The following is a 55,550-nucleotide window of genomic DNA, read 5'->3' on the forward strand; positions in this document are numbered from 1 at the left end:
CACTTCGATGTGCAGCTGATCGGTGGCATGACCCTGCACGAGGGCATGATCGCAGAAATGCGCACCGGTGAAGGCAAGACCTTGGTCGCAACCCTGGCCGTGTACCTCAATGCCCTGTCCGGCAAAGGTGTACACGTGGTCACGGTGAACGACTACCTGGCCCGCCGTGACGCCAACTGGATGCGTCCGCTGTACGAATTCCTCGGCCTGAGCGTAGGCGTGGTCTCGCCCTTCCAGCCACCGGAAGAGAAGCGCGCCGCCTACGCCGCCGACATCACCTACGGCACCAACAACGAATTCGGTTTCGACTACCTGCGCGACAACATGGCCTTCAGCCTGGACGAGAAGTACCAGCGCGAGCTGAATTTCGCCGTGATCGACGAAGTCGACTCCATCCTCATCGACGAAGCCCGTACCCCGCTGATCATCTCCGGCCAGGCCGAGGACAGCTCCAAGCTGTACATCGAGATCAACCGCCTGATCCCGCGCCTGAAGCAGCACATCGAGGAGGTCGAGGGCCAGGTCACCCAGGAAGGCCACTTCACCATCGACGAGAAGAGCCGCCAGGTCGAACTGAACGAGGCCGGCCACCAGTACATCGAGGAGATGCTGACCCAGTCCGGCCTGCTGGCCGAGGGCGAGAGCCTCTACTCGGCGCACAACCTGAGCCTGCTGACCCACGTCTACGCCGGCCTGCGCGCCCACAAGCTGTTCCACCGCAACGTCGAGTACATCGTCCAGGACGGCCAGATCCTGCTGATCGACGAGCACACCGGCCGTACCATGCCGGGCCGCCGCCTGTCCGAAGGCCTGCACCAGGCCATCGAGGCCAAGGAAAACCTGAACATCCAGGCCGAGAGCCAGACGCTGGCCTCGACCACCTTCCAGAACTACTTCCGCCTCTACGCCAAGCTCTCCGGCATGACCGGTACCGCCGACACCGAGGCGTTCGAGTTCGCCCAGATCTACAACCTCAACGTGATGGTCATTCCGCCGAACAAGCCGTTGGCGCGCAAGGACTTCAACGACCTGGTGTACCTGACCGCCGACGAGAAGTACGCGGCCATCATCGCTGACATCAAGGAAAGCATGGCCCAGGGCCGTCCGGTCCTGGTCGGTACGGCGACCATCGAGACCTCCGAGCACATGTCCAACCTCCTGAAGAAGGAGGGCATCGACCACAAGGTGCTCAACGCCAAGTACCACGAGAAGGAAGCCGAGATCATCGCCCAGGCCGGTGCCCCGGGTGCGCTGACCATCGCTACCAACATGGCCGGCCGTGGTACCGACATCCTGCTGGGCGGCAACTGGGAGGCCGAGGTGGCCGCCCTGGAGAACCCGACCGACGAGCAGGTGGCGCAGATCAAGGCCGACTGGCAGAAGCGCCACCAGCAGGTGATCGAGGCCGGCGGCCTGCACGTGATCGCCTCCGAGCGCCATGAATCCCGGCGTATCGACAACCAGCTGCGTGGCCGTTCCGGCCGCCAGGGCGACCCGGGCTCCAGCCGTTTCTACCTGTCCCTGGAAGACAGCCTGATGCGCATCTTCGCCTCCGACCGGGTGAAGAACTTCATGAAGGCCCTCGGCATGCAGTCCGGCGAGGCCATCGAGCATCGCATGGTCACCAACGCCATCGAAAAGGCCCAGCGCAAGGTCGAGGGACGCAACTTCGACATCCGCAAGCAGTTGCTGGAATACGACGACGTGGCCAACGAGCAGCGCAAGGTGATCTACCACATGCGCAACAGCCTGCTGGCCGCAGAGAACATCGGCGAGACCATCGGCGAGTTCCGCAAGGAAGTGCTCGACGCCACCATCAGCCAGCACATCCCGCCGCAGTCGCTGCCCGAGCAGTGGGACGTGGCAGGCCTGGAAGCTGCGCTGGCCAGCGACTTCGCCATGAAGCTGCCGATCCAGCAGTGGCTCGACGAGGACGATCACCTCTACGAGGAAACCCTGCGCGAGAAACTGCTCAACGAGATCACCGCCGCCTACACCGAGAAGGAAGACCAGGCGGGCGAAGAAGCCCTGCGTACCTTCGAGAAGCAGATCCTGCTGCGTGTACTGGACGACCTGTGGAAAGACCACCTGTCGACCATGGACCACCTGCGCCACGGTATCCACCTGCGCGGCTATGCGCAGAAGAACCCGAAGCAGGAGTACAAGCGCGAGTCCTTCACCCTGTTCCAGGAACTGCTGGAGTCGATCAAGCGCGACACCATCCGCGTCCTGTCCCACGTCCAGGTCCGTCGCGAGGACCCGGCCGAGGAGGAAGCCCGCCTGCGCCGCGAGGCCGAAGAGCTGGCCCGGCGCATGCAGTTCCAGCACGCCGCCGCCCCAGGCCTGGAAGGCGAGGCGCGACTGCAGGAAGAAGGCGCCGAGGTGGCCGTGGCGGCAGCGCCGGTGCGCAATGAACAGAAGCTGGGCCGCAACGAGCCGTGCTGGTGCGGTTCGGGCAAGAAGTTCAAGCATTGCCACGGGCAGATCGAATGATCGGGCCGAGGGTGCCTGCACGATGATTCCTGGGGGCCGCTTTGCGGCCCTTTCGCGACACAAGGCCGCTCCCACACCATCAGCGCTGCTTTTCAGCCGAGCGCTGTGCCTGTGGGAGCGGCCTTGTGTCGAGAAGGGCTGCAAAGCAGCTCCGCTCTTCCCTCACATGGCTGGCCGACATTAAGATCGTCCACGTCGTATACCCCCACTGTTTTCCCTAGGAGCGCTTACATGGCTGTTGGTCTTGGTCCTTTGCCCACCCTGCACCCGGTTCCCGGTTTCGAACTCGGCATCGCTTCGGCGGGCATCAAGCGCCCAGGGCGCAAGGACGTGGTAGTGATGCGCTGTGCCGAAGGCTCCAGCGTCGCCGGGGTCTTCACCCTCAACGCCTTCTGCGCCGCACCGGTGATCCTGTCCAAGCAACGGGTCCAGGGCACCGTGCGCTACCTGCTGACCAACACCGGCAACGCCAACGCCGGCACTGGCGCCCCTGGTCTGGCCGCCGCCGAGCGTACCTGCGCCAAGCTGGCCGAACTGGCCGGTGTCGATGCCAGTTCGGTGCTGCCATTCTCCACCGGCGTGATCGGCGAGCCGCTGCCGGTCGAGAAGATCGAGGGCGCGCTGCAGGCCGCCCTGGACGACCTGTCGGAGAACAACTGGGCTGAAGCCGCCACCGGCATCATGACCACCGACACCCTGCCCAAGGGTGCCAGTCGTCAGTTCCAGCACGACGGCGTCACCGTCACCGTCACCGGCATCAGCAAGGGCGCCGGGATGATCCGCCCGAACATGGCCACCATGCTCGGCTACATCGCCACCGACGCCAAGGTCGCCCCGGCGGTGCTCAAGGACCTGCTGCTCGACGGCGCCAACAAGTCCTTCAACCGCATCACCATCGATGGCGACACCTCGACCAACGACTGCTGCATGCTGATCGCCACCGGCAAGGCCGACCTCCCAGAGGTCACCGAAGCCAGCGGTGCACTGTTCGAAGCCTTGAAAAAGGCGGTATTCGAAGTCTGCATGGAGGTGGCGCAGGCGATCGTCCGAGACGGCGAAGGCGCGACCAAGTTCGTCACCGTGCAGGTCAACGGCGGCGGTACCCACCAGGAGTGCCTGGATGTCGGCTATGCCGTGGCCCACTCGCCGCTGATCAAGACCGCGCTGTTCGCCTCCGATCCCAACTGGGGCCGTATCCTCGCGGCGGTCGGCCGAGCCGGCGTGCCGGCGCTGGACGTCAGCCTGATCGACGTGTACCTCGATGACGTGTGCATCGCCAGCAAGGGCGGCCGCAGCCCGGGCTATACCGAAGAGCAGGGCGCCAAGGTGATGGCCCAGGAAGAAATCACCATTCGTATCGAGCTGGGCCGTGGCCAATGCAGCGAAACCATCTGGACCACCGACCTGTCCCACGAGTACGTGAAGATCAACGCCGAATACCGGACCTGATCGACTGATACACAAAAGGGGGCCGCAGCGCGGCCCCTTCGCGACCGAGGCCACTCCCACAGGTGTGACCCAGTGCCTGGAGGAGTGGCCTTGTGCTGCGATGGGCTGCGACGCGGCCCGGACGTTCAAACCCAATGGAGCCGAACCATGAGCTATCACCTGATCATCGGCGACAAGCTGTATTCTTCCTGGTCGCTGCGCGGCGCCCTGGCCCTCGAGCTGGCTGGCGTGCCCTATGAAGAAACGCTGATCAAACTCAACCAGCCCGACACCCGCAAGCGCATCCTGGCCTTCTCGGCCACGGGCAAGGTGCCACTACTCAAGACCGAGCACGGCATCATCGCCGACTCCCTGGCCATCGCCGAGTACCTGGCCGAGCGCCATCCCGAGGCCCAGCTATGGCCGGCCGACATCGCCGCCCGGGCCCAAGCACGTTCGGCCTGTGCACAGATGCACAGCGGCTTCGTCGCCTTGCGTGGCGCCATGCCGTTCGACCTGTCCCGCGACCAGGCGCTGGAAAGCGTTCCGCTGGAGGTGCAGGTAGACATCGACCGCATCGTCGCGCTGTGGTCCGAATGCCGCCTGGCAGCCAAGGACAGCGGCCCGTTCCTGTTCGGCAGGCCGACCTTGGCCGATGCATTCTTCGCACCCGTGGCCGTGCGCTTGCGCACCTACCGTGTTGAAGTGCCGGCAGAAGCGGCTGCCTATATCGAGACCCTCTACCAGTGGCCGGCTTTCCAGGCCTGGCAGAAGGCTGGCCTGGCGGAGCGTGAAGGGTGAAGCGGATCCATGTCGTTGCAGCGGTGATTCGTGGCGCCGATGGGCGCATCCTCATTGCCCGCCGAGCCGATACCCAGCACCAGGGCGGCCTGTGGGAGTTCCCGGGTGGCAAGGTGGAGGAGGGCGAGGGCGTCGAAGCTGCGCTGGCCCGTGAGTTGCGCGAGGAATTGGGCATCGAGGTGAGCTGCTCGCGGCCGCTGATCAAGGTCAGCCATGACTATGCGGACAAGCAGGTCCTGCTGGATGTGCGTGAGGTCGACACCTTCGTCGGCGAGCCCCATGGCGTCGAGGGGCAGCCCCTGGCCTGGGTGGCGCCACGGGATCTTGGGCAGTATGACTTCCCCGAGGCCAACAGGCCGATCGTCGCTGCTGCACGCCTGCCCGACCAGTACCTGATCACCCCGGATGGCCTGGAGGTGCCGCAGTTGCTGCGCGGTATACAGAAGGCCGTCGCCAGCGGTATCCGGCTGATACAGTTGCGGGCGCCGGACATGTACGACCCCAAGTACCGCGACGTGGCGGTGGATGCGGTCGGCTTGTGCGCAGGCAAGGCCCAACTGATGCTCAAGGGGCCGTTGGAGTGGCTGGGCGACTTTCCATCGGCCGGCTGGCACCTGACGTCTGCCCAGTTGCGCAAGTACGCGGCCAATGGCCGGCCCTTCCCCCAGGCGCGCTGGTTGGCGGCGTCCTGCCACAGTGCCGAGGAACTAGCCCTGGCCGAGCAGATGGGGGTGGACTTCGTCACCTTATCGCCCGTGCAAGCGACCCAGACCCACCCCGAGGCCCCCCCCCTGGGCTGGGATGAGGCGCAGCGCTTGATCGCAGGCTTCAACCAGCCGGTATTTTTACTGGGTGGGGTTGGGCCGGATGAGCGGGCGCGGGCCTGGGAGGTTGGTGCGCAAGGTGTTGCTGGCATTCGCGCGTTCTGGCCTGAGCGCTCCTGAAGGTAATCAGCCTGACATCGTGCATGTGGGTGTCAGGCTGTTGGCCGGTGTTGGGGGCGAGCCTTCCTATATTGGGGCGGCGGGGCTCTGGACCTTGAATAGCCGGCATACGACGTACCAGCACAGGGCGCTAAGCAGGTTGTACGGCCACAGCACCAGCCACAAGGGCAGTAGCCAGTTTTTCTTACCTTGCATTTCACCGGGCTCCCCTGTTCGCCAAGGAGCATAGTGGCGCCAGGCTTGTTTGGGCGTCAGGCAGATCGTATTCAGCGGTATGCGCCACCAGTCTGGCTCATTCGGTGGGGGGAGTTTGTCGGGGCCATGAGCCATGAACTGACAGATGTATGCCCAGACTTCGTGGGCATAGAGTGGGTTGCACTCACTGGGGTGATTGCTCGGGAACCACAATGCGTTATTGGGATTGATAGCGCCGTGCTCGGGGCGCTCCGCGATCGCTAAGGCATAATTGATACTGAATGAGCTACCTGCAAATTCTGTTTTCTGCAGGAATCCACCGACGCATTTGTTCCAGTCAAAGGTCAGCAACGTCTTGTTTCGTTTGTAAATGATGGTTTTTGTGTGGCGGTCGAAATAGAGGTGGGAAAGCCTGTTTATCAAAAAAATTCGGTAGTACAAGAAGGGCGTCAGGAAAAGTGGAGGGATGACTACAAAGAGTGTATTGATAATATCGAAATTTTCTGGCTCCCAGAAGTCGGAGTCTGCCCATAGGCAGATTTGAAATATTATCATTATGACAGTCATGGATGTATACATTTTACCCATGAACACTGAATCCGGAATCCATGGGTTACGTAGGCAAAGCAATCTACTGTCCATGCTCACATATTGGTCGCCGACTGTGGGGGGAACTGAAAAATTGTGTTGGTGAGTAAATATCCATGAAATATTCATTCGTGCGCCCTCACCACTATCTTAGCCCTGGCCTTGCTTTTTTCAGTGATACCTTGGTTAGGGAAATAATCGATGTCTAGGGAAAGAACAGATCCTTGCGGGATGTCTGCTTTGAAATGGAGAATCAGCCCTCCTGGGATGAGGTGGCAGGTCGGTTGTACAGATAGTCTCTCAGCAGTATTGGAGAAGCTGTTGTAGTAACGCAAATGCGCAGACCATCTACTTTGGCCGAGAACAAAACCACGCAGCAGTACAGTGATCTCTCCATAACTGACAGTTTCGGTCGGCCCGGTTTGGATGATAGTTCCCCAGTCTGGGTGCGCCCAAACTGTGTGGCTATGGATGCTGCTGTCTAGTCCATTGATACCAAATTGCTTAGTATCTTGGTGAGATATTCGTATCGGCGTGTAATAAGCCGCATGCCAGTTTTCCAGTTCTTCGCTTAATGTCTTGAAGGCGGGCAGTTTTTTTGAAGCGTCCAAAGACAACTCTGAGCGCTCTTCACCATCATTCAGTCGTGTTCCAAATGCGCTGCGTGCAGCCCATAGCTCCATTGGTGTATGTAAACGCTCAGTGGCCTTGGCATGTAATGCCAACCCTGCGGCCAAAACTGATGCGCCCACCAAAACAATGAAAGCTGCTTTCCACCCCGCAAATGGAATGAGGAATGTTGGGCCAGCGATGGCCAGGGTACCCTCCAATATCATCGCCGAACCAATAGCTGCCGAGAAACCGGCGGCAACGGTCAAGCGGTAGGCGATCTCGTCGCCGTTCTGTGACTGTCTACGGGCCTTCAGTATATCTGAAGCCAGCCCAAGTATGATCCCTGGATACCCGGCTGCTCTCGCAAATAGATTGCTACTCGCGGCCTGTGCAAGTCCGTTACCGAATGCCGACCCTGGTAAGATGCTGCCTAGCCTCGCCATCACAGCTGTTTGTGCGGATCGGGTCGTGATAAGAGTCGCAGAGGCTGCGCCTATCACGCCAGCGATTGCAGACGCAAACCCAGTCGTATATTCCGGTGCCGAGCTTTTCTGCACATTCGCATAAGCCACTTTCAGGTTGATAAGGTTGAACCAAAGCACGCCCGCATTCAGCCCCGCACCCGCCAGAGATCGGAGTATTGCCGCTATCTTGGGTTTGACGTACTGGGTCGTGGTCATTTCCAGGGTAACCGTTCGGCTACCGCTGATGCGCAGCTGTTTCATTTCCTCGACCTGCGCCATACCAGACTCCAGGTATTGCGTTACTGCCTGACTGAGGCTGCTTTGACGAAGAGTCTGGTCCGTGATCCTGTAGCGAGCTTTCAAAAGCCCCAGTGCCTTTTCGGCGTTGGCCTCTTGCGCGGCGGCGATTATGCGTTGGCTGAAAGAGCTACTTGCATTCCACCGGGTCTTGCCCTTCAACCGTTTTAAAACAACCGTATTGACAGCCTGTGCCGTAAGATCGGTTACATCGGCGACGGCTGGAAAACGACCCGCCACTACTTCGATGGTGCTGTCGCTCGCGCCGATCAGCGTACCGGCTGCATCGGGTTTATCGTTGAGCGGATTGAAGGGGGCCAATGCCAGGTACAAAGGACTGTCGTGCTGGTCCAGCCATTTTTCCAGGCGCTTGAACCGTAGATCCTGCTCCTCCGTACCCGGTGATGGCTGGCTCATGCTGTTCAGCATCAAGGCAAGGGTGACTTCCAGTCCGCGAGCGCTGAGGGCATTGTCGCGGTCGTAACTGGCGATGGCCGCTGCCAGGCTTTTAGGGTCATCGATATGAGCGTTTTCCGCAGTGGCCAGCCAAGTATCATGGTCTGCACTGGCGATCAGAGCCTGCCTCTGCAGATCGCGCAATTTGGATTCCTGAATTTCGCGCTCGTTTATGAATGCCTCATAGCGGGCCCTGTCGATGCGCTGCGCCAAACGGGCGCCAAGTGGTGAATGGCGCTCGTTGGTCAGCACATTGTAGCGCGTCAAGCCTGGTGGCTGAGGCGAACCAGTGGCTCGTTCATGCTGCTCGGCTTGTACTCTCGTTGCCTGAATCAGGTCTGGCGCACTTGGGGGATAGAGCGTCTCCAGTGTTCTTTCCAGCAACATGGCTACCAGGCTCTTGTGGTGGAATTCCTGGCTCTGTTGGCAGATTCGTCCCACATCCAGTTGGTAGCAGGCAGGAATCGATTCCCGAGTCTGCGCATGGATGGAACGTGCGGGATGCTCCCTCGCCGATACGTCACTCAGTGCATGTCGATAGGCATTGGCCGACAGTCCAAGGTCCAGGGAAATGCCCTCTGCATCATTGAGCGCGACGACGGCGGGTACCCTGGGTTGAGCGTAGGGGTAGTGGCGTACGATACCCGCCAAGTTAGCAACATGCAGTGTTTCCGGACATGGATGGCTGCTCCACCGCAGGTCCATGCGCAGTGCATTGGGCTTGAAATCCTCGACCCAGTCCTGCAGAGCTCTGATGGGCAGAACGTGTGCCTGGCTGGAAGCGGTACGCTCTCCTGAAATCAGCTCCGATATATTCAGAGCACGCATATGGCGCTTGCGTGAAGCGACAGACGTCATGACCTGCGCGGACATCGCATTGCTCCACAAGTGCGAGCTGTAACCGATCCATACTTCCCGGGCGGTGTCTTTGCAGGTGTCCGCCCAGACCCAGCCTATGGATTTGCCGGTGGTATATCGATCACGACGCTGATAGTCCTCAAGGCCCTTGTATGTGAGCTCACGATAAAGACCTGCACCGTCGTATTCATGAATGACGAGTTTTTCGCCAAGAGGACCTTTCATGAAAACGTAGATGTAGCCGGCACGCAGCGATCGGAGGGTATAGGCACAGTGCTGCAGTGGGGCGAAATCATGCTCGAGCCGAAAGCCTGAGTCGGCGTAGCGTAAATGGGCGGCGTCACGCGCTTTCGGAACGACGGCGTAGCGGATTGGCAGTATGGGAATACGGGCACTGCAGGCAGGACCAGAGAGAGTGCTGACAGTCGAGGAATCAGTTGGCATGTGGCTCTCTCCAGATTGTGCGCTGACAAGCGAAGAGGCGAGGGCAGGTTACTGACAGCGAAATGAACAGCAGGCCGTACTGAGGCATGGAAGACTCCTTGTCCCGCTGTCTCCTTCATTCGAAGTTGAAGTCTTGTGCGCGGGACAAGAAGCTTAATGATGGGCTTATGGTGAATCTTCCCCTGAGCTTCCTAACGTTGCGTAGGAAGTTTCTCTAATTTCAACGAATCGCCGGTTTTTCACGTGCCTGCCACAACACCTCGGCCACCCCCTGCCGCCGCCCGATAATCCGTGCGGCCACGAAGAGCAAGTCCGACAACCGGTTGATGTAGGCCAGGCCAACCCCTTCCAGCGGCTCGATGGCATTGAGCTGCTGGCAGCGCCGCTCCGCGCTGCGTGCCTGGCTGCGGCAGACATGGGCCTGGGCCACCAGTGCCGAGCCGCTGGGCAGGATGAAGTTCTTCAACGGCCCCAGCTCCTCGTTCCAGCGGTCGATGGCCGCTTCCAGTCGTTCCACCTCGGCCTGGTCCAGGGCCTGGTAGCTCGGCATCGCCAGTTCTCCGCCGAGGTCGAACAGCCGGTGCTGGCAGGGCGCCAGGACCTCGGTCAGCTCCTCCAGCCCGTGTTCGGCCAGGCCTGCCAGCAGCAGGCCGAGCTGGCTGTTGAGGCTGTCGACCTCGCCGATCGCCTCGATCCGTGGATGGTCCTTGGGGACCCGGCGGCCGTCGCCCAGGCCGGTCTCGCCCTTGTCGCCGGTGCGTGTGTAGATTTTCGACAGGCGGTAGCCCATGTCATGCCTCCGTCTTGGCCGGCGCCGCCGGCGCGGGCTGGCTCAGGGGCAGGCGCAGAGTGAAACAGGTCCCCTGGCCAGGTGCGGAGTGCACCTCCATCTGCCCCTTGTGGTTGTTGGTGATGATGAAGTACGAGACCGACAGGCCAAGCCCGGTGCCCTGGCCGATCTCTTTGGTGGTGAAGAACGGCTCGAAGGTCCGCTTGCGCACGCCCTCGGGCATGCCGATGCCGTTGTCCTCGACCTGGATTTCCGCCCAGGGCGGGTTGAGCCGGGTGCGCAGGATGATCCGTCCCGGCTCGCAGGGCTGCGGGCGCAGGTGAATGGCCTGGGCGGCGTTCTTCAGCAGGTTCAGCAGCACCTGTTCCAGTTCGTTGGCCGTGCAGGGCACCGGCCCCAGGTTGGGGTCGAACTGGCGGACGATGTGCTGGCCCTTGAAGTCGAAGCCGATGGTCAGGTCGAAGTCGTTGCCGGCGATCTCCACCGCCTGGTCGATCAGCGCCGGCAGGTCGCAGGGCACCAACTGGCGGTTGCTGCGGCGGCTGAAGCTGAGCATGTGGGTGACGATCTTCGCCGCCCGTGCGCCGGCCTGCTGGATGCCGTCGAGCAGTTGCGGCACCTCGCGGCTTTCCAGGTAGCGGTTGACGCCGTCCAGGTCGACGCCGAGCTCCTCGGCCTGCGCTTGGTTGCGCGCCAGATCCGGTGACAGGCGCCGGCGGATGTTCTGCACATTGTGCAGGATGGCGCCCAGCGGGTTGTTGATCTCGTGAGCCATGCCGGCGGCCAGCCCGCCGACCGACAGCATCTTCTCCGACTGCACCATCATTTCTTCCAGCGACAGGCGCTGGGTGATGTCGTCGATGCGGATCACCACGCCGCGCCCGCCACCACCCATCAGGGGGTAGAAGGTCAGGGCATAGTGGCGTACATCGTCGCCCTTGGGCCAGGTGACCCGCTCGATCTTCGCCACCCGATGCTTCTCCACGCTTTCCTTGAGCTGTGGCAGGAACGGCTTGAGCGGCTCGAAGGCGATGAAGATTGGCTGGTTCAACGCTTCGTCCAGCGGAGTGCCGGAAAGCACCGTGGCCTCGTGGTTCCACTGGGTCACGTAGAGCTGTTCGTCCAGGGCGATCAAGGCCGAGGGCATCGAGTCGATGATGCTGTTGAGGTAGTTCTGGAAGCCTGTGAGTTTCTTCTCGATCTTACTGCGCACCTGGACTTCCAGTTCCAGCTTGCGGTTGGTGTGGCGGGTTTCCTCGGCCAGGCCCTGGGCTTGGTCGTAGGCCATCTGGAACTCGTCACGGGCATTCTTGAGCTGTTGCTCGCGGGCCTCGATGCGCGAAAGCATGGTGTTGAAGGCCTCGGCCAGGCTACCGATCTCGTCGTCATTGCCACGCTGGGCGCGCAGGGCGTAGCTCTCTTCGCGGGTGACCTGGCGGCTCAGCTCCTCCAACTGATTGATCGGCTGGGTGATCAGGCGCTTGATCTGCCGGGCGATGAGCAGCCACAGCAGCACGCTGAACACCAGGATCGCCAGGCTGGCGGTCAGGGTGCCGGTGTAGAAGGCCGTCGGCAGTTCGCTGCTGGCCACCAGCAGCAGGTGCGCCGGTGGGCTGCCGGCACGGGGCAGGCGAATCAGTTGGGTATTGCGAAACTCCATCAGGCGCCAGCCGTCGATGTTGCGATAGCGCTTGGGCAGGGCCAGGGGCTCGCCGTGCTGCAACTGCGCGAGCATGCGCCCGTCGCTGGCATAGAGCGCGGCGGCGCGCAGGGGAGAGTAGCTGTCGAGCTCCTTGAGCAGCGCCGTGGCGGCCTCTGGCGAGTCGCCGGCGCGCGCCGAGAGCTGCGGGTTGGACACCAGGCGGCCGATGGTCTGCAGGGCCTGGGGCGCCATGCTTTCCTGGGTGATCCAGTAGGCGGCGCTGATGAACGCCAGGTTGGCCACCAGCAGGATAGTGACCAGCAGCACCAGTAGGGCTGCCAGCAGTTTCTGTCCGACTGGGAGGTTTTCCAGGCGTTGGCGCAGGGTCATGGGCGAGGCAATGTCCACTCGTTGAAGAGGCGGCGTCAGTCGCTGGGCAGGCCGCGGGCCTGCAGTCTATCGACCAGACTCCGGTGCAGGTGTTCCAGGTGCGGTACGGCCAGGCCGTGGCGGGTTGCCGCCCGGCAAGCGTGGCCGAGCAGGTAGTGCACCTCGGTGCGGCGGCCATGGCGCACGTCCTGGTACATGGAAGAGTAGTTGGCCGCGGTGGCCAGGATCACCCGCTGCACTTCCTCGTCCAGGTCTTCGGCGGCCTGGGGCTGGCCGCAGCGGCGCAGCAGTGCCTTCAGTTCCGTGCACAGTGTGTCGACCTCGCCGAGGTGTTCCAACAGGCCGCCATTGTGGCAGTCGTGGAGCACGGTGAGGGGATTGATCGCACAGTTGAGGGCCAGCTTGCGCCACAGGCGCGGGAGGATGTCGACCGTCCACTGGGCCGCAATGCCCGCATCCTGCAGGTCGTCGAACCACTCCGGTACGCCGGGGTTGAGCGGGTCGCCCAGCCAGTTGAAGCCGTGGCCGGCGAAGCGCACCCGCCAGTCCGCCTCGCGGAAGGCGCCCTCGGTGCTGGAGGCGAAGATGCAACGGGCGTGCGGCACCTGCTCGGCGACTTCGTCCTGGCTGCCCAGGCCGTTCTGTAGCAGCACCAGTTCGGCGCCCTCGGCCAGGCGCGGCGCCAGGCGCGCCACTGCCGGTGCGGCGTCGTAGGCCTTGCACGCCACCAGCAGGCGATGGATCGGCCCGCCGGTGGCCGCGTCGGTCTCGGCGGGGATCGCATAGTGACTGGCCTGGTCGTGCTCGACCAGGGTGAGGCCACCGGCCGCCTGGTACGCCGCCAGGCGACGCTCGTCGCGCAGGATCAGGCGGACCGCCTTGCCGGCGCGGGCCAGCCGGCAGGCCCAGAGGCTGCCGAGGCTACCGGCGCCGAGAATATGCCAGGTGCTGCTCATCTGTGTTTCGCAACCCGTTATAATGTGCCCGCATTTTAACCGTCTGACCCGGCGCGCGCCCCTACCGAGCGCGCTTTTATTTTTGGAGAACAACCATGCCTTCGTTCGACGTGGTATCGGAACTGGACAAGCACGAAGTCACCAACGCTGTGGAAAACGCGGTGAAGGAACTGGACCGTCGCTACGACCTCAAGGGCAAGGGCAGCTTCGAGTTCAAGGACAAGGAGCAGACCGTGCTGCTGACCGCCGAGGCGGACTTCCAGCTCGAGGCGATGATCGAGATCCTGCGCCTGGCCCTGGTCAAGCGCAAGATCGACGTCAAGTGCCTGGAGGTCAAGGACGCCTATGCCTCGGGCAAGGAAATGAAGCAAGAGGCCAAGTTCCGCGAAGGTATCGACAAGGACCTGGCCAAGAAGATCGTCGCCACCATCAAGGACGCCAAGCTCAAGGTCCAGGCGGCCATCCAGGGCGAGCAGGTGCGCGTCACCGGCAAGAAACGCGACGACCTGCAGGAAGCCATCGCGCTGCTGCGCACCAAGGAGTTCGACATGCCGCTGCAGTTCAACAACTTCCGCGACTGACCGGCAGGCGGCCAGGAACCCTGATGGCGCCGTGATGTCCATCGCTTCCATGGCCGCTGAAATCCTCGCGGCCTGCTTATCGTGTACTTGCCGTTCGGCATCAGGAGATGAATATGGATTTGAACGCTGAAGTCGATCAGCTGGTCCGTCAATCGCAGACCTGGGTTCCCTTGATCATGGAGTACGGCAGCCGCGTGCTGCTGGCGCTGCTGACGCTCGCCGTCGGCTGGTGGATCGTCAACAAGGTCAGTGCCCGCCTGGGCGCGCTGGTCGGCATGCGCCATGGCGATGCGGCCTTGCAGAGCTTCATCAGTTCCCTGGCCAACATCGTGCTCAAGGTGCTGCTGTTCGTCAGCGTGGCCTCGATGATCGGCATCGAGACCACCTCGTTCGTCGCCGCCATCGGTGCGGCGGGCCTGGCCATCGGCCTGGCCTTGCAGGGCAGCCTGGCGAACTTCGCCGGCGGTGTGCTGATCCTGCTGTTCCGTCCGTTCCGCCTGGGTGACTGGATCGAGGCCCAGGGCGTCAGCGGTACCGTCGACAGCATCCAGATCTTCCACACCGTGCTGCGCACCGGTGACAACAAGACGGTCATCGTGCCCAACGGCAGTTTGTCCAACGGCATCATCACCAACTACAACCGCCAGCCCACCCGCCAGGTGATATTCAATGTCGGCGTCGATTACGATGCCGACCTGCAGAAGGCCCGCGAGGTGTTGCTGGAGCTGGCCAAGGACCCGCGGGTGCTGCCTGATCCGGCGCCGGCGGCGGTGGTGTCCGAGCTGGGCGACAGCTCGATCACCGTTTCGCTGCGTATCTGGGTCAAGACCCCGGACTACTGGAGCGTGATGTTCATGCTCAACGAGCAGGCCCGCGACCGGCTCAAGACTGTGGGAATCGACATCCCGTTCCCGCAGCGGGTGATCCGCGTGGTGCAGGAGGCTGCCGTGTCGTAAGGGCCTTCGAAGGTCCGCTGAACAGCCGGGGCCGCTACGCGCCCCTTGGCAGGCAAGCCCGCTTCTACAGAGGCCGAGTCGATCACACGATGTGATGTGCACGGCCATGTAGGAGCGGGCTTGCCTGCCAAGGGCGCGCGAGCGGCCCCGATCCCATTCACCTCATTACACTTGTTCACAGCCCCGCACGGCCATTTCTGGCATACAGGCTGTTCCCCGCCGTTCCAACCTGACGTCCATCATGAAACCACTGCTGTATATCTCGCCCCTGCGGGCCCTGCTGTTCGGCCTCACCCTGGCCCTGTTCGAATTGCTGACCTACCTTGCCAGCGACGCGGTCATGCCTGCCATGCCGGTGGTGGTCGACGATCTGGCCGCCAGCCCCGAATTCATTCCCCACGCCCTGAACCTGTACCTGCTCGGTGGCGTGCTCCTGCAATGGCTGATCGGCCCACTGGCCGACCGCTATGGGCGACGTCCGCTGTTGCTGGCCGGCTGCGCCTTCTTCGGCCTGGCGTGCCTGGCCACCTACTGGGTCCATGACATCAGCTTGTTCAACGTGCTGCGCCTGCTGCAGGGCGTTGGCCTGGGCTTCGTGGTCACTGTCAGCTACCCGGCGCTGAACGAGGCGTTCAGCGAGGCCGATGCGGTCCGCATGATGGCGTTGCTGGCCAATATCGCCCTGCTGTCACCGCTGCTCGGCCCACTGGTCGGCACCTTGCTGCTGCAGTGGCTCGACTGGCGCTGGCTGTTCCTGGCTTTTGCCGCCGGCGCGGTGCTGACCTGGCTGCTGCTGTACCGGCTGATGCCGGAAACCCTGGGCGTGGAGCGCCGCGACGGCTCGCGCCTGGCGTTCACGCCGATCCAGCTGCTGCCCTTGCTGTTCGGTTATGGCCAATTGCTGGCCAACCGCCGCTTCGTTGCCGGCAGCGCGGCCCTGGGCCTGGTGGGCCTGCCGCTGATCGGCTGGATCGGCCTGTCGCCGGTGCTGCTGATCCACGACGAGGGGCTGAGCACGATGGAATACGCGCTGTGGCAGTTGCCGGTATTCGCCGGGCTGATCCTTGGCAACCTGATCATCAACCGCATCGCCGACCGCTACCCGCTGCCCAGCCTGGTGCGTGGGGCCCTGTGGCCCTACCTGGCGGGCTTGTGCCTGATGGTGCTGGCGACCTGGTACTGGCCGACGGTGACCAGCGTGGTGGCGGGGATGTCGCTGTACGCCCTGGGCCTGGGCGTGGCCAATGCGGTGCTGTACCGCATGACCCTGTTCGCCAGTGAGCAGAGCAAGGGGCTGGTGTCGGCCATGCTGGGGATGATCACCATTGCCCTGCTGGGGCTGGGCGGTGCGGTGCTGGCGATGCTGGGGGCGGGGGCGAGCCTGCTGCACTTCGCGCTGGGGGCGGGCGTTGCCGGTGCGCTGGCCCTCTGGCCGCTGTGGTTCGTGGTGGGTGGGCGCCAGGACGAAGGTGCCGTGGCGCAGTGACCTAGGGAAAAGCGGCCCTGCGTCAGGGCCGCTCGGCTGCGGAACTCTCCACCGGCTCCTGCTTGCCGGGCCCCACTTCCTGCCGCCACTGCAGGGCGATCAGGATCAACGTCGGCACGCCCAGCAGGGCCGTGATCAGGAAGAAGTCGTGGTAGCCGAACTTCTCCACCAGCACGCCGGAGTAACCACCGATCAAACGTGGCAGCAGCAGCATGATCGAGCTGAGCAGGGCGTACTGGGTGGCGGAGAACTTCAGGTTGGTCAGGCTCGACAGGTAGGCGACGAACGCCGAGGTGGCCAGGCCGGAACTGAAGTTGTCCAGGGAGATGGTCACCACTAGCATCTTCAGGTTCGGCCCCATGTCGGCCAGCATCAGGAACAGGATGTTGGTCGCCGCCGAGGCGGCGCCACCGATGAACAGGATCGGCAGGATACCGAAGCGCACGATCAGCAGGCCGCCGGCCCCGGCGCCGACCAGGGTCATGATGAGGCCGAAGATCTTGCTGACGCTGGCGATCTCGTCCTTGGTGAAGCCCATGTCGATGTAGAAGACATTGGCCATCACCCCCATCACGGTGTCCGACATGCGGTAGGTGGCGATCAGGCCGAGCAGCAACAGGGCTTGCCAGCGGTAGCGCAGGATGAAGTCGTTCACCGGTGTCAGCACCGGCGCCAGGCCACGCCGGCCCAGGGACGACAGGCACGCCCAGGTCAGCAGGACATAGAGCAGCAGGCGCAGGAAGGCGCGGTCTTCGAGCAGCAGGTCGAGCGGGGTCGCGTCGCCGGACACCACGCTGCCCCAACCGGTGTTGAACAGTTGGGTGAAGCTGGCCGGCACCGACACCAGCAGGATGATCAGCACGAACACCGACGCCAGTTGGTGAACCAGCCCGTAGCGCGCTGCCGACAGTTGGGTGCGCAGGGGCACGGGGGGCTCGCGCATCACCAGGGTGGTGAACACCGCCGGCAGCATCAGCACGCCGAACAGCACATAGGTACCGGTCCAGGCCTTGTGCAGGTAGCTGAAGCCGGTGGAGCCGAACCATTCGGCGAAGAACAGCGCGCCGGCGGTGGCGAGCAGGGCGGCGACCCGGTAGCCGGCCATGTAGCTGGCGGCCAGGGCCGCCTGGCGCTGGTCGTCGGCGATCTCCAGGCGGTAGGCGTCGACGGCGATGTCCTGGGTGGCCGAGGCGAAGGCCACCAACACCGCCAGGGCGATCAGCCACGACAGGTGCTTCTGCGGGTCGCACAGGCCCATGCCGACCAGCCCCACCACCACCAACACCTGCGACAGCAGCAGCCACGAGCGGCGTCGGCCGAGGCTGCCCAGTACCGGCAGGCGCCATTGGTCGAGCAGTGGTGACCAGACCCATTTGAAGGCATAGGCCAGGCCGATCAGGCTGGCGTAGCCGATGGTCTCGCGGGCCACGCCGGCCTCTCGTAGCCAGACGGAGAGTGTGGAGAACACCAGCATGTAGGGCAAACCGGCGGCAAAGCCAAGCAGCAGGAGCACCAGGGTCGATGGGCTGGCATAGGCAGCGAGCGCAGCGCGCCAGGTTTTACGGGGCATGGGCCAACATCTGCCTCAAGTTTGCGAAAACAAAACGCGCACTCTAACCGCTGTGCTCCATTGGACGCCAGCCATGACGCGACATATCCACACGATTATTGGCCACATTGACGCCTTCTGCGCGCAGCCTGGCCCGCTGTTCGTCGCCCGATGGCGTGCCCAGCGCCAGGCTCAGTCGACCGCCGGCCCCCAGCACCCGGTGCCAGGGCAGGCGGGTATCCGGCGGCAGTTGCCCAAGGGTACTCCCGACCCAGCGCGCCGCCCGCCCCAGGCCCGCCAGTTCGGCCAATTGGCCGTAGCTGACCACCTTGCCGGCAGGGATCTGGCCCAGCACGGAATACAGCGCCATTCGTCGGGCCTCGGCATCTTCCGGGGGGACGCGAGAGTTGCCGGACATCAGGGCTGCCCTGGCCTGGAGATGAAAACGGACAGGCGGTCGTGGCAAATGAGAGTGGAACTCAACGGCATGGTCTGGGTCTGTCCTTGCTCTGGTCGTGGGTATCTGGATAATGCCCGGCTTTTTTCGTCAAATCGAACCCGTAGTCCGCTTATGTATTCTAGAACCTTGCTTTGCCTGATCGTCGCCTCCCTCTGTGCCCCTGCGTTCGCCGATACCGTGTGGATGAAGAACGGCGACAGGCTCAGCGGCACCATCAAGGTGTTCGATGGCGGCAAGCTGCTGCTGGAAACACCCTACGGCGGCGCCATCGCCCTGGACTGGAAGCAGGTGCAGACCCTGGAGAGCGACCAGGAGTTGCTGGTCAAGCAGGACGCCTACAACGGCGAGAAGACCAAGTCGCTCAAGGCCGCCGAGCCGGGCAAGGTCACCCTGGCCAATGGCGATGTGCCCAAGACGGTGGAGTTGACGAGCATCGAGCAGATCATGAAGCCCCGGCCGCTGGTCGAGGATTTCCTGTGGAAGGGCAACGTCGACCTGGCCATGGACTACAAGCGCGCCGAGAACGACACCGACGACTACGACGTGAGTTTCAAGACCACCGCCCGCCATGGTCGCTGGCGGCACAACGCCGAAGGCGAGTACAACCGCGAGACCAAGGACGACATCACTACCACCAACAACTGGAGTGCCGAATACGCCCTGGACCGTTTCATCACCGACAAGTGGTTCTGGCAGGGCCGGCTGGAGTACAAGCGTGACCACATCGAGGACCTGGCTCGCCAGCGCACCGTGGGTACCGGCCCTGGCTACCAGTTCTGGGACGACGAGTTGGGTGCCTTCTCCCTCGGTTCGCTGATCAACCGTACCGACTTCGAGTACCGGGACGGCGGCAAGGACAACTTCTATGCCGCCGCGGTGAAGTGGGACTACAACCGCTACCTGATCGGCAAGAGCGTCCAGCTGTTCACCAACGGCGAGTTCGGCAAGCCCCTGGGCGGTGTGGCCGACTACTCGCTGGATGCGGAGGTGGGCCTGCGCTACAAGGTCACCGAGTGGGCCTCGCTCAACCTCAAGGCGGAGAAGGATGTCATCAGCGGCACCCGCGACAGCGACCTGGACAAGACCCGCTATACCGCCGGCTTCGGGGTCACCTGGTAGCGGGCAGCCGCAAGCTCCGAGCCGCAAGCTGCAAGAAAAAGCGGGTGTAGCGCCCAATACCGGTCAGTCAAGACTTTCCATGTGGGGCTGCAACGCAGCCCAATGTCGCTCAACTGGCTGGCATCGGGTGGAGCCCCCACTTTTGGCAACACACCGCCTTGCTTTTTCTTGCAGCTTGTAGCTTATAGCGGGTAGCTGATTTCCATTCGCCAGGAGCCCTGTAGTGAGTACCAACGCCAACCGTCCCGCCCGGGAACTGCTGCTCAAGGAGTACCGCGGTGTTCTCTCGACCCACTCCAAGTCCATGCCGGGTTACCCCTTCGGTTCGGTGGTGCCGTACTGCCTGGATGCCCAGGGCCACCCGCTGATCCTCATCAGCCGTATCGCCCAGCACACCCACAACCTGCAGAAGGATGCCAAGTGCTCGCTGCTGGTGGGCGAGCGCGACGCCGAGGACGTCCAGGCCGTGGGCCGCCTGACGGTGATGGCCGAGGCGCGCAAGCTCACTGACGCAACTGCCATCGAGGCGGCAGCCGAGCGCTACTACCGCTATTTCCCCGAGGCCAGCAACTACCACAAGGCCCACGATTTCGACTTCTGGGTGCTGGAGCCGGTGCGCCATCGCTACATCGGTGGCTTCGGCGCGATCCACTGGCTCGACCAGGTGACCCTGCCCAACCCGTTCGCCGGCAAGGCCGAAGCGAGCATGATCGAACACATGAACAGCGACCACGCCAATGCCATCGCCCACTATGTCGAGCTGACCGACCTGCCGCGCACCGCAGCGGCCGAGATGGTCGGCATCGACAGCGAGGGCATGCACCTGCGTATTGGCCAGGGGATCTACTGGCTGGCTTTCCCGACGACCTGCAATACGCCGACACAAGTTCGCGAAGCCTTGGTTTTGCTGGCTCGCGCCGAGCAATGGCCGGCTTCGACTGAAGTCGAGGGTTGAAATAGCGAGCGCACGCATCCATCTGATGGTCTTACTGGAAGGTTGTCTTCCGCCGAGGATCCCTTGATGCGTGCTTTTTTATTGCTGTTCCTGATTTTCCCGGTGCTGGAGCTGTTCGTCTTCGTCAAGGTCAGCGCCGCCATCGGTTTCTTCCCGGCGTTGCTGCTGATCATCGCCGGTTCTGCCCTGGGTGTGCTGGTGATGCGTCTGGCCGGGTTGGCCACCGCCCTGCGCGCCCGTGAGAGCTTGCAGCGTGGCGAGCTGCCCGCCGAGGACATGTTCCAGGGCCTGATGCTCGCCGTCGGCGGTGGCCTGCTGTTGCTGCCAGGCTTCATCAGCGACGTGCTGGGCCTGCTCTGCCTGCTGCCGTTCACCCGCCACCTGGCTGCGCGCAAGCTGCGCCAGCGCGCCGAAGCCCAGGCCATGCGCCAGCGGGCGTTCCAGGACGATCCGTTCCAGGCCCGGCCGGATGCCGGTCATCGTCCCAACGTGATCGAGGGCGAGTACGAGCGTCGCGACAACAAGTAGATACCCACTCGCGGCGCTCCGGTATCCCGGCAAACCCGCTCCCCCAGGTTCGGCGCTGACCTCGAGCAAGCGCTGGACCGGGGGAGCGGGTTTGCCACGAATGGGCCAGTGAAAAATCCGTTGCCGGGCGATTCGGTGAAAAATTTTCTCGGAGAAGCCTTGTAATTGATTTTGCCGACCACATGTATGGGTCACCGCAAGGTTTCTGGTGGGTTTCCACCAGACATGACACAGAGGGTTCGCCTGGTGCGAGCCCTCACCGGCTACGCCGGAAGCCTCAACCCGCCGGTGTCGACACCGGCCGATGAAAACCACACTTTGGGAGAGATCGACAATGAAGCTTCGTCCTCTGCATGACCGCGTCGTCATCCGTCGCAGCGAAGAAGAATCGAAAACCGCTGGCGGTATCGTCCTGCCGGGTTCGGCCGCTGAAAAACCGAACCGCGGCGAAATCGTCGCCGTCGGCACCGGTCGCATCCTGGACAATGGCGAAGTGCGCGCACTGGCCGTGAAAGTGGGCGACCAGGTGGTTTTCGGCCCTTACTCGGGCAGCAACACCGTGAAGGTCGATGGCGAAGACCTGCTGGTGATGAGCGAGAACGAAATCCTCGCCGTCATCGAAGGCTGATCAACCCCGGTTTCCGTTATTCCAGAAGAATTCAAGGATTAAACGATCATGGCTGCTAAAGACGTAAAATTCGGCGATTCCGCCCGCAAGAAAATGCTCGTTGGTGTCAACGTCCTGGCTGACGCGGTAAAAGCGACCCTGGGCCCGAAAGGCCGCAACGTGGTCCTGGCCAAGAGCTTCGGCGCGCCGACCATCACCAAGGACGGCGTTTCCGTCGCCAAGGAAATCGAGCTGAAGGACGCCTTCGAGAACATGGGCGCCCAACTGGTCAAGGAAGTCGCTTCCAAGGCCAACGATGCTGCCGGTGACGGCACCACCACCGCTACCGTCCTGGCCCAGGCCATCGTCAACGAAGGCCTGAAGGCCGTTGCCGCCGGCATGAACCCGATGGACCTCAAGCGCGGTATCGACAAGGCCACCGCCGCCATCGTCGCCGAGCTGAAGAACCTGTCCAAGCCGTGCGCCGACTCCAAGGCCATCGCCCAGGTAGGCACCATCTCCGCCAACTCCGACACCTCCATCGGTGAAATCATCGCCGAAGCCATGGAAAAAGTCGGCAAGGAAGGCGTCATCACCGTCGAGGAAGGTTCGGGCCTGGAGAACGAACTGTCCGTTGTCGAAGGCATGCAGTTCGACCGTGGCTACCTGTCGCCATACTTCGTCAACAAGCCGGACACCATGGTTGCCGAGCTCGAAAGCCCGCTGCTGCTGCTGGTCGACAAGAAGATCTCCAACATCCGCGAACTGCTGCCGGTGCTGGAAGCTGTCGCCAAGGCCGGCCGTCCGCTGCTGATCGTCGCCGAGGACGTCGAGGGCGAAGCCCTGGCCACCCTGGTGGTCAACAACATGCGCGGCATCGTCAAGGTCGCGGCCGTCAAGGCACCTGGCTTCGGCGACCGCCGCAAGGCCATGCTGCAGGACATCGCCACCCTGACCGGCGGCCAGGTCATCTCCGAGGAAATCGGCCTGACCCTGGAGTCCACCACCCTGGAGCACCTGGGTAACGCCAAGCGCGTCATCCTGTCCAAGGAAAACACCACCATCATCGACGGCGCTGGCGCCGACGCCGACATCGAGGCTCGCGTCAAGCAGATCCGTGCCCAGATCGAGGAAACCACCTCCGACTACGACCGTGAGAAGCTGCAAGAGCGCCTGGCCAAGCTGGCTGGCGGTGTTGCCGTGATCAAGGTCGGTGCCGGCACCGAAGTCGAGATGAAAGAGAAGAAGGCTCGCGTCGAAGACGCCCTGCACGCCACCCGTGCAGCCGTCGAAGAAGGCGTCGTGCCTGGCGGCGGTGTCGCCCTGGTGCGTGCCCTGCAAGCTGTCGCTGACCTCAAGGGTGACAACGAAGACCAGAACGTCGGTATCGCCCTGCTGCGTCGCTCGGTCGAAGCCCCGCTGCGCCAGATCACTGCCAACGCTGGCGACGAGCCGAGCGTGGTGGCCGACAAGGTCAAGCAGGGTTCGGGCAACTACGGCTACAACGCTGCTACCGGCGAGTACGGCGACATGATCGAGATGGGTATCCTGGACCCAGCCAAGGTCACCCGTTCGGCGCTGCAGGCCGCAGCTTCGATCGGTGGTCTGATGATCACCACCGAAGCCATGGTCGCCGACCTGCCGGAAGACAAGCCGGCTGCAGGCATGCCTGACATGGGCGGCATGGGTGGCATGGGCGGCATGATGTAAGCCAGCCTCACCCGCTGCACATGAAGAAGCCCCGCCTCGTGCGGGGCTTTTTCATTGTGGCTGCCCGGGGATATTCCGCTGTTCGGCCTTGGGGCTGCTGTGCAGCCCATCGCCGGTACAGACACCACAAGACCGTTGCTCCCACATGCCCCTGCGAACCCCATCATCGTGATCGACTCGAACCCTGTGGGAGCGGGCTTGCCCGCGAATGGGCCGCGCAGCGGCCCCAAGGCTGGCGCCTCGGCCACGATGGCCGTAAGCTGCGCCTGCCGCGCCCCGCGAAAGCGCCGCACAGGAGACCCCGATGCGCATTCTACTGGTTGAAGACAACCGCGATATCCTCGCCAACCTGGCCGACTACCTGGGCATGAAGGGTTATACCGTCGACTGTGCCCAGGACGGTCTGTCCGGGCTGCACCTGGCCGCCACCGAACACTACGACCTGATCGTCCTCGACATCATGCTGCCCGGCATCGATGGCTACACCCTGTGCAAGCGCCTGCGCGAGGACGCCCGCCGCGACACCCCGGTGATCATGCTCACCGCCCGCGACCAACTGGACGACCGCCTGCAAGGCTTTCGCTCCGGCGCCGACGACTACCTGCTCAAACCCTTCGCCCTGTCGGAGCTGGCGGCGCGCATCGAGGCGGTGCTGCGCCGTTCCCAAGGGGGCGGCCGGCGGACCCTGCAGGTCGCCGACCTCAGCTACGACCTCGACACCCTGGAGGTCACCCGCCAGGGGCGCCTGCTCAAGCTCAACCCGGTCGGCCTCAAGCTGCTTGCCGTCCTGATGCAGAAGAGCCCGCACGTGCTGCGCCGCGAAGTGCTGGAAGAGGCCCTGTGGGGCGATGACTGCCCCGACAGCGACAGCCTGCGCAGCCATGTGCACCAGTTGCGCCAGGTGATCGACAAGCCGTTCGACAAGCCCCTGCTACACACCGTACATGGCGTCGGCTACCGCCTCGCCGAGGGTCGCGATGGAGTTTAAGCAGAGCCTCGCCCAGCGCATCATCATCGCCTTCGCGCTGATGAGCGCCCTGGTCGCCGGGGCCTTCGCCTTCGGTATCGTCGCCACTGTCCACCTGGTCGAGGAGCGGCTGATCTCCGCGGTGCTCGGCGGGGACCTGCAGCGCCTGCTGCGCATGGACAGCATCAGCGACTGGAGTCACCGGCCGCGCCCCGACCAGTTGTTCTACTTCAGCGGCGGTCGCGACGACTTCGAACTGCCCAAGGACCTGCGCCACCTGGAACCAGGCTTTCACGAAGTGTTTCGCGACCAGCTGTCGTACCACGCCATGGTCGAGGTGGTCGATGGCCGCCACTACGTGCTGCTGCAGGACCAGAGCGATTTCGAGGAGCGCGAGCGGGTGTTGTTCGCGGTCGTGGTGGTGGGCTTCGTGCTCAGCCTGGCGCTGGCGGTGATCCTCGGCTGGCTGCTGGCCCGGCGGGTGATGGCGCCGGTGATCCGCCTGGCTCGCCAGGTCCGTCACCGTGACCAGTTGCTCGGCCTGGCGCCACCCTTGGCGCCGGACTACGCGGCGGACGAGGTCGGCCAGTTGGCGGCGGCCTTCGACGATACCCTGGGCCGGCTGCGCGACGCCTTGACCCGTGAGCGGTTGTTCACCAGCGATGTCAGCCATGAGCTGCGCACCCCGCTGATGGTGCTGGCCACCTCCTGCGAGCTGTTGATGGAGAACCCGGCCCTGGACAGCCGTTCCCGCAACCAGGTAGAGCGCATCGCGCGGGCGACCGAAGAAATGCGCGAGCTGGTCAAGACCTTCCTGATGCTGGCCCGGGCCCAGCGTGACGAGGGGGCCATCGCCTCGCGGGCGACCTTGTGCGAGGTCGCCGACGACCTGATCGGGGTCTGGCGCGACACCATCGAGCAGAAGGGCCTGACCCTCTACTACGATGGCCGCGTCAGTGCCAGCCCGGTGCTGTACAACGCCACGTTCCTGCAGTCGGTGATGGGCAACCTGTTGCGCAATGCCGCCCACTACACCGACAGCGGCTACATCCGCCTGAGCCTGGAGCCCAACGGTTTCAGTGTCGAGGACAGCGGTGTGGGGATCCCCGAGGAGCAGCGCGAGGCAATGTTCCGCCCCTTCGTGCGCGGCGACGAGCGCCGGGGCGAGGGGCTGGGGCTGGGGCTTTCGCTGGTGCAGCGGATCTGCGACGACCAGGGCTGGCGGGTCACCCTGACGGCCACATTGCCCCATGGTTGTCGCTTCCAGGTGGACCTGAGCCAGGGCAGCGCACCGGCCCCAGACACCGAGACGCGCGACCAGTCACCTGCTTCCCGGTAACTTTCTGAAAAATCCTACGGTGCATCTGACAGATTTTTCACACTTGCATGACCTGATTCCAACGTGCAGCTGCCTAAAGTCGGCGCACTGGAATCAGGAGATGTTCAATGCGAGGCCCCATCAAACTTGAATTTTCCGAGAAGTACGACGAGCAGCATGCCCGCGAATACTTTCTCAAGCACCAGGATGGCTTGGCGCGTCGCCTCTCTCACCACCGTGACGAACAGCTGGCCAGGCGTGCCCTGGCGCTGGCTGGCGAACCGGGCCTGGTCCTGGACCTGCCGTGCGGTGCCGGCCGTTTCTGGCCATTGCTGGCAGAAAAGCCCAACCGGGTGATCATCGGTGCCGACAATTCCGAGGCGATGATCGAGACAGCCTGTGCCTCGCAACCGCCAGAGGTGGTGGCACGGGTACGGCCTTTGCAAACGTCTGCCTTTGCCATCGACCTGCCCGACAACGCGGTAGACAGCATTTTCTGCATGCGGCTGTTCCACCACATTGGCGAGGCGGCCCATCGCAAGACGATTCTTTCGGAGTTTCAGAGGGTTAGCCGCGACAGCGTGATCCTGTCGCTGTGGGTGGATGGCAATTTCAAGGCATGGCGGCGCAGGAAACTCGAGCAGCGACGCAAGAGCAGGGCAGAGCAGGGCAGCTACCAGAACCGTTTCGTGTTACCGGTGGACACGGTCGAAGAAGAATTCGTGACAGCCGGGTTCAGAATTCAGGAACGTCTGGACTTCTTGCCGTTCTATGCCATGTGGCGAGTGTATGTGTTGCGCAAAGGGTAGGTTTGCATGGCTGTAGCCGAAAATAGAATGTCGCGGTTCGAGTATTACTGGCAGCAGCAGGGCGAGTGGGTCGAGGAGCCCAACCAGCGCCGCGGCGGCGAGAGTGGCGTGCAGCGCCTGAACGACGAACGCGGGCAAGTGCTGTATGCCAAGCGCCAGGTCGGGCATATCTACCGGAGCCTGCTGCATCCGTTCGGCCGGCCGACGGTGCTGCGCGAGCTGGATGCCCTGCACAGTTTCGAGCGGCTCGGTGTGCGTGTGCCGCGCATCGTCTTCGCCGGTGCCAGGCGGGATGACGATCGCCAATGGCGTGCCCTGCTGGTGAGCGAGGCCCTCGATGGCTTCGTCGAACTGGATACCTGGCATGCCGAAGGGGCCCGGGAGCGTTATCCCCAGGCCGTGCATGAACGCATGCTCAAGGACCTGGCCGACAACCTGGCGCGCATGCACCTGGGGCATTGGCAGCATGGTTGCCTGTATGGCAAGCATGTCTTCGTCAAGGTCAGCGGCGAAGGCGAGCGCGCCCGAGCCGAAGTGGCCCTGCTGGACCTGGAGAAGTGCCGGCGGCGTATCCGCTGCCAGCGCGCGGCCTACAACGACCTGCGTCAGTTGCGGCGCCATTCGTCACTCAATGAAGCGGAATGGCAGACACTGCTCTACTTTTACCAGATGGCGTTTGGCAGCGCTGTCAAAGGGTTAGAGCAATGAAACTAGAAATCGCTCGAGCTTTGTTCCTGTTGGCTGCCCTGGCGGTGACCACGGCGGCGGTGGCGGCCTGGGAAGAACCGCGGCCAGCAGTGTTCAGCAAGGCAGAGATGGGCGGGCAGTGTCCCTTGCCTCGGGTAGTGGTCAAGCAGCAGGTCCAGGCCCAGCCGGACCACGACCTGTTGTTGTTCCTGTTCGGCCTGCGCCAGGGGCTGCGGCCGCTTGGTTGAGCGAGCGCTCATCTACCTCAGCGGGCTGCAAAGCAGCCCCGGAGGTAGATGAGCCCCCCTCAGCGGGCCTGCACCTCGCGTTTCTCTCCCGCCGCCACCGTCCGGTGCGCCAGCAACGTATAGATGCAGGGCAACACGAACAAGGTGAACAGCGTGCCGATGGACATCCCGGTCGCGATCACCATCCCGATGTCGAACCGGCTGACCGCCCCGGCGCCGCTGGCCAGGATCAACGGCACCATGCCGAACACCATGGCCGCAGTGGTCATCAGCACTGGCCGCAGACGAATGGCCGCTGCCGCCTCGATCGCTTCGCGAACGCCCAGCCCTTTCTCCTCGCGCAACTGGTTGGCGAACTCGACGATCAGGATCCCGTGCTTGCTGATCAGCCCGATCAGGGTCACCAGGCCCACCTGGGTATAGATGTTCATGCTGGAAACCCCGAGGAACAGGGGCAGCAGCGCGCCACAGATCGACAGTGGCACCGTCACCAGGATCACCAGCGGATCGCGGAAACTCTCGAACTGCGCCGCCAGCACCAGGAAGATGATCGCCAGCGCCAGGCCGAAGGTGACCCACAGCGCGCTGCCTTCCTGGACGAACTGTCGCGCCGCCCCGGCATAGTCGAAGGAGAACCCCTCCGGCGCCTCCTCCCGGGCGATCGCCTGCACGGTCTGGATCGCTTCGCCCATGCTGACCATGGGCACGCCCTGGATGATCGCCGAATTCAGTTGTTGGAACTGGTTGAGCTGACGCGGACGGGCGCGATCGCTCAGGGTGATCAGGGTCGACAGCGGCAGCAATTGGCCCTGGTCGTTCTTCACGTAGTAGTTGTTCAGCCAGCCGGGATTGTCACGAAACGGCCGTTCGACCTGGGAGATCACCTTGTAGCTGCGGCCTTCGAGGGTGAAGCGATTGATCTCCGCCTCGCCCAGCAGGGTCGCCAGGGTCCCGCCCAGGATATCCATTGAAACGCCCATTTGCGCGGCCTTGGCCCGGTCGATGTCGACCACCACCTCGGGTTTGTCGAAGGCCAGGTCGATGTCGAGGAAGGCGAACTTGCCCGAGGCCTGGGCACGGTCCTTGACGCGCTGGGCCACCTCCAGCAGCGCCGCATAGTCGCCGGCGGTGTTGATCACGAACTGGAATGGCAGGCCCTCGCCGGTGCCGGGCAGCGAGGGCAGGTTGAAGCCGAAGATCTGCAGGCCGCCGATCTCCTCCAGCTCGGCCTGCACCAAGGGTAACAGCTCCATCTGGGTACGCTCGCGCTCGTTCCAGGGTTTGAGCAGGAACCCGCCGATACCGGTCTGTACGCCGTTGAAGCCGTTGATCTGGAACGATGAGTAGTACTCGGGGAAGCGCTTGAACAGCGGTGTGAACTCATCGGTGTAGGCGTTGAGGTAGTCGAGGTTGGTCGGCTGCGGCGAGTTGCTCATCATGAAGATCACCCCCTGGTCCTCGTCCGGCGCCAGTTCGTTGTGGGTGAACATCAGCAGCACCGGGATCAGGCACAGCACGATCACGGCGAACACCAGAACCACCGGACGACTCTCCAGGGTGCTGTGCAGCAGGCGCTGGTAGCGGTCCTTGAGGCGGTCGAAGATCAGGTCCAGACGATGGGCCAGGCCGCTGGGGTTCTGTTCGTGGCGCAGCAGCAGGGCGCACATCATCGGTGACAGGGTCAGGGCGACGATGCCGGAAATGATCACCGCGCCGGCCAGGGTCAACGCGAACTCCTTGAACAAGGCCCCGGTCAGGCCCTCGAGAAAGCCGATGGGGGCATACACCGCAGCCAGGGTGATGGTCATCGACACCACCGGCATGGCGATCTCCCGCGCGCCCTCCAGGGCAGCTTCGAAGGGCGTCTTGCCTTCCTCGATATGGCGGTGGATGTTCTCCACCACGACGATGGCGTCATCCACCACCAGGCCGATGGCCAGCACCATCGCCAGCAAGGTCAGCAGGTTCAGCGAATAGCCCATCACCTGCATGAAGAACAGCACGCCGATCATCGACAGGGGGATGGTCACCACCGGGATCAGCACCGAGCGCAGGGCGCCGAGGAACAGGAACACCACGACGATGACGATCAGCACCGCCTCGCCGAGGGTCTTGATCACCTCGTCGATGGAGGCCTGGATGAACAGGGTGGCGTCGTAGGCGATGGACACCTTGAGGTTAGACGGCAACTGGCTTTCCAGGTCGGGCATGATCCGCCGCACTTCCTTGATCACCTCCAGCGGGTTGGCCGCTGGGGTGGCCTTGATGCCGATGTACACCGAGGGGATGCCATCGAACGAGCTGACCGTGTCGTAGTTCTCCGCGCCCATCTCGACCCGTGCCACATCGCCCAGCAGCACGCGGCTGTCGCCTTCGGTCTTGAGGGGCAGGGCGGCGAAGGCCTCGGCGGATTTCAGTTCGGTGGCGGCGTTGATGCTGGTGACCACGTACTCGCCCTTGACCTCGCCGGCGGCGGAGAGAAAGTTGTAGCGCCGTACCGCGTCGGTCACGTCGGTGGCCGAGAGGCCGAAGCCGGCCAGCCGCACCGGGTCGAGCCAGATACGCATGGCGAACACCTGGTTGCCGAGGATTTCCGCCTCGGCCATGCCCGGCAGGGTGGCGAGCTTGGGCTGGATCACCCGCGACAGGTAGTCGGTGATCTGCGGGTTGTTCATCTGCTGGCTGTAGAAGCTGATGTACATCAGCGCCGAGGCGTCGGCCGCCTCCTTGCTCAGCACCGGGTCCTCGGCGTCCTGGGGCAGTTCGTTGCGTACCTCGTTGGCCTTGGCCAGCAGTTGGGTGAACAGGCGGTCGCTGTCGGCGCCGATGCGCGCGTAGACGGAGATCACCGAGAAGTTCTGCCGGCTCACCGAGGTCATGTAGTCGATGCCGTCGGCGCTGGCCAGGCTTTGTTGCAGCGGCTGGGTGATGTAGCCCTGGATGGTTTCGGCGTTGGCCCCGGGGTAGGCGGTGGTCACCGTGATCAGGGCATTTTCCATCTGCGGGTACTGGCGGATCTGCAGCTTGCTCCAGGCCTGGAAACCGAGCAGCAGGATCAGCAGGCTGACCACGCTGGCCAGGACCGGGCGGCGGATGAACGGGTCGGTGAACGCCATACCTGCCTCCTGTTCAGTCGGCGCCGGGGGCGCCCTGGTCGTCCTGCTCGAGAGGTTTGTCCGCGCTGATGCGGATGGCCGTGCCCGGGGTCAGCTTCAGTTGCCCGCCGGTGACCACCTGCTCGCCGGCCTCGAGGCCTTCGCTGATCACCACCAGCCCATCGCGGCGCTCGCCGGTGCGTACCGTACGCTGTTCGGCGATCAGCGTCGGCTGGCCATCGTCCTGCTGCGCCTGCCGGTCCTCGCTCTGCTTCCTGGTGACCACATAGACCGAGTTGCCATAGAGGGTGTAGGTGATGGCGCTTTCCGGCACCACCACCTGGGGACGCGGGTCGGGCAGCAGCACCTGCAGGTTGGCGAACATGCCTGGCAGCAGCTTGCCGTCGGGGTTGGCCAGGGTGGCGCGGACCAGCAGGTTACGGGTGCTTTCCTCGACCTTGGGGTTGATGGCGCCGAGGCGGGCGGGGAAGGTCTGGCCCGGGTAGGCCGGCACCTGGACCTGCAACGACTGGCCAAGGCTCAGGTGCGGCAAGGCCTGTTCGGGCACGTTGAAGTCGACATAGAGGCTGGAGAGGTCCTGCAGGGTGGCGATCACCGTGCCGCTTGCCAGGTAGTCGCCGATATCTACCTGGCGGATGCCGATGGTGCCGCTGAACGGCGCGTGGATGCGCTTTTTCGCCAGCGATGCCTTGAGCTGCTCGACCACGGCTTGGTTGCGTCGGTACTGGGCGGCCAGGCGGTCGAACTCGCCACGGGAGATGGCCGCATCGCCCACCAGCTGGCTGCCGCGGCCGAAGTCCACCTTGGCCAGGCCCAGGTCGGCCTGGGCAGTGCGCAGCAGCGCGGCTTCCTCGTCGCTGTCCAGTTGCAGCAGCAACTGGCCGGCCTTGACCTGCTGGCCGGAGTCGAAGTGCAGCGACTTGACCGTGCCCGCTACCTCCAGGCTCAGCTCCACGCCCTGGAACGCCTTGAGGCTGCCGACCGCGGGCAGGCGCTCCTGCCACAGGCGTCGCTCGGCCATCGCGGCAGGCACGCTGACCGGTGGTTTCGGGGCAGAGAACACCTGGATCTGCTGGTAGATCGAGAAGGCCTTGATGCCCCCCAGGGCCAGTACGATCAGCAGGACCACGGCCAACATGATCAGCATGCGGCGGCGCAGCATAAGTCCGGTTCCTTGGATGCGTAGTTGTTGTTCGTCTGGCACGACAACGGGCGATCCTGCCCACGTGCGAATGGGGGAAGTATTGCCTGTTTTGGCGGGAGAGGGAAAGGACAAGACACCGATGCCGTGCTGGCGCGGGCCAGACGGACAGTCGAGCGGTGGTGTATGTCCTGGACCGCCTTGCGCGGCATCGCGGCGCCGAACTGCCGCGAACAGGGCCGCTCAGGCGCCGAAAATACTCAGGCCAGATGCAGGTGGTTGTCCCAGAACCCGGAGGGCAGGTCCATCGGCTGCCCGACCAGCTCTCGCTTGCGGCAATCATAGAAGCGGCAACGCCCCTGCCCGGAGGTGACCACGAAACCATCCTTCACCGCCCCCACGCCGGCACAGTCGGGCATCGGTGCATCGAGCTTCACCGCGCCGCTGTCCAGGTCCCAGATGAACAGGCGGTTGGCCCGTGGCGCGGTCAGCGCCACCAGGCGCAAGTCGCTGTGCAGGGCGACGCTGGCGGTATACTGGGCCATCGACTGCAACTGCCGCTCGGGCACCGGGAAGGCCTTGAACGGCTCGCCAGGGCGCTTGATCGCCAGCAGCTCGGCGGTTTCCTCGGCATCGCCCATGAACTGCTGGCAGGCGACGATGGTGCCGTCGCTGCCGACTGCCAGGTGACGCACGCTGTTCATCTGCTGGGCGAGAGTCTCCTTGCTCAACAGGGTGCCGTCGCGCTGCATCAGCACCAGGCTCGGCTCCATGGCGTCGAGGTTCATCTCCACGCGGCTCTCGGCCTCGGTGCGGATGCCGCCGTTGGCCACCACCAGGGTTTCGCCGTCGGGTAGCCAGCACAGTTCATGCGGGCCGATGCCATGGGTCGGGATCTCGCCGCTGTGCACCAGGCGTTCGCCCTCGAAGCGGTAGATGCCGAGCACGCCACGCCCCGGGTCGCGGGTGTCGTTCTCGGTGGCGTACAGCCATTGGCCGCTCTTGTGGATCACCGCATGGCCATAGAAGTGCCGGTCCGGTTGCGAGGCGACGGTCTGCAGCAGGCGCCCGTCGCGCAAGTCGACCAAGTAGCTTTCGGTGCCGGGGCGGCGGGCGACGAACAGGGCGATCGGCAACTCGGGATGGTCGATGATGGCATGGCAACGCTGGGCCACCTGGGTGGCGAACACCTGGGTACCGTCCAGACGGTAGCCGACCGCATAGTGCCTGCCGTCGCCATCGTCGCGCGCCGAGAGCAGCAGGGGTTCGCTGCCTTTGTTGCGAAACAGGCTCCAACCGCCCAGGGTCAGGGCGCTGAGCAACACGCTACCGAGTTTGAGGGCCTGGCGTCGCAGCATGATCAGTCACCGTCGTTGGCATTGAAGCCCAGCTGGATGTTCAACGCCTTGGCCAGCTCGCCCTCGTGCAGGCGGTGGACGACGTTGAGGCTGTCGTAGATCTGGTTGAGGGTCTGCTTGCCGGCGTCGTCGGCGAGCAGCTCGCCCAGGGTCTTCTGGTTGTCGGCCAGCAGTTTGACAGAGGTGGCGTAGGCGTCGTCGATCTTTTCCGCCAGGGCGGCCTGGTCCTTGCCCAGCAGGCCACGCAGGCCCTGGTTGTCGACCCCGGCCCAGAGCGCCTGGGCTGCCTTGAGGCTGGCCTCCAGGCTCTTGAGCGAGGAGTGGCTGCGCCAGGCCTCGGCCTGCAGCGGCTGGGCGATGCCCTTGCTCTGCCGGCCCATGGGGGCGCCGAGCTTCTTCTTCAGGGTATCCAGGGCGGTGACCTGGGCCCGCAGCAGGTCGGCGATCGCCTCGTGGGAGTCGGCGTAGCGCTGGTTGGGGAACTTGGTCATCTGCGACAGCATGCCGTCGGTGCTGTTCCAGCCCTTGAGGATTTCTTCGGCCAGGGCCTTCTGGTGCTCGCCGATGGCCACCAGCAGCGGGCAGTAGCGGGCCTTCTGCTCGGGGGTGGCAACGTCCGGCTTGCTGTCGAACAGGATGTACTCGTAGGCCGAGAGGCCACGTACCACCACGCTGGCTTTGCTCAGGGCCTGGGCATCGATCGGCTTGTCGCCATTGACCAGTTGCTCGACCTGGCGGCCGACCAGGTTCTTCTTGTCTGGCCAGAACTGCACCTGCCAGGCGCGATTGCCCTCGGCCAGCGGGCCGACCAGCAGCGGCTGCAGCTCGGCCCAGGCCTTCTGGGCATTGAGGAAGTCGGCGCGGGCGGTCTCCAGGGAGGCCTTGCCTTCGCAGTAGGCCAGGGCACTGGCGGCAAGCGCGCGGTCGGCTTCGACCCAGCGGCTGTAGGTCGGCAGGATCACCTGCTTGGCGATGGCGGCGGAGGTCACCGCCTGCGGGTCTTGTGGCGAGCAGGCGCCCAGGGCGAGTGCGGCGAGGCTGGTGAACAACAGTTTGGGTCGGAACATGCCCGGCTCCTTGCGCTTAAAGTGAATTCAGGAACGCCAGCAGCGCTGCGCGTTGCTCGGCATCGAAGGTCAGAACATGGTTGCGCGCCGCTTCGGCTTCGCCGCCGTGCCAGAGCACGGCCTCGAGCAGGTTGCGGGCGCGGCCGTCATGGAGGAATTGGGTGTGGCCGCTGACCGCTTCGGTCAGGCCGATGCCCCACAGGGGCGGGGTGCGCCAGTCCTGGCCACCGGCAGCGAATTCGCTGCGGTTGTCGGCCAGGCCCGGGCCCATGTCGTGCAGCAGCAGGTCGCTGTAGGGGCGGATCACCTGGTTGGCCAGCTCCGCTTCGCTGGCATCGGCGGCGGTGGTGAATTGCGGGGTATGGCAGCCCTGGCAGCCGGCCTGGAAGAACAGGGTCTTGCCAGCCAGCACTTGGGGGGCATCGACGTCGCGGCGCGCTGGCACGCCGAGGTTGCGGGTGTAGAAGGTGACCAGGCGCAGGATGTTGTCGCTGACCTCCTTCTCGCCATCGGCGCCATCGCCGTTGGGTGCGGCCAGGCAGTCGGCCTGGGCCGGGGTGCAGTCGTCGACGGGTTGCAGGTTGGTGGTCAGGCCCATGTCGCCGGCGAAGGCATGGACGTTCTGCTGGTTGACGTTGGGCTGGCCGGCCTTCCAGCCGAAGCGGCCGAGCACGGTCTTGCCCGTGGCCTGGTCCCAGACCTGGTTGGGCCGGCCACGGATGCCGTCGCCGTTGCCGTCGTCCGGGTCGGCGTTGGCCAGGATCGCCGCCTCGGGGATGGCCTCGAGCAGGCCAAGGCCGATCATCGGCGGCGCCACCCGGGCGGAGAAGCGGGTATCGGGGTGCATCGGCCCGTAGCCGAGCTGGGTGATCTGCAGGCGCGGGCGGCGCAGCTCGACCTGGTGGCCGTCCTCGAAGGTCACGGTTTCAGGCGTGTATTCCACCCGCACCTTGCCCTCCGGGGCCACGCCGGGGACGGCCATGTCCTGCAGCTGGGTGCCGTAGACCGGCTCCGGGACCACGCCCAGACGCTCGATTTCCTTGGCGTACTGCGGCTGATCGGGGATCGACAGGCGAACCAGCATCGACACCGCGTTGCGGGCATCGGGTTCGGGGGGATGGCCGCGGCCGTCGCGTACGTGGCAGTTCTGGCAGGCGTTGGTATTGAACAGCGGGCCGAGGCCGTCGCGGGCGGTGGTGGTGGAAGGGGCGATCACCCACGGGTTGCGGAAGAAGCTGTTGCCGACGCTGAAGTCCAGGCGCCGCTCCGGCGAGAGGTTGGCCGAGGGCAAGGAGAACGCGTTGCGGTCGCTGCGCTGCACCGTTGCCTTGCCGCCGGAAAGGGCCTCGCCGGGTTCGGCCTGGGTGAAGCGCGGGGCGTCGTCACAGGCAGCCAGGGTGGTGGCCAGCAGCAAGGGAAGGAGTCGGAACAGCGACGAGGACATCGAGGATCCTGGGTGAGCGAAAAACCGGCGTGCAAGCTTAGCAGGCCGAGGGGGTTTGAATAAGAGCAATTTGCGTTTGCTGGATGAAATCCTTGTCAGTTGGCGGGGGGGCGGGGGCTTGCTCCAATGCCATTGGCCGCCATCGGGGCGCGAAGCGGCCCCAGCATTTACCAAGCCCATGAGGTTCGGATAATGAAAAAGGCGGCCCGAGGGCCGCCTCTGTCGAACCACTGCACCAGGATCAGAACTCGTGATCGGCGGTGTCCGGGTTCAGGTTGGCGATGCCCAGCTTGCCAGCGGCCTGTTCGATCGCGCCGGTCTGCTTGACCAGCGAGGCGATGGCGTCGCGGACGATCTGGTTGCCGGCGGTGTTGTCGGCAGCGATCAGCTGGTCGTAGTGCTCACCCTTGAGCGCGTGGTCGACGATCACCTGGATCTTCGCCTCGGTGGCCTCCAGGTCAGCCTTGAGGGTCGCGTCGGTGGCTGGGTCGATCTTGGCCACCAGCTCCGACAGGCTCGGACCGGTCATCTTGGTGCCGTCGACGCGGGTGTACTCGCCCAGGTAGACATTGCGGATGCCCTTGGCGTCGTAGAAGTGCGAGTAGTGGGTGTTGTCGCTGAAGCAGTCGTGCTCGTCTTCTGGCGAGTTGGCCTCCAGGGAAACCTTCATGCGCTCGCCGGCCAGCTCGCCCAGCGACAGGCTGCCCATGCCGAACAGCATCTTGCGCAGGCCATCGGCCACCGGTTCGGCCTCCAGCTTGGCGCGGTAGTTGTCGGCGACGTTCGGCGCCCAGTTGCCGACCATTTCTTCCAGGTCCTTGACCAGCAGGTCGGTGACGGCCTTCAGGTAGGCGCGGCGACGCTCGTTGTGGCCTCCGGTGGCACCCTTGCCTTCCAGGTAGTCGGAAGCCGGACGGTTGCCTGCGCCTGGGCCGGTGCCGTTGAGGTCCTGGCCCCACAGCAGGAACTCGATGGCGTGGTAACCGGTGGCGACGTTGGCCTCGGAGCCGCCCAGCTCGTTCAGGCTGGCCAGTTTCTCGGGGGTGATGTCCTTGACGTCGATCTTGTCTTCGCCCACCTGGATCTCGGTGTTGGCGATGATGTTGGCGCTGGCCGCCGGGTTGCCCAGGGCGTGCTCGTAGCTCTTGTCGACGTAGTCGATCAGGCCTTCGTCCAGCGGCCAGGCGTTCACCTGGCCTTCCCAGTCGTCGATGATGGTGTTGCCGAAGCGGAAGACTTCGCTCTGCAGGTAAGGAACGCGAGAGGCGGCCCAGGCTTGCTTGGCGGCTTCCAGGGTTTCATCGTTAGGGGTGGCGAGGAACGCGTCGATGGCGGTCTGCAGGGTCTTGGCGGTGCTCAGCGAATCGCTGTAGACGGCATGGACGATCTCGGCGTAATGCTTGACCACGGCCTTGCCGGCCGTTTCGTCGACAGCCCCCGGCGCCGCGGCGTTGGTGCTGGCGGCAGCAGGTGCCTGGGCTTGCGGAGCGGCAGCCTTTTCATCCTTGCCTTCGCCGCAACCGGCGAGGGCGATGGCGATGGCCAGCAGACTGGCGGAGGCCAGAGGCATTCGAATCATTGTTGGTTTCCTGCGTCGTGTGGTTGGACTGTGTGCCGGGGCACGCGAAACCGCCACATAATGCGAAAGATTTGCATTTTGTGTAAAGGGGCGGTTGCGCATTTCATCAAGATTGGTCGTTTTCGCGAGCCCCCCTGGCGACGAGGTTAGAGCGCGCTCACCTGGTTGCGGTGCGCCTGCTTGAGGTAGAGGGTCAGCTCGCGGGCAGACAAGGGCTTGCTGTAGTGATAGCCCTGACCCTCATGGCAGCCCTGGGCGATGATGTAGCTCTCCTGCTCGGCGCTCTCCACGCCCTCGGCGATCACCTGCATGCCCAGGCTCTTGCCCAACTGGATGATGGCCCGGACGATGGTGGCGTCGTCGTCATCGTCGAGCAGGTCCTGGACGAAGCTCTTGTCGATCTTGATCTTGTCCAGCGGCAGCGACTTCAGGTAGCTGAGCGAGGAGTAGCCGGTACCGAAGTCGTCGATGGCGATCAGGGCACCGGAGCGGCGCAGGCTGATCAGGTGTTGGGCGGCGGTGCTGATGTCTTCCATCAGGCCGGTCTCGGTGACTTCCAGCTCCAGGCTGCGCGGCGGCAGGCGGTAGATCTGCAGCAGGTTGTTGACCACCCGTGGCAGCTCGCTGTGGTGCAGTTGCACGGTGGACAGGTTGACCGCCATGCGCAGTTCGCTGAAGCCCAGGTCGTGCCATTCGCGCAACTGACGGCAGGCCTGGTCGAGCACCCATTCGCCGATGGCGATGATGTTGCCGTTCTGCTCGGCCAGGGGAATGAACTGGTCCGGCGGGACCATACCCAGCTCCGGATGCTGCCAGCGCAGCAGCGCCTCGACGCCGACCACGCGGTGGTCGCGGTAGCTGACCTGCGGCTGGTACACCAGGTACAGCTGGTTGCGCGGCAGGGCCTCGCGCAGGTCTTTTTCCAGTTCGCGGCGCCGGCGCATCTCGCTGTCGACGCTGGCGACATAGAACTGGTAGCGGTTGCGCGAGCGGACCTTGGCCAGGGTCATGGTCTGCTCGGCTTTCTGCAGCAGCTTCTCGGTGCTGTCGCCATCCTCCGGGAACAGGGTGATGCCGATGGTGGCGCGCAGGCGGATCTGCTGGTGGTCCAGGGCGAATGGCACCTCCAGGTCGTCGAGGATGCTCTGGGCCAGCTCGGCCGCCTCGTAGGGCTGCTCGATGTCGGCCTGCACCAGGGCGAACTGGTCGCCACCCAGGCGGGCGAGGGCGCCGAGGCGGCCACTGTGGGCGCGCAGGCGGTCGGCCAGGGCCAGCAACAGTTGGTCGCCGACCTGGTAGCTGAACTGTTCGTTGATGCCCTTGAAGTCGTCGAGGCCGACGCACAGTACCGCCACCCGACGCTGCAGGCGGCCGCCGTCGACGAGGATCTTGTCCAGCTGCTGCTGCAGTTGCTGGCGGTTGGGCAGGCCGGTGAGAAAGTCGTACTGGGCCATGCGTTGCAGGCTGTTCTCGGCCTCGTGGCGCAGGTGGGTGTTGCGCTCGATGGAGGCCAGCAACTGGTTGGCGGTGTTGATCCACAGGCCCAGTTCGTTCTTCTCGTGGCCCTTGAGCAATGGCAACTGGTGCTGGCTGGGACGGTCGGGGTTGATCTGGGTGAGGTGCTCGATGATCTTCGACAGCGGCTTGGTCAGCAGCCAGTGATAGACCAGGTACAGCACCAGGCCCATGGCCAAGGCGCGCAGCACGCCGGCGATGAAGATGATCACCGCGTTGATCAGGAAGCCCTTGCCATAGTTGGCGGTGTCCAGGGTGATGCTCAGGTCGCCGTAGTACTCGCTGTAGGGGCCACGGCCGACCAGCGGAGTGGTGAAGGTGCGTTCCTGGCCGAGGATCGGGTCGGTCAGCCAGCGCAGGGACATGTCCTGTAGCGGGCGGGACTTTTCCGCGAGCATGGTTTCGTTGGGATGACCGATGGAAGCCATGCGCACCGACTCGTCCTGGAACAAGCCTTCCATGACCTGCATGCCCATCTCCCGGTCGAGGCTGTACACCGCCTGGGTCGATGGGTCGCGGAACATGTCGAGGATGCGCTGGGCGTCGGTGTTCACCGCCTGGCGGGTCTTGTAGGCGTCGTAGACGATCTGCGCACAGCTGAGAACGACACCGACCGCCAGCGCCGAGAGCAGCACGACCCTGAGCAACTTGACCGATAAGCTGTTCCGAAATTCCAGCTTCAAGGGGAGTTCCTTAATCCATGCGCGTGCCATTATTTTGCCATTGTCCCTGGCAGTACACTATCGACCGATTGCCACGGTAGAAAGGGCCCTTGGCAATGTATCGGTTGCGCGGCCCTGCGACTTGAGTGCGCTACGTCAGCTTTCCAGATGTTTGATGTTAGCGTGCTATCCGCCTGGGGCAAGAGCGGGCGGTTCGTGGGTGAGCCGCGAGCTTTCAGCTTCAAGCTTCAAGCCACAAGTGAAAGCGGATCGTGGGCGTTTCTCTTGCCACTCCTGATAGGGAGATCCCCAGCGCGTCTTCAGGCGCTCTGTGGACAAAAAAAATCCGATGCCAGTCGCCCGGCATCGGATGTTTCAATTCAAGATGCCCAGAGCATCAGGCCTTGAAGGTGTTCCCTTCGAACTGCTGGGCGACGAAGTCCCAGTTGACCAGTTGCCAGAATGCCTCGACGTACTTCGGACGCAGGTTGCGGTAGTCGATGTAGTAGGCGTGTTCCCAGACGTCGCAGGTCAGCAGCGGGGTGTCGCCGCTGGTCAGCGGGTTGCCGGCGCCGATCGTGCTGGCCAGAGCCAGGGAGCCGTCGGCCTTCTTCACCAGCCAGCCCCAGCCGGAGCCGAAGGTGCCGACGGACGTCTTGGTGAACTCTTCCTTGAATTTGTCGAAGGAGCCGAAGGCCTTGGTGATGGCATCGGCCAGGGCACCGGTCGGCTGGCCGCCACCGTTTGGCGACAGGCAGTTCCAGTAGAAGGTGTGGTTCCAGACTTGAGCGGCGTTGTTGAAGATGCCACCCGAAGAGGTCTTGACGATCTCTTCCAGGGTCTTGCCTTCGAATTCGGTGCCTGGGACCAGGTTGTTCAGGTTCACGACATAGGTGTTGTGGTGCTTGTCGTGGTGATACTCCAGGGTTTCCTTGGAGATGTGCGGCTGCAGGGCATCGTGGGCGTACGGCAGCGGCGGCAATTCAAAAGCCATGGTAGATCTCCTGATTCAGGTCTGTTTGCGGTTTGCGCAAGGCCGATCACGGGCGGCCCGATGAGCGTCGGCGAGTTTGTACTCTTTGCGACGCAAGGGCTGGATCATAGCACCCGGCCTCGCGCATAACCACGCAACAACTATAGGGACAAGCGGCAAGAGAAGCCCACACGATCCGCTTTTACTTGCAGCTCGCCGCTTGAAACTCAAGAAAAAATCAGCTGCGCCGCCACAGCGAACATCATCACCGCCACCATGAGGTCGAGCAGACGCCAGGTGGCGGGCCGGGCCAGCCAGGGGGCGAGCCAGGCCGCGCCCAGGGCCAGGGTCGAGAACCAGACCAGCGAGGCGCTGGCGGCGCCGGCCACGTAGGCGCCGGGCACGCTCTGCTGGGCTCCGAGGGAGCCGATCAGCAGCACGGTGTCGAGGTACACGTGAGGGTTGAGCAGGGTCACCGCCAGGGCGCTGAGCAGCACGGCCCGGCGTGAACGCATGCCCTGGCCTTCCTGGTGCTGCAGGCTCTGCTTCGAGCAGGCGCTGCGCAGGGCCTTGGCGCCGTACCAGATCAGGAACACCGCGCCGCCCCAGCGGGCCACCGCCAGCAAGGTCGGATTGTGCGCCAGCACCGTGGCCAGGCCGAACACCCCGGCCGCCACCAGGATCGCATCGCAGACGATGCACAGGGCCGCCACCGGTAGGTGATGTTCGCGGCGCAGGCTCTGCGCCAGGACGAAGGCGTTCTGCGCGCCGATGGCCATGATCAGGCCGAAGGCCACCAGCATGCCGTTCATATAGCTTTGCCACATAGCGGGAACACTCCAGGGGCACCGGCTCTGCGCCGGTGCTTGTTGCCAAGGAAGATGCTGGCCATTGTGGGGAAATGCGCGCTATAAGAAAAACAAATAAAGCTGATCTCTCATTAGGAAAATCGATGTTCGACTACAAGTTGCTCGCCGCCCTTGCCGCCGTCATCGAGCAAGGCGGCTTCGAGCGCGCCGCCCAGGTTCTGGGCCTGTCGCAATCGGCCATTTCCCAGCGCATCAAGCTGCTCGAGGCGCGCGTCGGCCAGCCGGTGCTGGTACGTGCCACGCCGCCAAGCCCGACCGAGGTCGGCCGCCAGTTGCTCAACCATGTGCAGCAGGTGCGCCTGCTCGAGCGCGACCTGCAACGCCAGGTGCCCGCGCTGGACGAGGAAGGCATGCCCGAGCGCCTGCGCATCGCCCTCAACGCCGACAGCCTGGCGACCTGGTGGGCCGGTGCGGTGGGGGCCTTCTGCGCCGGGCAACAGGTGCTGCTCGACCTGGTGGTGGAAGACCAGGACGTCGGCCTCAAGCGCATGCGCGCCGGCGAAGTGGCCGCCTGCCTGTGCGGCAGCGAGCGGCCGGTGGCCGGGGCGCGCAGCCTGCCCCTGGGGGCCATGCGCTACCGGGCGCTGGCCAGCCCGGCATTCATGGCACGGCATTTTCCCCGGGGCTTCGAGGCCCGGCGCCTGGCCCGCACGCCGGCGGTGGTGTTCGGTCCGGACGATTTCCTCCAGCACCGCTACCTGGCGTCGCTGGGTATCCAGGACGGTTTCCTCCATCACCTGTGCCCGTCTTCCGAGGGCTTCCTGCGCATGACCGAAGCTGGGTTGGGCTGGGGCCTGGTGCCTGAACTGCAGGCCGCCGAGCAACTGGCCGGCGGGCAACTGGTGGAAATCTGCGCCGATACGCCCATCGACGTGCCGCTGTACTGGCATCATTGGCGCAATGGCGGGCAGTTGCTCGCCCAACTGACCGAGCACCTGCGCCAGACGGCGCCGGGCTGGCTGGTGCCCTTGTAGGCGCGGGCGACGTCAGTTGCTTCAGTCATCTGGCAAGGCGGAGTCTTACATGCTAATTCTGGTCACCGGCGCGAGCGGCTTCATCGGCGGGCGCTTTGCACGTTTCGCCCTGGAGCAGGGCCTGGAGGTACGGGTCAACGGCCGGCGCGCCGAGGGCGTGGAGCACCTGGTCAAGCGCGGTGCCGAGTTCATGCCGGGCGACCTGGGCGATGGCGAACTGGCCAGGCGTCTGTGTCAGGGCGTCGACGCGGTGGTGCACTGCGCCGGCGCGGTGGGTAACTGGGGGCGCTATCAGGATTTCCACCAGGGCAACGTGGTGGTCACAGAGAACGTGGTGGAAGGCTGCCTCAAGGCGCGCGTGCGCCGCCTGGTGCACCTGTCGTCGCCGTCGATCTACTTCACCGGCCGCTCGCGCCTGGACATCCGCGAAGACCAACTGCCGCGCCGTTTCCACGACCACTACGCGACGACCAAGTACCTGGCCGAGCAGAAGGTCTTCGGTGCCCAGGAGTTCGGCCTGCAAGTGCTGGCCCTGCGCCCGCGTTTCGTCACCGGGGCCGGCGATGCGAGCATCTTTGCGCGCTTGTTGCAGATGCAGCGCAAGCGTCGCCTGGCGATCGTCGGCAATGGTCTGAACAAAGTCGATTTCACCAGCGTGCACAACCTCAACGATGCCTTGCTCAGTGCCTTGTTCGCCGACGAGCAGGCGCTCGGCCAAGCCTACAACATCAGCAATGGACAGCCCGTGCCGCTGTGGGACGTGGTCAACTACGTGATGCGCCAGATGCAGTTGCCCCAGGTCACCCGCTACCGCGCCTACGGGCTGGCCTACAGCCTGGCGGCGCTGAACGAAGCGGCATGCCTGCTGTGGCCGGGGCGCCCGCAGCCGACCCTGTCGCGTACCGCGATGCAGGTGATGAGCAAGGACTTCACCCTGGACATCAGCCGCGCCCGCCAGTACCTGGACTACCGGCCGAAGGTCAGCCTGTGGACGGCGTTGGACGAGTTCTGCGCCTGGTGGAAAAACGTGCATCCGTGAACCTGGCGCGCCGATGATGGTCATCAATGCGCCGCCCGAGCGGTTTATACTAATGCCCCTTTGCTACCACCGCGGTTGAAAGCATCCATGCGTAACGACTCACACGACGATTTCGACGACGTACCGACCTTGCGTGCCGGTACTCCAGATGACGACGAGCTGCTGCCGGCGCATGTGGCGCGCAGCCGCCAGAAGGCCGCGCGCCCGGCCAGCAGCGGCCCCCTGTGGGCATTGCTGTGCGCGTCGTTCATCGCCTTGGCGGGGTTGGGCTGGTGGAGCTTCCAGCAGATCTCGCTGATGGAGCAGCAACTGGTGGCGACCCAGGAGAGTTTCGCCCGCATCAGCGAGGAAGCGGCGGGGCGCTTGCAGGCGATCAGCGGCAAGGTGGAGGCCAGCGAGTCCAGCGCCAATACCGGCAGCGAGGCCCTGAAGCTGCAGATCCGCCAGTTGCAGGCGAGCCTGGCCGAGCAGGGCAAGCAGCAGCAGGGGGTGGCCGGCCAGGCCGGTGACCTGGGCAAGCGCCTGGAGCAGGTGCTGGCCGATACCCGTGAGCAGCAGAAGGCGGTGACCGAGCTGCAGAACCAGTTGCAGGCGCAGCTCAAGGCCGTCAATGGCGAACTGGCGGCGCTGAAGTCGGGCCAGGTGGATGGCGGCAAGCTCGACGGCCAGATCAAGAGCCTGAGCAATGAGGTGGCGGCGTTGAAGAAGCAGGGCAACCCGAGCGCGGCCATCGAGAGCCTGGAGCAGGATGTGCTGGTGCTCAAGAGCCAGATCGACAACCGCCCGACGCCTGCCGCAGGGGCCTCGGTGCAGGAGTTCGACGCCTTCCGCAGCCAGGTGACCCGCAACCTCAACACCCTGCAGAGTCAGATCCAGAACCTGCAGCAGCAGATCAACGCCCGGCCTTGATGCGTGCTCCGGTTTGTCGATGGGGCTGCAAAGCAGCCCCAGGACGCGGCTTGACTGGCCAACCCCGAGCCGTGGTCACATCCGCGGATAATCGATATACCCCACCGGCCCCTTGGCATAGAAGGTTTCCGGGTGCGGCTCGTTCAACGGCGCATCGGCAGCCAGGCGCGCCGGCAGGTCTGGGTTGGCGATGAACGGGATACCGAAGGCCACCGCATCGGCCGTGCCATTGGCCAGGGCCGCATTGGCGCTGGCCTTGTCGAAGCGCTCGTTGACGATGTACGGGCCGCCGAAGGCTTCCTTGATCAACGGGCCGATGCTGTCGTCGGCTTCCTGCTCCCGCGAGCAGATGAAGGCGATGCCTCGCTTGCCCAGCTCCCGTGCGACATAGGTGAAGGTTTGCGCGCGGTCGGCGTCGCCCATGTCATGGGCGTCGGCGCGAGGGGCCAGGTGCATGCCCACACGGTTGGCGCCCCACACCTCGATGACCGCGTCGGTCACTTCCAGCAGCAGGCGCGCACGGTTCTCCAGGGCGCCGCCGTAGCGATCGGTGCGCTGGTTGGTGCTGCTCTGCAGGAACTGGTCGAGCAGGTAGCCATTGGCGCCATGGATCTCCACGCCGTCGAAGCCGGCGGCCTTGGCATTCTCGGCACCCGTGCGGTAGGCCTCGACGATGTCGGCGATTTCCTCGGTTTCCAGGGCGCGTGGGGTCGGGTACTCGGTGACCGGCCGGATCAGGCTGACATGGCCCTTGGGCTGGATCGCGCTCGGCGCCACGGGCAACTCGCCGTTCAGGTAGCTGGGATGGGAGATGCGCCCCACGTGCCACAGCTGCAGGAAGATGCGCCCACCGGCGCCATGCACGGCCTTGGTCACGTTGGTCCAGCCGCGCACCTGCTCATCGGACCAGATACCGGGGGTGTCCGGGTAGCCGACGCCCATGGGCGTCACCGAGGTCGCCTCGCTGAGAATCAGCCCGGCGCTGGCACGTTGCACGTAGTACTCGGCCATCAGTGCGTTGGGCACGCGGCCTTCGTCGGCGCGGCAGCGGGTCAGCGGGGCCATGATGATGCGGTTGGGCAGCTCGAGGTCGCCCAGAGTGATCGGATCGAAGAGCGTGGTCATCTGCTTAGCCTCGCGTGGGTCAATTGGAAGCGCTGGCCAGTTCGGCATCGCCGCCGCGCTGGCTGAAGGTGATGAGGGTGACGATCAGCGCCAGCACCGCCAGGGCCGCCGCGGCCAGGGGCACGCGGGTCAGGCCGAAGCCATGGGCGATGACGCTGCCGCCGACCCAGGCGCCCAGGGCATTGCCCAGGTTGAAGGCGCCGATGTTCAGGGTCGAGACCAGGTTCGGTGCGGCCTTGCCGTAGGTCACCACGTTGACCTGCAGGGCCGGCACGGCGGCGAAGGCGGCGGTGGCCCAGAGGAACAGGGTGATTTCTGCCGGCACCAGGGCGCTGCTGGTCCAGCTCAGTACGGTGGACACCACCGCCATGGCGGCGAACACTCCTACCAGGGTGGCACCCAGGCGGCGGTCGGCCAGCTTGCCGCCGAGGATGTTGCCCAGGGTCAGGCCCAGGCCGATCAGCAGCAGGGTCCAGGTCACGCCACGTGGCGATACGCCGGTGACGTCACCGAGCAACGGTGCCACATAGGTGAACAGGGCGAACATGGACGCGGCGAACAGCACGGTCATGCCCAGCGACAGCCAGATGCCGATGCCCTTGAGGGCGGCCAGTTCGGCGCGCATGTCGACCTTTTCTTCCTGGCGCTGCAGCGGCAGGAAGCGCACCAGGCCGATCAAGGCGATCACCCCGATCAGTGTCACGGCCCAGAAGGTCGAACGCCAGCCGGCGACCTGGCCCAGTGCAGTGCCCAGGGGCACGCCGAGCACGTTGGCCAGGGTCAGGCCGGTGAACATCAGCGCCACCGCAGAGGCGCGGCGGTTGGCCGGCACCAGGCTGGCGGCCACCACCGAGCCGATGCCGAAGAAGGCACCGTGGCACAGGGCGGTCACCACCCGGGCGAACATCAGCAGGTCGTAGTCGCTGGCCACGGCGCACAGCAGGTTGCCGACGATGAATACGCTCATCAGCGTCACCAGCGCGGCCTTGCGGGGCAGGCGGGCGGTGGCCAGGGCCATGAACGGTGCACCGATGGCCACGCCCAGGGCGTAACCGGTCACCAGCCAACCGGCGCCGGGGATGGTCACGCCAAGGTCCTGCGCCACGTCGGGCAGCAGGCCCATGATGACGAACTCGGTGGTACCGATGGCAAAGGCGCTCAGCGCCAGGATCAACAGGGAAAGGGGCATTGCAAGGTCCTTGTCAGAGCTCTTGGCTCATCTGCTCGAGGAAAGCCCGGATGGTTTGCTCGTTGCGTTTGAAGAAATGCCACTGGCCGATCTTCTGGCTGCTGATCAGGCCCGCGCGCTGCAAGGTCGCCAGGTGGGCGGAGACGGTCGACTGCGACAGGCCGCAGCGTTGGTCGATCTGCCCGGCACAGACGCCGTATTCGGTGCTGTGCTGCTGGTCGGGGAATTGCGCCGCGGGGTCCTTCAGCCAGTTGAGGATGTCTCGCCGGACCGGGTGGGCCAGGGCTTTTATTATTTCGTCGAGATCGAGAGGCATGGTTGGGCTCGTGGTGTGTAGCGGTATATCGCGATGGAGCGAAATATAAATCGATATTTCGCGATATACAAATATGAAGAGGTTCTGAGCTGAGCACGAATCGCTATATCGCGTTATAACGATATGGCCGGAGTGGGTGCTAGACTGGCGCCATGAATTACCTCGCACACCTTCACCTGGGCGGCCACGCGCCGCAGCAACTGCTGGGCAGCCTGTATGGCGACTTCGTCAAGGGCTCGCTGGACGGGCGTTTCCCGCCGGCGCTGGAGGCCTCGATCCGGTTGCACCGGCATATCGACAGCTATACCGACAGCCACCCGCTGGTGCTGGCGGCGCTGGCGCGTTTCCCCCGCGAGCGGCGGCGCTATGCCGGGATCATCCTCGATGTGTTCTTCGACCACTGCCTGGCGCGGCATTGGGCGGACTATGCCGAGCAGCCACTGGGCGAGTTCACCGAGGCGTTCTATCGCGTGCTGCTGGCCCAGTCCGAGCTTCCGGGGCGGCTGGCACACATTGCGCCGTTCATGGCGGCGGATGACTGGCTGGGGGCTTATGGCGACTTCGCGACCCTGGAGCAGGTGTTCAAGGGGATCGCCCGGCGGCTGTCGCGGCCGGAGGGGATGAGTGGGGTGATGGGGGAGTTGGAGCGGCTGTACGAGCCGTTGCTGGCGGATTTTCGCGAGTTCTATCCGCAGTTGCAGGCCTTTGCTGCGGCGGGCAGGTGAGGCGGTACCGCCGCGAGTAGGCCGGTACTGACGCCGCCGCAACTATGCCGCCTGCGTCCGACGACGCGGCGCCATCTCCACGTCCTGGATGCCGAACAACGCCATGTGGATCGCCTGCTGCGCCTGGAAGGCCAGGGCCGCCCGCTCCTTGCCCGCACTGGTGATCGGCTGCAGCAACTGAATGACCACCTCGCCGCGCGGTTGGCTGAACAGCCGCACCAGGTGCGAAACCAGGTCATCGTCGCCGATGAACGGCGCCACAGGGTCGGGCTCGCCATCGCGCAGGTACTGGATCGCCACCGGCTGCAGCGGCGTGCCCAGGTCGATGGCAGCGGCCAGCAGACGACCATGGAAGGTACGCAGGCTGCGGCCGTCGGTGGTGGTGCCTTCCGGGAAGATCAGCAACGGCCGTCGCTGGTTTAGCTGGTTGCCGATCTGCCGGGCCAGGCGTTGGCTGTCGCCGCTTCCGCGGCGGATGAACAGGGTCCCGGCCTTCTGCGCCAGCCAGCCGGCCAACGGCCAGTGGCGCACTTCGGCCTTGGACAGGAACGACAGGGGCGTGAGCATGCCGAGCAGGGGAATGTCGGTCCAGGACACATGGTTGCTGACCCACAGCATCGGCTGGCGTGGCAACGGGCCGACCACGCGCACCTTGAAGGGCAGGGCGCCGACCAAGTGCTGCATGAACCGGCGCGTCCAGCGCTGGCGCCGTTCGACGGAGGCTTTCAGGCCCAGGCGTTCGCCGAAGGCGATCACGCTGGCCATGAGCATGCCCAGCAGCAACACCAGTATCAGCCGGGCCAGGCGGGCGAGTACCCGCAGGCGCGGCATCAGACCGCCGCCTTGAAGTGGCGGGCATAGCGCGGACAGAGGTCGTCGCGCTTGAGCAGGATGAACACGTCGGCGACCTGGAAGTCCTCGTCCCAGCAGGGCTCGCCGCAGATCTTCGCGCCCAGGCGCATGTAGGCCTTGAGCAGCGGTGGCATTTCGGCGATGACGTTGTTCGGCAGGGCCAGGCTCGGCAGCGGCTTCTTCGGCTCGGCGCGCAGGTGCTCGGTGCACAGGTAGCGCTCGCGCAGGCGCTGCATGATGGCGTGGGCCTGCACGCCGCCGTCCTGCATGGGGATGCTGGCGCACCCCATCAGGTAGCTGTAGCGGCCCTCGTTGAGCACCTCGGCAAGCTCCCCCCAGAGCACGGCGATGGTGCCGCCGTTGCGGTAGGCCGGGTCGACGCAGGTGCGACCCAGCTCGAGGATCGGGCCCTGCAACTGGAGCAGCCCGTGCAGGCTGAATTCTTCTTCGCTGTAGAAACGGCCCAGGCTGCTGGCGGCCTGGTGATCGAGCAGACGGGTGGTGGCGACCAGTTGGCCGCTGGCCAGGTCGCGCACGCCGATGTGGCGGCAGTGGATGTCGTAGTCGTCCATGTCCAGGCCCTGTTCCGCGCCCTTGAGCTTGGCCTTGAATTCGGCGCTGAACACCTTGAAACGCAGGGCCTGCGCTTCTTGCAGGGCCGCGACGCCGACCAGGCGTTCGGCTTGCAGACGGCGTTCAGTGCTGTTGTCGCCAGAGCGAGCGATCCGAGTCATTGCGAGTCTCCCTAAGCCAGCCAAAGAGGGTTGCGGCCGGTCGGCTTTGTTGTGCAAAGTCAGCCTAGGTACGCGCGGTGTCACCCCTGTGAATCTTTGGTGATGCTTGCGTGACAACCCCTTGCGAGGAGCGTCCGATGGCCTGGTTGCAACGACTCAACGACCCTTTCCGCCAGCCCCGGGCCGACAGCCTGGGCGAAAGCCACGGTGCGCTGCTCGAGCGCCTGGGGCCGGTCAACCCCTTCGAGCTGGCGGTGCTCGGCGGCCGTGCCATGGTCACCCCGGGCCTGGCCTTCCTGGTCGGCTACCAGGCCGCTTTGCGCGTGCTCTGGCCCAGCGCCCCGGCCAGCCTCGGCGCGCTATGCGCCACTGAGCGGCGCAGCGTGCGGCCGGCAGACATGCAGACCCGGCTCGATGGCCTGCGCCTGACTGGCAGCAAGGACTTCGTGACGGCAGGGCTCGAGGCCGAGTGGCTGTTGGTGGCGGCGCGCAGCGAAGGGCAGGGCGAACCTCCCCGCCTGAGCCTGGCGGTGGTCTACCCGGGCGAGCCCGGGGTGCGTCTGGAGGCCCTGCCGGCGCTGCCGCTGATGCCCGAGGTCGGGCATGCCCGCCTGCACCTGCAGCAGGCCGCCTGCGAACTGCTCGCTGGCGATGGCTGGGACGCCTATGTCAAACCGTTCCGCTCCCTCGAGGACCTTTATGTGCTGGCGGCGCTGGTCGCCTGGTTATATGGCGTCGGTCAGGACAGTGGCTGGCCGCGGGAGCTGCGCCTGCGTCTGCTGGGCCTGCTTGGCGGTTGTGCCGAGGGCAGCCGGCAATGCGCCGACAGCACCGCCTGCCATCTGCTGCTCGCCGGGCTGTTCGCCCAGTTCCAGGGCTTGCGCGGCGATATCGACAAGGCCCTGGCTGCCGGCCCGCAGGCCTGGGCACATTGCTGGCAGCGTGACCAGGGCGTGCTGGCGCTGGCCGCTGCCGCCCGCGACAAGCGCCTGGAAAAGGCCTGGGCCGCCGCTGGATTGTCATGAAACCCTGGCAGGCTCGCCCGATCCGCGACGAGAGGGCCGGCCATGGGTACGCTGAAGGGGCTGTTGGGCATCCTGGGGATGGTCGCCATGCCGGCCTGGGCCGAGGCATGGCCGGACCCGGACTGGCACACCGAGCCCAATGCGCTCGACTGGCAGGCCGTCGACGCCTATGCCTTCCCGGCGCGCCATGCGACCGAGCGCACGGGTGTGCGCAGCGACGCGCTGCTGATCATTCGCGATGGGCGCATCCTGCATGAGCGCTACGCCGCGCCAAGCGGTGTCGATACCCCGCACCTGACCTGGTCGATCAGCAAGAGCGTGCTGGCCACTCTGCTCGGCGTGGCCCAGGGCGAAGGGCGCTTCGCCCTCGAGGACCCGGCGGCCCGTTACTACCCGCCACTGCAAGCCCACCCTTGCTTGCGCCTGGTCGACTTGCTGCACTGGGCCAGCGGCCTGGCCTGGCAGGAGGATTACGAATACGCGCCGCTCAAGTCCTCGGTGGTGGCCATGCTCTATACCCGTGGCCGCGCCGACATGGCCGCTTTTGCCGCTGCGATGCCCGCCGACGCGACGCCGGGCGCACGCTTTCTCTATTCCAGCGGCGACAGCAACCTGCTGGCCGCCGCCCTGCGGGGCATGCTCGAGCCTGGGCAATACGAGGACTACCCCTGGCAGGCGCTGTTCACGCCGCTGGGCATCGACAGTGCCGTCTGGGAGCGCGATGGCGCCGGCACCTACGTGGGGTCTTCCTACCTCTACCTGAGCGCCCGCGACCTGGCCAGGATCGGCCTGCTGATGCTGCGCGAGGGGCGCTGGCGCGATCGCCAGCTACTGCCGGCGGGTTGGGTGGCGTTCAACCGACGCCTGTTCGAGCACGCCGAGGCAGCCCCCGGCGAGGCCAACCCCGGCGGCCACTGGTGGCTCAACCAGCCGTTGCCGGGCCACCCTGCACCCTGGCCGGACGCACCGCTGGATACCTATGCGGCGCTTGGGCATTGGGGCCAGGCGCTCTACCTGCTGCCTTCGCAGAAGCTGGTGATCGTCCGTTACGGCGACGACCGTGATGGCAGCTACCGGCACAACGAGCTGCTCAAGCGGGTGCTGACTGCCCTGGCTGCGGAGGGCGCATGAAGCACCTGGTGTGGCTGGTGCCGATGTCGTTGTTGCTGGCCTGGGCCTGGCATGAGCGCCAGGCGTTGGCGGACTTCCCGGGGATTCTTTCGGCCTATTCGGCCAAGGAGTACTGCTCGTGCCGGTTCGTCATGGGCTTCGACGCGGCGTATTGCCAGGGCTACGTGAAGCAGTACCTGCCGTTGGGCCGGCTGGAGGAAGACCCTGCGCGGCGACGGGTGTTCGCCGAGGGCCTGGGGCGCAGTAGCGTGGCCGCCTGGCAGGGGGCGCGCGCGGGCTGCCGCTTGCTGCCATGAAGAGGGGCGGGTAAGGTTGACGGCCTTGTTTCAAAGGACTTCACATGTTCAAGTTGCTCCGTCTCCTGCCCGCCCTCCTGTTGGCCCTGTGCTTGCCCGCCCACGCCAATTGGCACCTGGACGGCGAGTCCTCGCGCCTGTCCTTCGTCACCAGCAAGAACGGCGATACCGCCGAGGTGCATCGCTTCCTGGTGTTGCACGGCAAGGTCGACCGCAAGGGCCTGGCGCAACTGCGCATCGAGATGGACTCGGTCAGTGGCGGCGTTCCGCTGCGTGACGAACGCATGCGCAACGAGCTGTTCGAGGTCGCCCGTTTCCCGGAGGCCCAGGTGCAGGCGCAGATCGACCTGGGGCCGATCAATGACCTTGCCAACGGCGCCCAGGTGGAGCTGCGCCTGCCGGTGACCGTGACCCTGCATGGCGAGTCGCGCAGCTACAACGTCCTGTTGCTGGCCACTCGTCTGGACGAGCGGCGCTTCCAGGTGGTGACCCTGGAGCCGCTGCTGCTGCGCGCCGAGGACTTCGGCCTGATGCCGGGCCTGGCGACCTTGCGCAAGCTCGCCGGGCTTTCTTCCATCAGCCCATCGGTACCGGTGAGTGCGGTGCTGATCTTCGCCGCTCGCTGACATGTCGGGGCCGGTCTTCCCTTGGCGGGGTGGCAACCAGTTCGAGCTGTTGATCGACGGCCCCAGGTTCTTTCCGCGCATGCTCATGGCGATCGTGCGTGCTGAATTCCAGGTCGACCTGGAGCTCTATCTCGTGGAAGCCGGCGCCTGCGCCGAGGCGGTGGTCGAGGCCCTCGAGCAGGCCGCTGGCCGGGGTGTGCGGGTGCGCTGCCTGTTCGACGACTACGGTGCGCTGGCCTTCCCCTCGGCCCTGCGCCAGCGCCTGCAGACGGCGGGTGTCGAGCTGCGGCTGTACAACCGCCTGCGCTGGCTGCGAGGGTTGCGCAACTTCTATCGCGACCATCGCAAGCTGCTGCTGGTGGACGAGCGCTGGGCCGTGGTCGGCGGCACCGGTGTCACCGACGCGTTCTGGAAGCCGGGGGACGAAACCAGCGAGTGGCATGAGGTGATGGTGCAGATGCAGGGGCCGATCGTGACTGACTGGCAACTGTTGTTCGATCGCCAGTGGCACGCCAACAACCGGCGCACCGCCTGGCGCCCACCGGAAGGCTTCGGGTTGCCGCGCCTGCCTCGCGTACCGGCCCAGGGGCAGGGCCTGGGCCGGGTGGCCTATGCCGATGCCCGTCAGCACCGAGACATCCTGCATGCGCTGGTACGGGCCCTGAACAGTGGCCAGCGTCGCATCTGGCTGGCCACGCCGTACTTCCTGCCGACCTTCAGCGTGCGCCGCTCCTTGCGCCGGGCTGCGCAGAAGGGCATCGATGTGCGCCTGCTGCTCACCGGCCCGCGCACCGATCATCCGGCGATACGCTACGCCGGTCATCGCTACTATCCGCGGTTGCTGCGCGCCGGCGTGCGGATCTTCGAGTACCAGCCCTGCTTCCTGCACCTGAAGATGGTGCTGGTGGACGACTGGGTCAGCGTCGGTTCGTGCAATTTCGACCACTGGAACCTGCGTTTCAACCTCGAGGCCAATGTCGAGGCCATCGACCCACCGTTGACCGCCGCCGTGGCGGCCAGTTTCGAGCGCGACTTCGCCCTGAGCCAGGAGGTCGACCTGGCGCTCTGGCAGGCCCGGCCGCTCTGGTGGCGGGTGCAGCAGCGGCTGTGGGGATTGCTCGATCGCCTGGTGGTCAACCTGCTGGATCGCCGCGACTAAGACGGCGAAGCGGACTATCGTGCAGGGATTGTTCTCATGCTACGGAAGGAGTGGCGGCGATGACGGCGAAGAAGATTCTCATGCTGGTGGGCGACTACGTCGAGGACTACGAGGTGATGGTGCCCTTCCAGGCCTTGAAGATGGTCGGCCACACGGTGCACGCGGTGTGCCCGGAGAAACTGGCGGGGCAGACCGTGCGCACGGCGATCCACGATTTCGAAGGTGACCAGACCTACAGCGAGAAGCCAGGGCACGCTTTCGCCCTGAACCAGGACTTCGTGCAGGTGCGGGCCGAGGGCTATGACGCGCTGCTGATCCCAGGGGGCCGGGCGCCTGAGTACCTGCGCCTGGATGAGCGGGTGCTGGGTTTGGTCAAGGCCTTCGACCAGGCCGGCAAGCCCATCGCTGCGGTGTGCCATGGGGCCCAGTTGCTGGCGGCGGCCGGTGTGCTGGATGGGCGCGAGTGCAGTGCGTATCCGGCGTGTGCGCCCGAGGTGAGGTTGGCGGGAGGGCGATATGTGGACATCGCCATGGACCAGGCGCACGTGGACGGGAACCTGGTGACCGCACCGGCCTGGCCAGCGCATCCGGCGTGGTTGGCGGCATTTCTCAAATTGCTCGGGACGCGGATTGCCTGACGTAGAGGAGGGGGCCATTCGCATCATCCGAGGTTTACCCGGGCTTGTGCGAAGCGCCCCCAAACTGTACTGCCAACCCCAGCCCTCAGCCCACCTGCTCGACCCAGTCATTGAGGTTGTAGTAGTTGGTCACCCGGGCGATCTTCCCGCAATGGATGTAGAAGAACGCCCCAGCCGGCAGCACGTAGGTCTGCCCATTGGCCGGTGGCAGCCCTTCGTCATCGGCCAGGTACTCTCCGTGCACGGTGAACTCGGCGGCCGCGCGGCTGCCGTCGGCGTTCTGCATCACCACGATGTCGGCCAGGCGTTCCCGGTAGCAGCGGTTCATCTTGTCCATGAAGGCTGCGAAGGCCGCCTTGCCCATCTGCCGCTCGCCCTGGTTGATGTCATGGATCACGTCCTCGCTGAGCAGGGCGAGGAAGGCCGGCATGTCCCCGGCATTGAAGGCGGCGTAGTAGGCGTTGACGAGCTCGGTAGCGGTCATGGCAATGTTCCTGTCGTGTACGGGAAAGGGAATGGCGTGGAACGGATGATAGGGTTTCCCCTCAAGCCCGGCTTAGCCGAGCGCGTCATCCACATCGACAAAACGACCGCTACGCATGGAAATCCGCCTGTTGCACGGCGCTGCCATCGCGCCTTACATCGATGACCTCGCTCGCCTGCGCCTGACGGTGTTCCGCGAGTTCCCCTACCTCTACGACGGCTCGCCGGAATACGAGGCCGACTACCTGTCCACCTATGCCCGTTCCGGGCGCAGCCTGGTGGTGCTGGCCCTGGACGGCGGCAAGGTGGTCGGCGCCTCGACCGGCCTGCCCCTGGTCGACGAGACGCTCGAGTTCCAGCAGCCGTTCCTGGCCCAGAGCCGGGACCCGGCGAGCGTCTACTACTTCGGCGAGTCGGTGTTGCTGCCGGCCTACCGGGGCCAGGGCCTGGGCGTGCGCTTCTTCATCGAGCGCGAATCCTACGCCCACAAGCTCGCTGAATTCGACTACTGCGCCTTCTGCGCTGTCGAGCGCCCGGCCGGCCATCCCCGGCGCCCACTGGACTACAAGCCGTTGCATGGCTTCTGGCGCAACCGTGGCTTCCTGCACGATCCGTCGCTGCGCACCACCTATGCCTGGCGCGACCTCGACGAGCAGACCGAATCGGCCAAGATCATGTCCTTCTGGCTCAAGGAACTGCCGGTATGATCCGCCTCGCGGCGTGCCAGTACGCCATCGAACTGTACGAGAGCTGGGACGCCTATGCCGAGCACTTGCACGGCTTGTGCGCCGAGGCGGTCGAGGCTGGTGGGCAGTTGCTGCTATTGCCTGAATATGCCGGCCTGGTGCTCAGCGGCCAGTTGCCGGTACAACAGCGCAGCGACCTGAAGGCGTCGATCGCCGGCATCCAGCCGCTGGTCGCGCCGTGGTTGGCGCTGTGCGAAAGCCTTGCCCGTCGCTGGGGCATCTACCTGCAGCCTGGCAGCGTGCCCGTGCTCGACGCCGATGGCCGTTACCGCAACCGTGCCTGGCTGTTCGGTCCGGACGGGGTGCTGGGCCATCAGGACAAACTGATCATGACCCGCTTCGAACGGGAGCAGTGGGGGATCGCCGCAGGCGAAGGGCTCAAGGTGTTCGACACGGCCCTGGGGCGCCTGGGCATCCTGATCTGCTATGACAACGAGTTCCCCCTGCTGGCCCGGCGCCTGGCCGAAGGCGGTGCGGACCTGATCCTCACCCCCAGTTGCACCGACACCGAGGCGGGGTAT

General features: G+C 64.8%; 51 protein-coding genes (2 of these 51 only partly in view). 29 read left to right on the forward strand and 22 right to left on the reverse strand.

From position 1 onward, the window contains the following. The 4 genes from secA to ABFA30_RS08035 form a co-directional block, all read left to right on the forward strand. Positions 1-2,493, forward strand: partial view of a preprotein translocase subunit SecA gene (secA, locus tag ABFA30_RS08020; RefSeq protein WP_253081263.1) — the 3' portion only. It extends 246 nt beyond the left edge of the window; 2,493 of the gene's 2,739 nt are visible here — the last part of the coding sequence; the start codon falls outside the window, past its left edge; its stop codon occupies positions 2,491-2,493. A gap of 231 nt (positions 2,494-2,724) precedes the next feature. Beyond that, entirely contained in the window at positions 2,725-3,942 is a 1,218-nt protein-coding gene (gene argJ, locus ABFA30_RS08025; RefSeq protein ID WP_253091116.1) for a bifunctional glutamate N-acetyltransferase/amino-acid acetyltransferase ArgJ, read from the forward strand. A gap of 147 nt (positions 3,943-4,089) precedes the next feature. After that, positions 4,090-4,722 (forward strand): glutathione S-transferase family protein, encoded by a 633-nt coding sequence (locus ABFA30_RS08030; RefSeq protein WP_225789385.1) that lies wholly within the window; start codon positions 4,090-4,092, stop codon positions 4,720-4,722. After that, a complete protein-coding gene (locus ABFA30_RS08035; protein WP_410045317.1) occupies positions 4,719-5,666 on the forward strand; it encodes a Nudix family hydrolase in 948 nt (315 codons plus the stop codon). The genes ABFA30_RS08030 and ABFA30_RS08035 overlap by 4 nt, the downstream gene beginning before the upstream one ends. 66 nt (positions 5,667-5,732) lie before the next feature. Here ABFA30_RS08035 and ABFA30_RS08040 read toward each other — a convergent pair whose 3' ends face one another. The 5 genes from ABFA30_RS08040 to ABFA30_RS08060 all read right to left on the reverse strand — a co-directional run bounded on the left by ABFA30_RS08040 (position 5,733) and on the right by ABFA30_RS08060 (position 13,358). Continuing rightward, positions 5,733-6,428, reverse strand: coding sequence for a hypothetical protein (locus ABFA30_RS08040; RefSeq protein ID WP_410045318.1), 696 nt, complete (start codon positions 6,426-6,428; stop codon positions 5,733-5,735). A gap of 146 nt (positions 6,429-6,574) precedes the next feature. Continuing rightward, positions 6,575-9,580 (reverse strand): T6SS effector BTH_I2691 family protein, encoded by a 3,006-nt coding sequence (locus ABFA30_RS08045; protein ID WP_410045319.1) that lies wholly within the window; start codon positions 9,578-9,580, stop codon positions 6,575-6,577. Between the two features lie 220 nt (positions 9,581-9,800). After that, positions 9,801-10,370: a cob(I)yrinic acid a,c-diamide adenosyltransferase gene (locus tag ABFA30_RS08050; protein ID WP_253081758.1), complete on the reverse strand. Its 570-nt coding sequence runs from the start codon at positions 10,368-10,370 to the stop codon at positions 9,801-9,803. 1 nt (position 10,371) lies between these two features. Then, positions 10,372-12,402 (reverse strand): ATP-binding protein, encoded by a 2,031-nt coding sequence (locus ABFA30_RS08055; RefSeq protein ID WP_225789381.1) that lies wholly within the window; start codon positions 12,400-12,402, stop codon positions 10,372-10,374. Positions 12,403-12,437: 35 nt separating this feature from the next. Next, positions 12,438-13,358, reverse strand: a complete 921-nt coding sequence (locus tag ABFA30_RS08060) for a putative 2-dehydropantoate 2-reductase (RefSeq protein WP_253081759.1) — start codon at positions 13,356-13,358, stop codon at positions 12,438-12,440. Positions 13,359-13,453: 95 nt separating this feature from the next. Between ABFA30_RS08060 and ABFA30_RS08065 the strand changes: the two genes are divergently transcribed. The 3 genes from ABFA30_RS08065 to ABFA30_RS08075 all read left to right on the forward strand — a co-directional run bounded on the left by ABFA30_RS08065 (position 13,454) and on the right by ABFA30_RS08075 (position 16,381). Further along, positions 13,454-13,939, forward strand: coding sequence for a YajQ family cyclic di-GMP-binding protein (locus tag ABFA30_RS08065; protein WP_225789379.1), 486 nt, complete (start codon positions 13,454-13,456; stop codon positions 13,937-13,939). Between the two features lie 113 nt (positions 13,940-14,052). Continuing rightward, on the forward strand, positions 14,053-14,895 hold the full coding sequence (locus tag ABFA30_RS08070; RefSeq protein ID WP_225789378.1) for a mechanosensitive ion channel family protein: 843 nt from the start codon (positions 14,053-14,055) through the stop codon (positions 14,893-14,895). A gap of 241 nt (positions 14,896-15,136) precedes the next feature. After that, entirely contained in the window at positions 15,137-16,381 is a 1,245-nt protein-coding gene (locus ABFA30_RS08075; RefSeq protein ID WP_410045320.1) for an MFS transporter, read from the forward strand. Between the two features lie 22 nt (positions 16,382-16,403). On the opposite strand, the gene ABFA30_RS08080 is transcribed toward ABFA30_RS08075, so the two are convergent. Further along, positions 16,404-17,951: an AmpG family muropeptide MFS transporter gene (locus tag ABFA30_RS08080; protein WP_225787975.1), complete on the reverse strand. Its 1,548-nt coding sequence runs from the start codon at positions 17,949-17,951 to the stop codon at positions 16,404-16,406. Positions 17,952-17,994: 43 nt separating this feature from the next. Beyond that, on the reverse strand, positions 17,995-18,348 hold the full coding sequence (locus ABFA30_RS08085; RefSeq protein WP_410045321.1) for an MGMT family protein: 354 nt from the start codon (positions 18,346-18,348) through the stop codon (positions 17,995-17,997). 153 nt (positions 18,349-18,501) lie between these two features. On the opposite strand from ABFA30_RS08085, the gene ABFA30_RS08090 reads away from it, so the two are divergent. The 10 genes from ABFA30_RS08090 (at position 18,502) to ABFA30_RS08135 (ending at position 27,338) form a co-directional block, all read left to right on the forward strand. After that, positions 18,502-19,509, forward strand: a complete 1,008-nt coding sequence (locus tag ABFA30_RS08090; protein WP_225787977.1) for a DUF481 domain-containing protein — start codon at positions 18,502-18,504, stop codon at positions 19,507-19,509. Positions 19,510-19,732: 223 nt separating this feature from the next. Then, positions 19,733-20,464 carry a HugZ family protein gene (locus ABFA30_RS08095; protein WP_253080345.1) on the forward strand — a complete coding sequence of 244 codons (732 nt, stop codon included), beginning with the start codon at positions 19,733-19,735 and terminating at the stop codon, positions 20,462-20,464. A 66-nt stretch (positions 20,465-20,530) separates the two neighbouring features. After that, complete coding sequence (locus tag ABFA30_RS08100; RefSeq protein WP_225787979.1) at positions 20,531-20,992, forward strand: FxsA family protein; 462 nt, start codon at positions 20,531-20,533, stop codon at positions 20,990-20,992. 334 nt (positions 20,993-21,326) lie between these two features. Then, a complete protein-coding gene (locus ABFA30_RS08105; RefSeq protein WP_225787980.1) occupies positions 21,327-21,620 on the forward strand; it encodes a co-chaperone GroES in 294 nt (97 codons plus the stop codon). Positions 21,621-21,668: 48 nt separating this feature from the next. Beyond that, positions 21,669-23,309 carry a chaperonin GroEL gene (gene groL / locus ABFA30_RS08110; RefSeq protein ID WP_225787981.1) on the forward strand — a complete coding sequence of 547 codons (1,641 nt, stop codon included), beginning with the start codon at positions 21,669-21,671 and terminating at the stop codon, positions 23,307-23,309. A gap of 304 nt (positions 23,310-23,613) precedes the next feature. Continuing rightward, positions 23,614-24,297 carry a two-component system response regulator ColR gene (gene colR, locus ABFA30_RS08115; RefSeq protein WP_186553893.1) on the forward strand — a complete coding sequence of 228 codons (684 nt, stop codon included), beginning with the start codon at positions 23,614-23,616 and terminating at the stop codon, positions 24,295-24,297. Next, positions 24,287-25,615 carry a sensor histidine kinase gene (locus tag ABFA30_RS08120; RefSeq protein ID WP_225787982.1) on the forward strand — a complete coding sequence of 443 codons (1,329 nt, stop codon included), beginning with the start codon at positions 24,287-24,289 and terminating at the stop codon, positions 25,613-25,615. Before colR ends, ABFA30_RS08120 begins: the two co-directional genes overlap by 11 nt. Before the next feature lie 107 nt (positions 25,616-25,722). After that, on the forward strand, positions 25,723-26,403 hold the full coding sequence (locus ABFA30_RS08125; protein ID WP_225787983.1) for a class I SAM-dependent methyltransferase: 681 nt from the start codon (positions 25,723-25,725) through the stop codon (positions 26,401-26,403). A 6-nt stretch (positions 26,404-26,409) separates the two neighbouring features. After that, complete coding sequence (locus ABFA30_RS08130) at positions 26,410-27,111, forward strand: lipopolysaccharide kinase InaA family protein (protein WP_225787984.1); 702 nt, start codon at positions 26,410-26,412, stop codon at positions 27,109-27,111. Continuing rightward, a complete protein-coding gene (locus ABFA30_RS08135; RefSeq protein ID WP_225787985.1) occupies positions 27,108-27,338 on the forward strand; it encodes a hypothetical protein in 231 nt (76 codons plus the stop codon). Before ABFA30_RS08130 ends, ABFA30_RS08135 begins: the two co-directional genes overlap by 4 nt. Positions 27,339-27,397: 59 nt before the next feature. Here the strand turns inward: ABFA30_RS08135 and ABFA30_RS08140 are convergent, their stop codons facing one another. The 9 genes from ABFA30_RS08140 to ABFA30_RS08180 all read right to left on the reverse strand — a co-directional run bounded on the left by ABFA30_RS08140 (position 27,398) and on the right by ABFA30_RS08180 (position 41,020). After that, the gene (locus ABFA30_RS08140) at positions 27,398-30,454 is read right to left on the reverse strand and encodes a multidrug efflux RND transporter permease subunit (protein ID WP_225787986.1); all 3,057 of its coding nucleotides are present in this window, start codon (positions 30,452-30,454) and stop codon (positions 27,398-27,400) included. A 13-nt stretch (positions 30,455-30,467) separates the two neighbouring features. Further along, on the reverse strand, positions 30,468-31,616 hold the full coding sequence (locus tag ABFA30_RS08145) for an efflux RND transporter periplasmic adaptor subunit (RefSeq protein ID WP_253080348.1): 1,149 nt from the start codon (positions 31,614-31,616) through the stop codon (positions 30,468-30,470). 239 nt (positions 31,617-31,855) lie between these two features. Continuing rightward, positions 31,856-32,953: a DUF1513 domain-containing protein gene (locus tag ABFA30_RS08150; protein ID WP_253080349.1), complete on the reverse strand. Its 1,098-nt coding sequence runs from the start codon at positions 32,951-32,953 to the stop codon at positions 31,856-31,858. A gap of 2 nt (positions 32,954-32,955) precedes the next feature. Further along, a complete protein-coding gene (locus tag ABFA30_RS08155; protein WP_225787989.1) occupies positions 32,956-34,020 on the reverse strand; it encodes an imelysin family protein in 1,065 nt (354 codons plus the stop codon). 16 nt (positions 34,021-34,036) lie between these two features. Continuing rightward, positions 34,037-35,464 (reverse strand): di-heme oxidoredictase family protein, encoded by a 1,428-nt coding sequence (locus tag ABFA30_RS08160; RefSeq protein ID WP_410045322.1) that lies wholly within the window; start codon positions 35,462-35,464, stop codon positions 34,037-34,039. Between the two features lie 241 nt (positions 35,465-35,705). Further along, complete coding sequence (locus ABFA30_RS08165; RefSeq protein WP_253080351.1) at positions 35,706-37,043, reverse strand: imelysin family protein; 1,338 nt, start codon at positions 37,041-37,043, stop codon at positions 35,706-35,708. Positions 37,044-37,189: 146 nt separating this feature from the next. Next, a complete protein-coding gene (locus tag ABFA30_RS08170) occupies positions 37,190-39,241 on the reverse strand; it encodes a putative bifunctional diguanylate cyclase/phosphodiesterase (protein WP_225787992.1) in 2,052 nt (683 codons plus the stop codon). A gap of 376 nt (positions 39,242-39,617) precedes the next feature. After that, positions 39,618-40,214 carry a superoxide dismutase gene (locus ABFA30_RS08175; RefSeq protein ID WP_084855819.1) on the reverse strand — a complete coding sequence of 199 codons (597 nt, stop codon included), beginning with the start codon at positions 40,212-40,214 and terminating at the stop codon, positions 39,618-39,620. Between the two features lie 206 nt (positions 40,215-40,420). Then, a complete protein-coding gene (locus ABFA30_RS08180) occupies positions 40,421-41,020 on the reverse strand; it encodes a LysE/ArgO family amino acid transporter (protein ID WP_225787993.1) in 600 nt (199 codons plus the stop codon). 125 nt (positions 41,021-41,145) lie between these two features. Between ABFA30_RS08180 and ABFA30_RS08185 the strand changes: the two genes are divergently transcribed. From ABFA30_RS08185 to ABFA30_RS08195, 3 genes are all read left to right on the forward strand, one after another. After that, complete coding sequence (locus ABFA30_RS08185) at positions 41,146-42,036, forward strand: LysR family transcriptional regulator ArgP (RefSeq protein WP_410045323.1); 891 nt, start codon at positions 41,146-41,148, stop codon at positions 42,034-42,036. Between the two features lie 49 nt (positions 42,037-42,085). Next, positions 42,086-43,075 (forward strand): NAD-dependent epimerase/dehydratase family protein, encoded by a 990-nt coding sequence (locus ABFA30_RS08190; protein WP_410045324.1) that lies wholly within the window; start codon positions 42,086-42,088, stop codon positions 43,073-43,075. A gap of 87 nt (positions 43,076-43,162) precedes the next feature. Then, positions 43,163-43,984: an ATPase gene (locus ABFA30_RS08195; RefSeq protein ID WP_368815992.1), complete on the forward strand. Its 822-nt coding sequence runs from the start codon at positions 43,163-43,165 to the stop codon at positions 43,982-43,984. Positions 43,985-44,059: 75 nt separating this feature from the next. Here ABFA30_RS08195 and ABFA30_RS08200 read toward each other — a convergent pair whose 3' ends face one another. Genes ABFA30_RS08200 through ABFA30_RS08210 form a run of 3 tightly spaced genes read right to left on the reverse strand, consistent with a single transcriptional unit; the run spans position 44,060 to position 46,614 of the window. Beyond that, positions 44,060-45,109: an alkene reductase gene (locus ABFA30_RS08200; protein WP_253080353.1), complete on the reverse strand. Its 1,050-nt coding sequence runs from the start codon at positions 45,107-45,109 to the stop codon at positions 44,060-44,062. Between the two features lie 19 nt (positions 45,110-45,128). After that, on the reverse strand, positions 45,129-46,298 hold the full coding sequence (locus ABFA30_RS08205) for an MFS transporter (RefSeq protein WP_410045325.1): 1,170 nt from the start codon (positions 46,296-46,298) through the stop codon (positions 45,129-45,131). 13 nt (positions 46,299-46,311) lie between these two features. Next, positions 46,312-46,614: an ArsR/SmtB family transcription factor gene (locus ABFA30_RS08210; RefSeq protein WP_225787999.1), complete on the reverse strand. Its 303-nt coding sequence runs from the start codon at positions 46,612-46,614 to the stop codon at positions 46,312-46,314. Positions 46,615-46,766: 152 nt separating this feature from the next. Here ABFA30_RS08210 and ABFA30_RS08215 point away from each other — a divergent pair, with 152 nt between their 5' ends. Continuing rightward, a complete protein-coding gene (locus tag ABFA30_RS08215; protein WP_253091123.1) occupies positions 46,767-47,339 on the forward strand; it encodes an ACP phosphodiesterase in 573 nt (190 codons plus the stop codon). Between the two features lie 42 nt (positions 47,340-47,381). Here the strand turns inward: ABFA30_RS08215 and ABFA30_RS08220 are convergent, their stop codons facing one another. Both ABFA30_RS08220 and olsB read right to left on the reverse strand, forming a co-directional pair. Beyond that, positions 47,382-48,170, reverse strand: coding sequence for a lysophospholipid acyltransferase family protein (locus ABFA30_RS08220; protein WP_253091124.1), 789 nt, complete (start codon positions 48,168-48,170; stop codon positions 47,382-47,384). Then, positions 48,170-48,925 carry an L-ornithine N(alpha)-acyltransferase gene (gene olsB, locus ABFA30_RS08225; protein WP_225788002.1) on the reverse strand — a complete coding sequence of 252 codons (756 nt, stop codon included), beginning with the start codon at positions 48,923-48,925 and terminating at the stop codon, positions 48,170-48,172. The genes ABFA30_RS08220 and olsB overlap by 1 nt, the downstream gene beginning before the upstream one ends. A 137-nt stretch (positions 48,926-49,062) precedes the next feature. Here olsB and ABFA30_RS08230 point away from each other — a divergent pair, with 137 nt between their 5' ends. The 6 genes from ABFA30_RS08230 to ABFA30_RS08255 are packed head-to-tail and all read left to right on the forward strand — an operon-like array spanning position 49,063 to position 53,800. After that, on the forward strand, positions 49,063-49,950 hold the full coding sequence (locus ABFA30_RS08230; RefSeq protein WP_410045326.1) for an acyl-CoA dehydrogenase: 888 nt from the start codon (positions 49,063-49,065) through the stop codon (positions 49,948-49,950). Positions 49,951-50,001: 51 nt separating this feature from the next. Next, positions 50,002-51,081, forward strand: coding sequence for a serine hydrolase domain-containing protein (locus ABFA30_RS08235; protein ID WP_253080390.1), 1,080 nt, complete (start codon positions 50,002-50,004; stop codon positions 51,079-51,081). After that, complete coding sequence (locus tag ABFA30_RS08240) at positions 51,078-51,377, forward strand: amidase (RefSeq protein ID WP_253080356.1); 300 nt, start codon at positions 51,078-51,080, stop codon at positions 51,375-51,377. The genes ABFA30_RS08235 and ABFA30_RS08240 overlap by 4 nt, the downstream gene beginning before the upstream one ends. A gap of 44 nt (positions 51,378-51,421) precedes the next feature. Next, positions 51,422-52,003, forward strand: coding sequence for a YceI family protein (locus tag ABFA30_RS08245; RefSeq protein WP_225788005.1), 582 nt, complete (start codon positions 51,422-51,424; stop codon positions 52,001-52,003). A gap of 1 nt (position 52,004) precedes the next feature. Next, complete coding sequence (locus tag ABFA30_RS08250; protein ID WP_410045327.1) at positions 52,005-53,162, forward strand: phospholipase D-like domain-containing protein; 1,158 nt, start codon at positions 52,005-52,007, stop codon at positions 53,160-53,162. A 59-nt stretch (positions 53,163-53,221) separates the two neighbouring features. Next, entirely contained in the window at positions 53,222-53,800 is a 579-nt protein-coding gene (locus tag ABFA30_RS08255; RefSeq protein WP_225788007.1) for a DJ-1/PfpI family protein, read from the forward strand. An 85-nt stretch (positions 53,801-53,885) separates the two neighbouring features. On the opposite strand, the gene ABFA30_RS08260 is transcribed toward ABFA30_RS08255, so the two are convergent. Then, a complete protein-coding gene (locus ABFA30_RS08260; RefSeq protein WP_225788008.1) occupies positions 53,886-54,284 on the reverse strand; it encodes a nuclear transport factor 2 family protein in 399 nt (132 codons plus the stop codon). A 115-nt stretch (positions 54,285-54,399) separates the two neighbouring features. Here ABFA30_RS08260 and ABFA30_RS08265 point away from each other — a divergent pair, with 115 nt between their 5' ends. Then, positions 54,400-54,990, forward strand: a complete 591-nt coding sequence (locus ABFA30_RS08265; protein ID WP_410045328.1) for a GNAT family acetyltransferase — start codon at positions 54,400-54,402, stop codon at positions 54,988-54,990. Continuing rightward, positions 54,987-55,550, forward strand: partial view of a carbon-nitrogen hydrolase family protein gene (locus ABFA30_RS08270; protein ID WP_253080358.1) — the 5' portion only. It continues 309 nt past the right edge of the window; the window shows 564 of its 873 coding nt (coding positions 1-564); the start codon lies at positions 54,987-54,989; the stop codon falls past the right edge of the window. Before ABFA30_RS08265 ends, ABFA30_RS08270 begins: the two co-directional genes overlap by 4 nt.

The organism is Pseudomonas sp. HLMP, from assembly GCF_046365545.1.
GTDB lineage: Bacteria > Pseudomonadota > Gammaproteobacteria > Pseudomonadales > Pseudomonadaceae > Aquipseudomonas > Aquipseudomonas guariconensis_B.

Excerpts from the sequence above, each read along its gene's own strand:
- ABFA30_RS08030 (WP_225789385.1), top strand. The coding sequence starts at position 4,090 with ATGAGCTATCACCTGATCATCGGCGACAAGCTGTATTCTTCCTGGTCG.
- ABFA30_RS08150 (WP_253080349.1), bottom strand. The coding sequence starts at position 32,953 with ATGCTGCGACGCCAGGCCCTCAAACTCGGTAGCGTGTTGCTCAGCGCC.
- ABFA30_RS08200 (WP_253080353.1), bottom strand. The coding sequence starts at position 45,109 with ATGACCACGCTCTTCGATCCGATCACTCTGGGCGACCTCGAGCTGCCC.
- ABFA30_RS08180 (WP_225787993.1), bottom strand. The coding sequence starts at position 41,020 with ATGTGGCAAAGCTATATGAACGGCATGCTGGTGGCCTTCGGCCTGATC.
- ABFA30_RS08125 (WP_225787983.1), top strand. The coding sequence starts at position 25,723 with ATGCGAGGCCCCATCAAACTTGAATTTTCCGAGAAGTACGACGAGCAG.
- ABFA30_RS08210 (WP_225787999.1), bottom strand. The coding sequence starts at position 46,614 with ATGCCTCTCGATCTCGACGAAATAATAAAAGCCCTGGCCCACCCGGTC.
- ABFA30_RS08205 (WP_410045325.1), bottom strand. The coding sequence starts at position 46,298 with ATGCCCCTTTCCCTGTTGATCCTGGCGCTGAGCGCCTTTGCCATCGGT.
- ABFA30_RS08075 (WP_410045320.1), top strand. The coding sequence starts at position 15,137 with ATGAAACCACTGCTGTATATCTCGCCCCTGCGGGCCCTGCTGTTCGGC.
- ABFA30_RS08185 (WP_410045323.1), top strand. The coding sequence starts at position 41,146 with ATGTTCGACTACAAGTTGCTCGCCGCCCTTGCCGCCGTCATCGAGCAA.
- ABFA30_RS08160 (WP_410045322.1), bottom strand. The coding sequence starts at position 35,464 with ATGTCCTCGTCGCTGTTCCGACTCCTTCCCTTGCTGCTGGCCACCACC.
- ABFA30_RS08215 (WP_253091123.1), top strand. The coding sequence starts at position 46,767 with ATGAATTACCTCGCACACCTTCACCTGGGCGGCCACGCGCCGCAGCAA.
- ABFA30_RS08220 (WP_253091124.1), bottom strand. The coding sequence starts at position 48,170 with ATGCCGCGCCTGCGGGTACTCGCCCGCCTGGCCCGGCTGATACTGGTG.
- ABFA30_RS08040 (WP_410045318.1), bottom strand. The coding sequence starts at position 6,428 with ATGACTGTCATAATGATAATATTTCAAATCTGCCTATGGGCAGACTCC.
- ABFA30_RS08140 (WP_225787986.1), bottom strand. The coding sequence starts at position 30,454 with ATGGCGTTCACCGACCCGTTCATCCGCCGCCCGGTCCTGGCCAGCGTG.
- ABFA30_RS08250 (WP_410045327.1), top strand. The coding sequence starts at position 52,005 with ATGTCGGGGCCGGTCTTCCCTTGGCGGGGTGGCAACCAGTTCGAGCTG.
- ABFA30_RS08240 (WP_253080356.1), top strand. The coding sequence starts at position 51,078 with ATGAAGCACCTGGTGTGGCTGGTGCCGATGTCGTTGTTGCTGGCCTGG.
- ABFA30_RS08155 (WP_225787989.1), bottom strand. The coding sequence starts at position 34,020 with ATGTTCCGACCCAAACTGTTGTTCACCAGCCTCGCCGCACTCGCCCTG.
- ABFA30_RS08265 (WP_410045328.1), top strand. The coding sequence starts at position 54,400 with ATGGAAATCCGCCTGTTGCACGGCGCTGCCATCGCGCCTTACATCGAT.
- ABFA30_RS08245 (WP_225788005.1), top strand. The coding sequence starts at position 51,422 with ATGTTCAAGTTGCTCCGTCTCCTGCCCGCCCTCCTGTTGGCCCTGTGC.
- ABFA30_RS08135 (WP_225787985.1), top strand. The coding sequence starts at position 27,108 with ATGAAACTAGAAATCGCTCGAGCTTTGTTCCTGTTGGCTGCCCTGGCG.
- ABFA30_RS08175 (WP_084855819.1), bottom strand. The coding sequence starts at position 40,214 with ATGGCTTTTGAATTGCCGCCGCTGCCGTACGCCCACGATGCCCTGCAG.
- ABFA30_RS08070 (WP_225789378.1), top strand. The coding sequence starts at position 14,053 with ATGGATTTGAACGCTGAAGTCGATCAGCTGGTCCGTCAATCGCAGACC.
- ABFA30_RS08060 (WP_253081759.1), bottom strand. The coding sequence starts at position 13,358 with ATGAGCAGCACCTGGCATATTCTCGGCGCCGGTAGCCTCGGCAGCCTC.
- ABFA30_RS08165 (WP_253080351.1), bottom strand. The coding sequence starts at position 37,043 with ATGATTCGAATGCCTCTGGCCTCCGCCAGTCTGCTGGCCATCGCCATC.
- ABFA30_RS08065 (WP_225789379.1), top strand. The coding sequence starts at position 13,454 with ATGCCTTCGTTCGACGTGGTATCGGAACTGGACAAGCACGAAGTCACC.
- ABFA30_RS08045 (WP_410045319.1), bottom strand. The coding sequence starts at position 9,580 with ATGCCAACTGATTCCTCGACTGTCAGCACTCTCTCTGGTCCTGCCTGC.
- ABFA30_RS08195 (WP_368815992.1), top strand. The coding sequence starts at position 43,163 with ATGCGTAACGACTCACACGACGATTTCGACGACGTACCGACCTTGCGT.
- ABFA30_RS08255 (WP_225788007.1), top strand. The coding sequence starts at position 53,222 with ATGACGGCGAAGAAGATTCTCATGCTGGTGGGCGACTACGTCGAGGAC.
- ABFA30_RS08145 (WP_253080348.1), bottom strand. The coding sequence starts at position 31,616 with ATGCTGCGCCGCCGCATGCTGATCATGTTGGCCGTGGTCCTGCTGATC.
- argJ (WP_253091116.1), top strand. The coding sequence starts at position 2,725 with ATGGCTGTTGGTCTTGGTCCTTTGCCCACCCTGCACCCGGTTCCCGGT.
- ABFA30_RS08100 (WP_225787979.1), top strand. The coding sequence starts at position 20,531 with ATGCGTGCTTTTTTATTGCTGTTCCTGATTTTCCCGGTGCTGGAGCTG.
- ABFA30_RS08130 (WP_225787984.1), top strand. The coding sequence starts at position 26,410 with ATGGCTGTAGCCGAAAATAGAATGTCGCGGTTCGAGTATTACTGGCAG.
- ABFA30_RS08260 (WP_225788008.1), bottom strand. The coding sequence starts at position 54,284 with ATGACCGCTACCGAGCTCGTCAACGCCTACTACGCCGCCTTCAATGCC.
- ABFA30_RS08230 (WP_410045326.1), top strand. The coding sequence starts at position 49,063 with ATGGCCTGGTTGCAACGACTCAACGACCCTTTCCGCCAGCCCCGGGCC.
- colR (WP_186553893.1), top strand. The coding sequence starts at position 23,614 with ATGCGCATTCTACTGGTTGAAGACAACCGCGATATCCTCGCCAACCTG.
- ABFA30_RS08090 (WP_225787977.1), top strand. The coding sequence starts at position 18,502 with ATGTATTCTAGAACCTTGCTTTGCCTGATCGTCGCCTCCCTCTGTGCC.
- ABFA30_RS08120 (WP_225787982.1), top strand. The coding sequence starts at position 24,287 with ATGGAGTTTAAGCAGAGCCTCGCCCAGCGCATCATCATCGCCTTCGCG.
- ABFA30_RS08105 (WP_225787980.1), top strand. The coding sequence starts at position 21,327 with ATGAAGCTTCGTCCTCTGCATGACCGCGTCGTCATCCGTCGCAGCGAA.
- groL (WP_225787981.1), top strand. The coding sequence starts at position 21,669 with ATGGCTGCTAAAGACGTAAAATTCGGCGATTCCGCCCGCAAGAAAATG.
- ABFA30_RS08085 (WP_410045321.1), bottom strand. The coding sequence starts at position 18,348 with ATGTCCGGCAACTCTCGCGTCCCCCCGGAAGATGCCGAGGCCCGACGA.
- olsB (WP_225788002.1), bottom strand. The coding sequence starts at position 48,925 with ATGACTCGGATCGCTCGCTCTGGCGACAACAGCACTGAACGCCGTCTG.
- ABFA30_RS08080 (WP_225787975.1), bottom strand. The coding sequence starts at position 17,951 with ATGCCCCGTAAAACCTGGCGCGCTGCGCTCGCTGCCTATGCCAGCCCA.
- ABFA30_RS08055 (WP_225789381.1), bottom strand. The coding sequence starts at position 12,402 with ATGACCCTGCGCCAACGCCTGGAAAACCTCCCAGTCGGACAGAAACTG.
- ABFA30_RS08190 (WP_410045324.1), top strand. The coding sequence starts at position 42,086 with ATGCTAATTCTGGTCACCGGCGCGAGCGGCTTCATCGGCGGGCGCTTT.
- ABFA30_RS08050 (WP_253081758.1), bottom strand. The coding sequence starts at position 10,370 with ATGGGCTACCGCCTGTCGAAAATCTACACACGCACCGGCGACAAGGGC.